Origin of the sequence: Streptomyces sp. NPDC003038, assembly GCF_040611115.1 — a bacterium.
Taxonomy (GTDB): domain Bacteria; phylum Actinomycetota; class Actinomycetes; order Streptomycetales; family Streptomycetaceae; genus Streptomyces.
In genome coordinates, this window is the sequence record NZ_JBEXNN010000035.1 from 1 (window position 1) to 57025 (window position 57025).

Here is a 57025-nt window from a genome sequence, read left to right on the forward strand (position 1 = left end):
CTGGACGAGATCCAGGCCCATTGCCGCACCAGGCTCGCGGGTTACAAGATCCCCCGCCAGCTGGTCATCGCGCCCGGCCTCCGTCGCCACCGCCTTCGCCCAGCGGTAGTCCGCCTTGCCGCTCGGCGAGCGCTGGATGGCGGGCGCGATGACCAGCTGGCGGGGGATCTTGTAACCCGCGAGCCTGGTGCGGCAATGGGCCTGGATCTCGTCCAGCGTGGGGTCCGGCGACCCGGCCCTGACCTGCACCACCGCGGCGACGTGGCTGCCCCACTTCGGGTCCGGGACGCCGGCCACCAGCGCGTCGTACACGCCCGGATGGGACTTCAGCGCCTGCTCGACCTCCTCCGGATAGACCTTCTCACCACCGGTGTTGATGCACTGCGAGCCGCGCCCGAGGACCGTGACGATGCCCTGTTCGTCGACGGTCGCCATGTCGCCGAGCAGCACCCAGCGCTCCGTGCCCTTCTGGAAGAAGGTCTCGGCGGTCTTGGCCGGGTCGTTGTAGTAGCCGAGCGGGACGTGGCCGCGCTGTGCGAGGCGCCCCGGTTCGCCCACCCGTACGGGCTCGTGCGTCACCGGATCCACCACCCGCGTACGGTCGTTGACCTCCAGGCGGAAGCCCTTCTCCGGGCCGGAGTCGTCCGTCGCCCTGCCGTTGGAGCCGGACTCGGACGACCCGAAGTTGTTCAGGAGCAGCACATTCGGCACGAGCCGCTGGAACTCGGCGCGCACCGTCTCCGACATGATCGCGCCGGACGAGGAGACGCTGAACAGCGAGGACAGGTCCGTCCCCTTGAGCGGGCCGTTCAGGGCGTCGATGAGCGGCCTGAGCATCGCGTCGCCCACCAGAGACACGCTGGAGACCTTCTCCTTCTCGATCGTACGGAGCACTTCCTCGGGCGCGTACTTGCGGTGGATGACGATCCGCTGGCCGTAGTTGAGGGCGACGAACGAGGTCAGCGTCGACGTGCCGTGCATCAGCGGGGGAGCCGGGAAGAAGGTGAGCCCGGCGCCGCCCGCCGCGACCCGCTCGGCCAGCTCCTCGGGCCGCTTCACCGGCTCGCCGGCGGGGTCGCCGCCGAAGAGCCCCGCGAAGAAGAGGTCCTCGGCACGCCACATGACGCCCTTGGGCATGCCGGTGGTGCCGCCGGTGTAGATGATGAAGAGGTCGTCCGCCGACCGGGCCGGGAACCCGCGCTCGGGGGAACCGGCCGCCTCCGCGTCGGCGTACGGTACCGGCGCGATCGCGGGCTCCGGAGCGCCCGCGGGAGCCGGCCCGACCCGGATCAGGTGCCGGAGCTTCGTGGTCTGCGGCAGCGCGGCGGCCACCCGCTCGGTGAACTCCCCCTCGAAGACGAGCGCGGCGAGGTCGGCGTCGTTGTAGAGGTAGACCAGCTCCTCCTCCACGTACCGGTAGTTGACGTTCACCGGCACCAGCCGCGCCTTCAGGCAGGCCAGGACGGTCTGCAAGTACTCGATCCCGTTGTAGAGGTGCAGGCCCAGGTGCTCGCCGGCTTTCAGCCCGCTGTCCACCAGGTGGTGCGCGATGCGGTTCGCCGCCGTGTCCAGCTCCGCGTACGTGAGTCGACGCTCGGCGCCGGTCCCGGGGTGGTCCACGTACACGAGGGCCTCACGGTCCGCAACCACGTCCACGACCGACTCGAACAGGTCGGCAAGGTTGTACTCCACCGTTCCTCCTGACCCCGGAAGTCCCCATGGCTGAACGCACGGGCGGTCTGCTCCGGCGGTCATTACAGCGCCGCGCGTCCCCACTGGGAAGGGCGCCGTCCAAAAAATCTGACTGAGTGTCAGAAAACTATTGAACTGCACCGGCCCCTACTGCAACCTGTTCTAGGTCTTGAGACGGGAGGACGGCCATGGGTGGGACGGAACACCTGACCGTGGAACGGCACGGCGCCACGCTGGTGCTCACCATGAACAGGCCCGAGGCGAAGAACGCGCTCTCGCTGCCGCTGCTGGTGGGTCTGTACGACGGCTGGCTGGAGGCGGACGCCGACGACGCGATCCGCTCGGTGGTGCTGACCGGCGCGGGCGGGGACTTCTGCGCCGGCATGGACCTCAAGGCGCTGGCCGGGAAGGGGATGGCGGGCGACCACTACCGCGACCGGCTGACGGCCGACCCCGACCTGCACTGGAAGGCGATGCTCCGCCACCACCGGCCGCGCAAACCGGTGATCGCGGCGGTGGAGGGGTACTGCGTGGCCGGCGGGACCGAGATCCTGCAGGGCACCGACATCCGGGTCGCGGGTGAGGGCGCCACCTTCGGGCTCTTCGAGGTCAAGCGAGGCCTGTTCCCGATCGGCGGCTCCACGGTTCGGCTGCCGCGCCAGATCCCGCGCACCCACGCCTTGGAGATGCTGCTGACCGGGCGCCCGTACTCGGCCGAGGAGGCAGCGCGGATCGGCCTCGTCGGGCAGGTGGTGCCCGACGGCACGGCGCTGGACAAGGCCCTGGAGATCGCCGAGCGGATCAACGCGTGTGGGCCGCTGGCCGTCGAGGCGGTGAAGGCGTCCGTCTACGAGAGCGCCGAGCTGACGGAGACGGAGGGGCTGGCCGCGGAGCTCCGGCGGGGGTGGCCGGTCTTCGACACGGCGGATGCGAAGGAGGGGGCGCGGGCCTTTGCGGAGAAGCGGCCGGCGGTGTACCGGCGGGAGTAGCCGCCCGGGCTCCGCCCCCGGGCCCCGGGCCCCGGCCCCCGGGCCCCCTGGGCCTGTCGGCCCCGACCCCGCCACGGGACCCCGCCCCTGCGGACCGGCTGCTGGGGCGCTGCCCCAGACCCCGCGCCTCAAACGCCGGCGGGGCTGGGGGTGCGCCCAAACGCCGGCGGGGCTGAAGCCGGCGGGGTTGAAGTCGTTCCATCGCCACGGAGAATCGGAGAGTCAGCATGACCGCCGTGTCCCCACCCGAAGTGCTGCGCGCGCCACTCGTCGTCGAGTTTCCCTTCACCCGGTCCCTCGGGCCCGTTCAGAGTGCCTTTCTCACCGGGCTGCGCGAGGGCGTCGTGCTCGGCGTGCGGACCTCCGACGGCAGGGTGATGGTCCCGCCCGCCGAATACGACCCCGTCACCGCCGAAGAGATCCGCGAGCTCGTCGAGGTCGCCGCCACCGGGACCGTCACCACCTGGGCCTGGAACGGTCTGCCCCGGCCCCACCAGCCCCTCGGCACCCCCTTCGCCTGGGTGCTGGTCAAGCTCGACGGCGCGGACACCGCCCTGCTGCACGCCCTCGACGCACCCGGCCCCGAGGCCGTGCGCACCGGCATGCGGGTCCGCGTCCGCTGGGCCGCCGACCGCACCGGGGCCATCACCGACATCGCCTGTTTCGAACCGGCCGAGGGCGCCCAGGGCGCCGAGGGCGCCGAGAATCCCCAACCGGCCCCGCACGACGGCGTGTTCGGCGACCCCGTCACCGGCATCGTCGCCGCCGCCCGCCTGGACTACTCGTACAGCCCCGGCCGCGCGCAGACCGCGTACATCAACGCCCTCGCCGAGCGGAAGACCGTCGGCGAGCGCTGCCCCTCCTGCCACAAGGTGTACGTCCCGCCGCGCGGCGCCTGCCCCACCTGCGGGGTCGCCACCACCGACCAGGTCGAGGTCGGCCCGGCGGGCACGGTGACCACGTACTGCATCGTCAACATCAAGGCGCGCAACGCCGGGAACGACGACATCGAAGTCCCCTACGTCTACGCCCACATCGCCCTCGACGGGGCCGGCCTCGCCCTCCACGGCCGGATCGGCGGCATCCCGTACGACCAGGTCCGCATGGGCCTGCGCGTCGAACCGGTATGGACCGAAGGCGGCCGCTACCCAGACCACTACCGCCCCACCGGCGAGCCGGACGCGGACTACGACGCGTACAAGGAGCTCATCTGATGGCCCGATACGCCCGCGACGTGGCGGTGGTCGCCTTCGCGCAGAGCGACCACCTGCGCCGTACCGACGAGCTCAGCGAAGTCGAGATGGTCATGCCCGTGCTGCACCAAGTGCTCACCCGGACCGGGCTGAAGGCCGGCGAGATCGGTTTCACCTGCTCCGGCTCCAGCGACTACCTGGCGGGCCGGGCCTTCTCCTTCACCATGACCCTCGACGGGGTCGGCGCCTGGCCGCCGATCTCGGAGTCGCACGTCGAGATGGACGGCGCCTGGGCCCTCTACGAGGCCTGGGTCAAGATCCAGACCGGCGAGGCCGACACCGCCCTCGTCTACGGGTACGGGAAGTCCTCGCCGGGATCCGTACGCGACGTCCTGACACGCCAGCTCGACCCCTACTACGCCGCCCCGCTCTGGCCGGACTCGGTCGCCCTGGCCGCCCTGCAAGCCCAGGCGCTCATCGACGCGGGCGAGACCGACGAGCCCGCCCTGGCCGCCATCGGCGCCCGCAGCCGGGCCGCCGCCGAGGCCAATCCGCACGCACAGCTCACCGGCGCCGTCCCGCAGGGCGACTACCAGGTGGCGCCGCTGCGCACCGGGGACTGCCCGCCCGTCAGTGACGGTGCGGCGGCGGTGATCCTGGCCGCGGGTGACCTCGCGCGCCGGCTGTGCGAGCGGCCCGCCTGGATCACCGGCATCGACCACCGCATCGAGGCCCACGGGCTGGGCCTGCGCGACCTCACCGACTCCCCGTCCACCCGGCTGGCCGCCGAGCGCGCGGGGGTCTTCGAACGGCCGGTGGACACGGCCGAACTGCACGCCCCGTTCTCCTCCCAGGAGGTCGTGCTCCGCAAGGCCCTCGGGCTCGGCCCCGAGGTGGCCGTCAACCCGTCGGGCGGGGCGCTCGCCGCCAACCCGGTCATGGCCGCGGGCCTGATCCGGATCGGCGAGGCGGCAGCCCGGATCCACCGCGGCGAGTCCGACCGGGCCGTCGCGCACGCCACCTCAGGCCCCTGCCTCCAGCAGAACCTGGTCGCCGTCCTGGAAGGGGACCCGGCATGAGCAGGACGGGCAAAGAACCGGTCGCGATCGTCGGCATCGGCCAGACCAAGCACGTCGCGGCCCGCCACGACGTCTCCCTCGCGGGGCTGGTCCGGGAAGCCGCCTCCCGCGCCCTCGCGGACGCCGAGCTGACCTGGGCGGACATCGACGCGGTCGTCATCGGCAAGGCCCCCGACTTCTTCGAGGGCGTGATGATGCCGGAGCTCTATCTGGCGGATGCGCTGGGCGCGGTCGGCAAGCCGATGCTCCGCGTGCACACGGCTGGTTCGGTCGGCGGCTCCACCGCCCTGGTCGCCTCCCACCTCGTCGCGGCCCGCGTGCACCGCACGGTCCTCACCCTGGCCTTCGAGAAGCAGTCCGAATCCAACGCCATGTGGGGCCTCTCACTGCCCGTCCCCTTCCAACAGCCGCTGCTGGCGGGCGCGGGCGGCTTCTTCGCCCCGCACGTGCGGGCGTACATGCGGCGCACCGGCGCGCCCGACACCGTGGGCTCGCTGGTGGCGTACAAGGACCGCCGCAACGCGCTGAAGAACCCGTACGCGCACCTGCACGAGCACGACATCACGCTGGAGAAGGTCCAGGCCTCGCCGATGCTGTGGGACCCGATCCGCTACTCCGAGACCTGCCCCTCCTCGGACGGCGCCTGCGCGATGATCCTCACCGACCGTGCGGGAGCGGCCCGTTCGCCGAAACCGCCGGCCTGGATGCACGGCGGGGCGATGCGCAGCGAACCCACCCTCTTCGCGGGCAAGGACTTCGTCTCGCCGCAGGCCGGCAAGGACTGCGCCGCCGACGTCTACCGTCAGGCGGGCATCTCGGATCCGCGCCGCGAGATCGACGCGGCGGAGCTGTACGTGCCGTTCTCCTGGTACGAGCCGATGTGGCTGGAGAACCTCGGCTTCGCCGCGGAGGGCGAGGGCTGGAAACTTACCGAGGCGGGGGTCACCGAACTCGACGGCGACCTCCCCGTGAATCCGTCCGGAGGTGTCCTGTCCACCAACCCGATCGGCGCCTCCGGCATGATCCGCTTCGCCGAGGCGGCACTCCAGGTCCGCGGCCAGGCCGGCGAACACCAGGTCCCGGGAGCCCGCCGGGCGCTCGGACACGCGTACGGCGGCGGCGCGCAGTTCTTCTCGATGTGGCTGGTGGGGGCCGATCAGCCGACCTCCTGACGACCTCCTGAACCGAACGCGCACCGTGGGCGCGGGAGGGGCGGGGGCGCCGCACCGGTCACAGGTGACTCCCCGTGGTCTGTGCGGCACCCGCCGCGATGGTTAACCTTGCCCCCGGACGACGTACCGGGAGGAGCACGCACGTGGCCGAGAGCATGACTTCACAGCCCCTGGCCGGCTGGGGGAAGCCGGACCTCGATCTCAGCGGGGCGGACTGGCAGTCGAGCAGCCGGGGGGCCGGTGACGTTCAGATCGCCTTCGTCGAGGGCTTCATCGCGATGCGCAACAGCGACCGCCCCGAGAGCCCCTCGCTGATCTTCGCGCCGGACGAGTGGCGCAGGTTCGTGCTGAACGCGCGGGGCGGGGAGTTCGACCTGACGTAGGCGGTGTCCTGCGGACGCGGCGCACCACCGGGCGGGGAGCCGCCCGGTGGCCGGCCGTACCGGCGGTCAGGGACCGCCGACGGGCGCGGGGGTGTTCGCCCGTAGCTCATGGGAGGGAGGAACCGCCGCCCGGCGGGCAGGGTGATCCGTATGGACCACATCACCCGGCTCTCCCACTTCCACAGCGAGGCAGCGGCATTCGAGCAGGCCGTCCGCCGGGCCGCCGGCCCCGGGCAGCCCGCGCCGGCGGTCCCCTCGTGCCCGGGCTGGACGGTGTCCGACCTGGTCGGGCACCTGGGGGGAGTGCAGCGGTACGTCGCCCACATCCTGCGGGAGCGGCTCGTCGAGGCTCCGGACCCGGGGGATCTCTCCCTGTACGGGATCCCCGCCGACCCGGAGATCCGGGCCGCGTGGCCCGTGCCGGACCGGGCGCCGAACCGGGGGCCGGTGCCGGGCGCGCTCATCGACTGGTTCACCGAGGGTGCGCGGGCCTTGGAGGGGCTGCTGCGCGAACTCGGGCCCGATGTGCCGGTGTGGACCTGGTCGGTGGAGCGCACCTCGGGCTTCTGGCTGCGGATGCAGACGATCGAGCTGGCCGTCCACCGCTGGGACGCCCAGTTCGCGGCGGGGAGCCCGAGCCCCCTGGATCCTCGCCTGGCGGCGGACGCCGTGTCACAGAGCTTCGAGGTGATGGCCCCCGCACGGCGCTCCTGGCAGGCGGCCCCGGCGGGCGCGGGTGAGCGGTACCGCTTCCGGCGTATGGACGGCCCGGAATCCTGGACCGTCGCCTTCTCGGCCGACGAGATCCATCTGGAGCCCGGTTCCACCGGCCCGGTGGACGTCGAGGCCGCGGCCTCGGCCTCGGACCTCGCCCTCTTCCTCTGGCGACGCCTCCCCGCCACCGCCTTGCGGACCACGGGTGACGCCGGGCTGCTCCCGCACTACTTCGCGCTGGTCCCGCCGGTCTGACGGGCCCGGCAGGAGGCGCGATCCGCCGGGGGCGGCGGCGCCGGAGGGCACGGACTCCGGCGGGGGCGGCGTGACGGCGGGGGCGGCCCGGGGCACGGCTCCCGGGCCCGGGCGGATGAGGGCCCCCGGGCCGGAAAACGCGTGCGGCCACGTACCATGGCGGCATGTCCTTCCTCCGCCGCCACCGCGCCGCCACACCCGCCGGCCCGGACTTCGACGTCCTGGCCATGGACCCGGGGGACTGGCCGGGCAATCTCGGGGCCGGGCTGCTGCCCGCGCCCGACGGCAGCTGCCAGGGTGTCTTCCTCCGCTACGACCTGTTCGGCGGACGCGGCCCCGCGATGATCATCGGAAACCTCCCCGAGGGTTCGCCCGCCCGGGACCTCGAGGACGGACAGGTCCCCTTCGAGGTGGCCCAGCTCCTCGACGCACTGGAGAACGACGAGGACGTCGAGGTCACCGGTGCCGAGGACTGCCCCGTCATGCAGGGCGACAACCTCCTCATCGTCCGGAAGATCAAGCTGTCGGAGTCCCGCGTCTCCTGCGTCCAGTTCGACCGCAGTGACAACGTGCTGGTCACCATCGCCAGCTGGGACCGCCCGATCACCGATGACCTCTACGCCCTCCTGAAGCCGCTCCCCGCCGAGCTCTTCCAGCAGGGCTAGGACCAGGCCCACCGGAACCAGGACTCCCGGAACCAGGACTCCCGAGGACCAGCCCCCCAGGGACTAGTGCGCCCGGGGCCGACAATCCCCAAGGCCGGCCCTCGACCGGCGCTCCAGAGGTCACCCGTCCGCGATGTCGTTCGCCGCCACGTAGCCGAACGTCATCGCGGGGCCGATCGTCGATCCGGCCCCCGCGTAGCTGTGGCCCATCACCGCCGCGCTCGCGTTGCCCGCCGCGTACAGGCCGCGGATCACCGAGCCGTCCGCCCGCAGCGCCCGGGCGCGCGCGTCGGTCACGATGCCGCCCTTCGTGCCCAGGTCTCCCGGCACGATCTTGAACGCGTAGAACGGCGGGGCCCACACCGGCGCCAGGCACGAGTTCGGCCGCACGTTCGGGTCCGTGTAGTAGTGGTCGTACGCCGTGTCGCCGCGGTGGAAGTCGGAGTCGGTCCCGTTCTGCGCCAGCGCGTTGAACCGGTTGAGCGTCGCCCGCAGCGCCGCCGCCGGGACCCCGATCAGGCCGGCCAGCGCGTCCCACGTCCACGCCTTCTTCGCCGCGCCGGACTCGTACCACGCGTCCGGGAAGGCCATCGTCGGCAGGATGTCCTTGAACAGGTACTTGCTGCGGTAGTTCTGATCCACGATCAGCCACGCCGGGATGTGCGAACCGGTCGAGCCCCGGTCCTTCTCGTACATCACGTGCACCACATCGCTGTACGGGGCCGCCTCGTTGACGAACCGCGCGCCGTCGCCGTTCACGATCAGGCCTCCCGGCAGGGTGCGTTCGGCGAGGCAGAAGTACGGTTCTCCGGGCAGCGGTATCGACGGTCCCCACCAGGCGTCCTCCATCAGCGCCAGCGCGGCTCCGGCCCGCTGCCCGGCCCGGATGCCGTCGCCGGTGTTCTCCTTCGCCCCGACCGACCACTGGGTGCCGATCGGCTGCTGCTGGTACTGCGCCCGCATCTGCGCGTCGTGCTCGAAGCCGCCCGAGCCGATGATCACGCCGCGCCCCGCCCGTACGACGCCCCGTACTCCCTCCTTCTCCACCACGACCCCGGTGACCGCCCCGTTCTCGTGGACCAGGTCGACCAGCGGACTGTTCAGCCACACCGGCACCCCCGCCCGCAGCAGTCCGGCGCGCAGCCCGGCCGCCAGGGCCTGTCCCATCGTCAGCGGCTTCTCGCCGCGCAGCGCCGCCGCCGTGCCGCGGGCCAGGCACTCGGTGGACACCGCGAGCCCCTTGGCGTTCACCGCCGCGAGGTTCAGCCACTTGTAGTCCTGGCTGAACACCACCATCCCGGCCGGGACAGGCATGTACGCAGGGTTCAGGCGGGCCAGTTCGGCGCCCAGGACATTGCCGTCGATCTGGTCCGGTTCGATGGACCGGCCGCCTGGCAGCCCGCCCGGCAGGTCGGGGTAGTAGTCGCTGTACCCCTCCATGTAACGGAACCGCAGGGGGCTGCGGGCCATCACGAAGTCCAGCATCCGGGACCCGTTGGCGAGGAACGCCGCCTGGCGGTCGGCCGGCACCTCGGGACCGACGACGGCCGAGAGGTACGTCGCCGCCTTCTGCGGGGTGTCGGGCACTCCCGCCGCCAGGATCACCGAGTTGTTCGGCAGCCAGATCCCGGCCCCGGAGCGCGCGGCCGACCCGCCGAAGGTGGGGGCCTTCTCGATCACCAGCACGCTCAGCCCCCGCCGGGCGGCGGTGAGCGCCGCCGTCATCCCGGCGGCCCCGGATCCGACCACGACGACGTCGTACGCGCCGAGCGCGAGGCCGTCGGCGGCCCGCGCGGCGGTGGAGGACCGCACGGTGGCGGCGAGGACCCCGGCCCCTGCCCCGGCGAGGACCGCCCGGCGTGAGGGAGGAGCGGACGGCGAAGTGCTTGCGGACATGGGCGGGCTCCAGCGGCGTGGGGAGGAAGGAGGGAGCTTCCAGCATTCTGATGCTGAGTCAGAGAAGGTGTTCGGGGGATCATGGGATGTCAAGCCCCGCGCCGCGCCCCGCGAGCCGGCCCGGACACACGAATTCCCGTGGCCCGCGCACCAGGTGCGTGGACCACGGGAATTCGTACCCGGCGCGCCGGGCTCCGGTGTCAGCGGGTGCCGACCGCCGCGCGGACCGCTCTGCGGGCCATTCCGGCGTCGTCGTGCAGACGGCGCAGCAGCAGCCGCTGCTCCTCACCGCAGGACACGGCCCCCGCCGGCAGGGGGCGGGTCGGGGCGGCCGACAGCATCGAGCGCTGCACCGCCGTCTCGGCCATCCGGATCTCCCGGGTCAGCACCAGCATCAGATTGACCAGGAAGGCGTCCCGCGCGGCCGGGCCGGCCGACTGGGCGAGGCGGCTGATCTGGCCGCGAGCGGCCGGGGCGTCGCCCAGTACCGTCCACAGCGTGGCCAGGTCGTAGCCCGGCAGGTACCAGCCCGCGTGCTCCCAGTCGAGCAGCACCGGCCCGGCCGGGGACAGCAGCAGATTCGACAGCAGCGCGTCGCCGTGGTTGAACTGCAGTGCGGTGCCCGACAGTTTCACACCGTGCATCAGCTTCTGCAGGTCGCCGAGGTCACGGTCGGTCAGCAGGCCGAGCTCGTAGTCGCGCAAGATCCGCCGCGAGTAGTTCAGCGGGCTGCCGAACAGCTCGGCCGGCGGACGCCACTGGTTGACCCGGCAGATCGCTCCCACGGCCGCCCGTACGTCGACTCTCGGCGGAGCCTCCACCGGGTGCCGTTGCAGCGCCGCCACCCTGCCCGCCATCCGCTCGACCACCAGCGTGCAGTTCTCCGGGTCGGCCGCGATCAGACGCGGCACCCGGACCGGCGGGCGGTGACGGACGAACGTCCGGTACGCCGCTATTTCGTGCCGGTACCGCTCGCGCCACTCGGGCGAATGATCCAGTAAAACCTTGGCGACGGCGGTCATCCGCCCGGTGGTGCCCACCAGGAGGACCGACCGGCCGCTGCGCCGCAGCACCTGCACCGGCGTGAACTCCGGACAGATCCGCTGCACCGAGGCGAGCGCGGTCCGCAACTGCGCGCCCTGGGGTCCCGAGAGGTCGATTCTTCCGCTGAGCGGCTGCGCTCCGGTCACCGGCATCCGGCGCGCCCGGACGGCGCCTTGCACCGGGGTCGCGGGACGGCTGGATTCGAGGTAAGGGCCGCCGCCGGCCTGGAGCGTGCGGTGCGGCCGGACCGGGGCGGACACGGAGGACGTTGCTGCGTACATGGCGTTACGGATCCCTTCGTGCGCCGACTGGTTTCATACGCCGCCCCGCCGGATCCCGTACTTCACCCTGGGGAGTTCCGCCGGTGACCGGGTCGGGGAGGCGCATTCCTACCTGACACCCGGCCGTGGGTGGCGGACCATCAGGCGTGCCCTGGCGAACCCTGGCGAATAGTCGCTCGGCACCTGACGGGGGGTTACTGTCAACTCAGCCGAGAACCTGGGGGCTTGACGTGAGCAAAGGTCCGAACACCCGCCTCAACGACCTGTTCGGCCTGGCCGGCTGGTCGAAGGGCGAACTGGCGAGGATGGTCAATCGGCAGGCGGCGGCCATGGGCCACCACCAGCTGGCCACCGACACCTCGCGGGTGCGGCGCTGGATCGACCTGGGGGAGACCCCGCGCGAGCCGGTGCCCACGGTACTGGCAGCACTGTTCACCGAGCGGCTCGGTCGTGTCGTGACCATCGAGGACCTCGGGTTCGTACGGCAGCGGCGCACCTCGAAACGGCAGCCGGACGGGGCGAAGGACAACCCCGACCAAGTGCCCTGGGCGCCCGAACGCACAGCCGCGGTCCTCACCGAATTCACGGGAATGGACCTCATGCTCAACCGTCGCGGTCTGATGGGCGCGGGCGCCGCGCTCACCGCCGGCTCCGTCCTCAGCAACGCCATGTACGACTGGCTCCACACCGACCCCGCCGTCACCGAGGAGGCGCAGCGCTTCGGCGGCTCCTTCCAGGCCGACCCGGCGGGTTACGACCGCTACGAGGCCGCCCCGATCGGCTCGCAGGAGATCGAGGCCCTCGAACGTTCCGTGGACGTCTTCCGCGCCTGGGACGCCTCCAGAGGCGGCGGCCTCCAGCGCAAGGCCGTCGTCGGCCAGCTCAACGAGGTGGGCGGCATGCTCGCCTACCACCACCCCGACCACCTCCAGCGGCGCCTGTGGGGGGTGGCGGCCAACCTGGCGGTGCTGGCGGGCTGGATGTCCCACGACGTGGGCCTGGAACCGACGGCGCAGAAGTACTTCGTCATCGCCGCGCACGCGGCCCGCGAGGGAGGCGACCGGCCGCGCGCGGGCGAGGCCCTGTCCCGCGCCGCCCGCCAGATGGTTCACCTCGGCAAGCCCCACGAGGCGCTCGACCTGATGAAGCTGGCCCAGTCCGGCTCCGGCGAGCAGACGCTGCCGCGCACCCGCGCCATGCTGCACACCATCGAGGCCTGGGCGCAGGCCGCCATGGGCAAGGGCCAGGCCATGCGCCGCACGCTGGGCGAGGCGGAGGAGCTCTTCGTCTCCGACAAGGGCGATGTGCCGGCGCCGAGTTGGATGCAGCACTTCGACGAGGCGGATCTGCACGGCATGCAGGCCCTGGCGTACCGGACACTCGCCGACCACGACGCCACGGCGGCGCCGATCGCCGCACGGCACGCCAGGCAGGCGCTGCGGCTGCGCGGCGACGGCTACCAGCGCTCGCAGATCTTCGACTACATCTCGATGGCCTCGGCCTGCTTCATCGCCGACGACCCGGAGCAGGCCGACCGCTACGCCCGCCTCGCCCTGGTCTCGATGAACGAGACCTCCTCGCACCGGACATGGGACCGGCTGCGCGAGATGTACCGGCTCACCGGCCAGTACGCGGGTTACGGGCGCATCGAGGACCTGCGCCAGGAGATCGAGCTGGCCCTCCCGGACAGCCCGGCGCCGCGCAGCGCGCGCGGTACGAAGGTGTAGCTCCGCCCCCGGCCTGTCCCGAGCCGTGCCCCGGCGCCTGCGTCGGCCCCCGTACGGAGACGAGAAAGGCCGCGCCTCCCGGCGCGGCCCTGAAGGCGCTGGACACCCCCGGTATTCCGCACGACCTGGACCCCGTACGGGCGGGGCGGTCGCCCTACCCGCCGACCCGGGCCACCAGCACGCAGGCGTCGTCCTCGCGCTCGCTCTCGCCGAACTCCTCGATCACCATCCGTACGCATTCCTGCGCCGAGCGCGCAGCCGAGAACCGCGGCGCGATCGCCAGCAGCCGCTCGGTCCCGTCCGTCCGGCTGAACTCGATGCTGCGCGGTGTCAGCCCGTCCGTGTGCAGGATGAGGACGTCGCCCACTTCGAGCGGTTCCTCGGCCTGCCCGTACGCGGCTCCGGAGGTCGCTCCGAGCAGCACGCCCTCGGGCGGCAGCAGGGAGCGGCCCGATCCGCGGCGGAACAGGAGCGGGGCGGGGTGGCCGGCCTGCGCCCAGGCCAGTACGCGGCGCGCGGGATCGTAGCGGCAGCAGACGGCCGAGCCGAGCGCGGGCTGTACGGAGGTTTCCAGGAGCTGGTTGAGCCAGCCCATCAGCGGGCCGGGTTCGATCCCGGCCATGGCCATCCCGCGCAGGGCGCCCAGCATCATCGCCATGCCGGAGGTGGCGGTCACGCCGTGCCCGGTCAGGTCACCGACCGTCAGCATCGAACGCCCGTCGGGGAGTTCGAGCGCGTCGTACCAGTCGCCGCCGATCAGCGCGCTGGTCGCGGACGGCAGATAGTGCGCGGCCACGTCCAGCGTGCCGGCGTTGCGGTGCGGGAACCGCAGGGAGCCGCGCCACGGGGGGAGGACCGCTTCCTGCAGTTCGACCGCGAGCCGGTGCTCGGTCTGCGCGATCTCCCGCCGGCGCTGGAGGGAGTCGCGGGACTCGCGCACGGCCCGCTGGCTGCGGCGCAGCTCGCTCACGTCCCGCATGACGGCCCACATGGAGGCGGTGCAGCCGTCGGAGTCGAGTACCGGCTCACCCCTCATGTGCAGGGTCCGGACCCGGCCGTCGGTGCGGACGATGCGGAACTCGCCGTCGATGGGCTTGCCGTCCACCAGACACGCGGTGAGCCACGCGGTGAGCAGTGGCTGGTCCTCGGAGAAGAGGGTGGAGCCCAGTTCGTCGAGGGGGGGCGCGCCCGCCTCGGGGGAGCGGCCGAAGATCTGGAAGAGCTCGTCGGACCAGGTGACCTCATCGGTCAGCAGGTTCCACTCGGCGCTGCCGACCCGGGTCTGGCGGTCCTCGCAGGCGGCTTCGGGCGCCGCGTGCGGCAGCTCGATCAGCTCGGGTGCGGGCGGCAGGCCCTCCTTGAGCTGGCCGAGATGCTGGCCGAGGTCGTCGAGGTGGTGGACGGCGAGATCGCACAGTGCACGCTGCCAGCGGCCCTGGGCGTCGTCGTCGTCCACGACGGTGTCGCGGCGGACCGCGTCCACTTCTCCCCGGAGCCGCCGGGTCTGCGAGATCAGCGCGTCCACCGATCCCGGCTCGGGCGGTTGCGCGGGACGGTCCGCGAACAGGTGGGACGGCATGAGCACTCCGATACAGGCGCGGCGCGGCCAAGTCTGGCGGAAGGACCGGTAACGACTGTTGCACAGGCGGCGACGGCCTGTAAGGCGTTTGGCAACATCCGTAACGGTCTTGCGTCTGACATATGCCGCAGGCCTCCCGGCTGCCTCCCACCCCCCCTTTCGTGTGCGAATGAATTCGGTCAGCCGAGGTCAGGACACCGACAGCGGTACGGGGTGGATCTCGTCCGCAGGGTGCCCGGCACGCTCGTGGATGCGCTGGACCGCCTCGGCGGACGGTGCCTCGGACAGGCAGTAGATCGTGCCGGCCTCGGGGTCGGCCCATGCCTTCTGGAAGTGCACGCCTTCATCGGCTTCGATGGCCAGGTCCGCCCGGTGGGCGGCGGACAGCTGCTCGGATGTAATGCCCTTCATGCCCGTGTGGACATCCATGAATGTGGCCATTGCGGCACATCTCCTTCCGTCTTCCGGTCCCTCCATCGTCCGCCCGCGGCGGGGGCTGGTCGAGCCGGGCGGCCCGGGCCGCCGCGGCGGCCGGAAACCGGCCCTCCGGACGAGGGCGGTCGAGCGTGCGGCCGAGGTGTACGAAGGGTGCCGCGCGGGCGGACGAGCGAGGGAGCCGGGTGGACGGTGCCCGCGACCGTACCCCCGAACGGAGGACCCCCGGCTCCGGCATCGCCCGTACGCCGGGCGAGGTCGTGTCGGCTGACTGCCCGTCCGCTCCCGGGCCGGCGATCCGCTCCCCTGGGCGGCGATCCGCTCCCCTGGGCGGCGATCCGCTCCCGGGCCGGGAGAGGGTGGGCCCGGCTCGATTCCCGCCTCTGATCCCGGCCTGTTACCGGTCTTCCCGAGCCCACCCGGTGATCGCTACTCTACGTGTCGGTAACGAGCCGGGGAGAGGTCCGCTCCAGCGGGCCCGCGCAGGGCGGGGACACGACGACATGACCGGGCAGAGCCGCCGCTCCTTCCTCACCTGTCTCGTCGCCGCGCCGACCCTGGCCCTCGTCACGCGCGCCGGCGCCGACGCGCTGGCCCCGCAGTCCGCCCACGCCGTGGTGCCGAGCCTGCCCGCCGTCGCCGACGTCATCGACCTCGGTGACCTGTTCATCCTCGCCGGCGCGCCCACCTCCGCCCTGCTGGCGCTCGCCGTCGAGGCGGACGGGACCATCCGCTTCCGGCTGCCCCGCGAGGAGGTGGGCCAGGGACTCACCACCGCCGTGGCGATGCTGGTCGCGGAGGAACTCGACGCGCCACTGGCGGACGTACGGGTGGAGCTGGACGACGCGCGGCCCGAGCTGCTCTTCAACCAGCTCACCGGCTCCTCCAATTCCATCCGCTCCCTCTACGGGCCGGTCCGGCAGACCGCCGCCACCGCCCGCGCCCGGCTGATCGCGGCCGCCGCCCGCCGCTGGAACCTCGCCCCGGGCTCACTGACCACCGCGAACGGCGCCGTCCGCGCCCCCGACGGCCGCACCGCCGACTACGGCGCTCTCGCCGCGGCCGCCGCCGACCCCGGCCTCGTCGTACTCGGCGCCACCCCCAAGAAGACCGCCGAGCACGCCCTCGTCGGGAAGCCGACAGGCCGGGTCGACGCCCGCGCCATGGTCACCGGGGCCCAGCAGTACACCCTCGACCTCGACGTGCCCGGCGCCAAACCGTGCGTGGTGCGCCGCCCGCCCACCGTCGGCGGCAGCGTGCGCGGCGTCGACAACCTCGCCGCCGTCAAGGCGATGCCCGGGGTCCTGCACGTGGTGACCGTCCCGACCGGCGTCGCGGTCGTCGCCGAGACCTTCGGGCAGGCCCTCGACGCCAAGGCCGCCCTCCGGGTCACCTGGGGTCCGGGCCCCGCCGACCAGCTCTCCGACGCTCAGGTCCGCGCCAAGCTGCGCGCCGCCACCGCCCCGCTGGTGGTGCCGCCGCTGCTGACCCCGTACGTGGACGCCGAGTTCGACTTCGCCTTCGTCAGCCACGCCCCGATGGAGACCAACTCCGCCGTCGCCGACGTACGGGAGGACCGCGCCGAGATCTGGTCCGGGCTCAAGTCCCCGATCGTGGCCCGGCAGAGCATCGCCGCCGAACTCGGCCTGCCGCTCGACCGGGTGAAAGTGCACGTGGTCCAGGCCGGCGGCTCCTTCGGCCGGCGGCTCTTCTTCGACGCGGCCCTGGAAGCGGCCAGGATCTCCCAGGCCTGCCGCCGCCCGGTCCGGCTGATGTGGACCCGCGTGGACGACACCCGCCACGGCCGGATGCGCCCGGCCACCCATCACAAGATCCGGGCCACCCACCTCCTCGGAGAAGTACTCAGCTTCGAGCACCGCGTCGCCGCCGCCGAGACCGACTTCCGGCACGGACTCGGCGAGATCATCACCGCCACCGCGGCGCACCTGCCGCTCGGCATCGGCAATGCGACGCTCGCCCAGACGCTCTTCCTCACCACCGTGAAGTCCCCGTACCACTTCGGCCTCACCACGCAGGCGCTGACCGAGGTGCCGACCGGCATGCCCACCGGCTCCTGGCGGTCGGTGTACTCCGCCAACACGCGCGGCGCCGAGGAGATCGTGGTCGACGAACTGGCCGAGCGGACCGGGCGGGATCCCTACCGGTTCCGGCGCGCGTTCCTGAAGACCACCGCCCAGCGAGCCGTACTCGACAAGGCGGCGGCGGAGGGCGCGTGGGGGCGGCCGATGGAGGCGGGCTGCGCGCAGGGCATCGCCTTCCACGAGGAGTACAAGTCCCGCACCGCCTGCCTGGTCGAGATCGACACCCGCGACCCGGAGCGCGTCCGCGTCACCAAGGCCGTCATCGCCGTCGACGTGGGCCTGCCCGTCAACCCGCGCGGGCTGGAGGCCCAGATGATCGGGGGCCTCACCGACGCCATCTCCACCACCCTGCGGGCCGGGCTGCACCTGGACAAGGGGCTTCCGCTGGAGGGGAGTTACAGCCAGTTCCACTGGGCGACGCAGCGGGACACCCCGCGTGACGTACAGGTCTTCGTCCTGCCGGCCACCGGCGAGGAGCCGGGCGGCGCGGGCGAGCTCGGTGTTCCCGCCGCGGTCGGCGCGATCGCCAACGCCTGGGCCCGGGCCACCGGTTCCAAGCCGCGCAGCTTCCCCCTCGACTTCGACGTCGACTTCACGCCCTACCCCCGATAGCCCCCGGATCCAGGAGGACGCCGTGCCCTCGCACACCTTCACCGTCAACGGGCAGAGCGTCACCGTGGACGCGCCCGACGATCTGCCCCTGCTCTGGGTGCTCCGCGACATGCTGGGCGTGCGCGGGCCCAAGTACGGCTGCGGCGTGGACGTCTGCAAGGCCTGCACCAGCCATCTCGACGGCGCGGACATCCGGCCGTGCGTGGTGCCCGTCTCGGCCTGCGCCGGGAAGACGGTGACCACCATCGAGGGGCTGGCCAACGGCGAGGAGCTGCACCCCGTCCAGGAGGCCTGGCTCGAACTGGACGTCGCACAATGCGGTTTCTGCCAGCCAGGCCAGATCATGGCGGCCGTCGCCCTGCTCCGGCGCACGAGCGAGCCCACCGAAGAGGACATCGACGCCATCGCCAACATCTGCCGCTGCGGAACCTACTTCCGCATCCGCGAGGCCATCCGCAGCGCCGCGGCCAAAATGTAGGTGAATCCGGTCAGGTCCGGCCGCTCCGGTCGCGTCCGGCCGCTCCGGCCGCGCGGGTGACACAGCCGCCAAAAGGGATGATTCGCGCAGAAGATGGCTGATCATGCCCTCATGAGGCGCATCCATGCGAAACGCGTGCTGGTCGGGGAACCCCTCGACACGGCACGCCTGGGCGAAACCCTGCTGCCGAAACGGCTCGCCCTGCCGATCTTCTGCAGCGACCCGCTCTCCTCCGTGGCCTACGCCACCGAGGAGATCCTGCTGATCCTCGCCCTCGGCGGCGTCGCCCTGCTCCACCTCGCCTGGTACGCGGCCGCCGCCATCGTCTTCCTGCTGGTGGTGGTCATCGCCTCGTACCGGCAGACCTGCCACGCCTACCCGGGCGGCGGCGGTGCGTACGTCGTCAGCTCCGAGAACCTCGGGCCCACCGCCGCCCTGACCGCGGCCAGCGCCCTGCTCGTCGACTACGTGATGACCGTCGCGGTCTCCGTCGTCTCCGGCGTCGCCGCCATCACCTCCGCCGTACCCGCCCTGCACCACCACGAAGTGGGCCTGTCCGTCACCTTCGTGGTGCTGCTGACCCTGATGAACCTGCGCGGCGTCCGCGAGTCCGGCCGCGTCTTCGCCATCCCCACCTACGGCTTCGTCCTCGTCATCTACGTGATGTTCGCCTTCGCCGCGGTACGCCTCGCGACCGGCGAGACCATCCGCGCCGAATCCGCCGATCTGCCGATCACCGAGGCCGGCACCTACACCGGCCTCGCCCTCGTCCTCCTCGCGATGCGCGCCTTCGCCTCCGGCTGTACCGCCCTCACCGGCGTCGAGGCGATCAGCAACGGCGTACCCGCCTTCCGGAAGCCCAAGGCGAAGAACGCCGCCACCACGCTCGCCGTCATGGGAGTGCTGTCGGTGACGATGTTCGTGGGCATCACCGCCCTCGCCATGTCGTACGAGGTGCACGTCGCGGCCGACCCCACCGAACTGGGTCTGGCTCCCGGCACCCCGACCTCCACCGCGCTCGCCCAGATCGGCCGGGCCACCTTCGGAAGCTGGCACTTCCTCTTCTACCTGCTCCAGGCCGTCACGGCCGGCGTACTGATCCTGGCCGCGAACACCGCCTTCAACGGCTTCCCGATGCTCGCCTCGATCCTCGCCAAGGACCGGTACGCGCCGCGCCAGCTCTTCAACCGCGGCGACCGGCTCGTGTACTCCAACGGCGTCGTGCTTCTCGCGCTCGCCGCCATCGCCCTGATCACCGCCTTCGACGCCGAGCTGACCCGCCTCATCCAGCTCTACATCCTCGGCGTCTTCGTCTCCTTCACCCTCTCTCAAGCGGGCATGGTCCGGCACTGGAGGAGAGAGCTCGCCTCGCCGTCGACCCCGCGGAAGGAGCGGCTCCACATCCACCGCAGGCTCGCCATCAACGCGGTCGGCGCGGCCATGACCGCGCTGGTCCTGGTCATCGTCCTGATCACCAAGTTCACCCACGGCGCCTGGCTCGTCGTCATCGCCATGCCGCTGCTCTTCCTCGGCATGAAGGGCGTGCGCCGCCACTACGACCAGGTCGCCCGGCAGGTCGCCATCGCCCCCGGCGCCAGACCGCGCAAGCCCGCCCGCCACCACGTCGTGCTCCTGGTCTCCTCCGTGCATGCCCCGACGATGAAGGCCCTCGGCTACGCGCAGGGCCTGCGCCCCGACACCCTGACGGCGGTCACCGTCGCGGCGGACGGGCAGGCCGCGACCCGCCTGCGCGAGGCCTGGGCCGAGCACGTTCCCGGGATTCCCCTCAAGATCCTCCACTCGCCCTACCGCGAGGTGGTGGGCCCGATCCTGGCGTACGTGCAGGAACGGGTCCGGGACTCCCCGACGGACATGCTGTCGGTGGTGATCCCGGAGTACGTGGTGGGGCACTGGTGGGAGCAGCCCCTGCACAACCAGAACGCGCTGCGGCTGAAGGCGAGACTGCTGTTCACGCCGGGGGTCGCGGTGATCGACGTGCCGTACTTGCTGGAGTCCGCCAGGCCCGCGGAGCCGACGGGGACGGTGGATCCCGCGCGGTAGGCCAGGGCCGCTCCGGCGGTGGGCGCTCGTGGTCCTGCGGGCCGTTGTGGTCAGCGAGGCGGGGTGCCCCGGCGAGGTGGCCGCGCCGACGGCTTCGGCCGGGATGTGCCCTCTTCCCCGTCGGGCCGCTGGATCAGCGCCGCATGAGCCAGCGCCAGTTCCACCACGTGCGCCGGGTCGGAGAGGGTGCGGCCCGTGAGGTGCTCCAGGCGGCGCAGCCGGTTGGAGACGGTGTTGCGGTGGCAGTACAGCCGCTGCGCGGCGAACGTCGTCGAGCCCTGGCAGGCCAGCCAGGTGCCGAGCGTGGTCAGCAGCGTGCGGCGGTCCTCCGCGGGCAGCGCCAGCACCGGCCCCAACGCCACCTGGCAGAGCCGGTCCGCGAGTTCGGGCTGGGCCGCCATCAGGGCCGCCGGCAGCCGTTCGTCCAGCAGGGCGGTGCGCGGGCCGCCGGAGGCGGGTGCGGTGCGCAGGGCGAGGGCGGCCAGCCGGCGCGCCCGGGCCAGATCGGCCGGCGCCTCCACGACGGGGCCGACCCCCGCGCGGACCCCGAGCGGCGCGAGCAGTTCCCGTACGGACTCCAGCGGATGGTGGCCCAGGTCCACCAGGCCCGTTTCCCCGTCGGCGCGGATCCGCCACAGCACGCGGGGGGTGGCCCCGGCGGCGCCGCCGGCGCCCGAGCCCGTACCGCGTGGGTCCGTACCGCGTGGGTCCGTACCGCCTGGGCCCGCGCCCTCCGGGCCCAGCACGATCACGCAGAAGCGGCCGCGCTCCGGCAGGCCCAACCGCACCGCGGCTTCCGCGGCCCGCGGCCCGTCCGCGGCGGCCGTGCCGTCCAGCAGGGAGTCCAGGAGGGCCGCGCGGTGCTCGCGGTCGCGGTCCCCGCGCGCGGCCTCCGTACGCCGGTAGGACTCGGCCACCGCGTCCGTCATCTGGTCCAGCACGTCCCACAGGGCCGCGGCGCCGGGCAACAGCCGCGGCAGCGACGCCCGGTCGTGCGCGGCGACCGCCTCGGTGAGGGTCTGCCAGAGCATCCGCCCGCCGAGGCGGTAGGTGCGCAGCAGCGAGGAGAGCGGCAGCCCCTGTTCGGCCCGGAGCGCGCCGGTGGCCCGGGCGTCCGCGAGTTCCACCGGCAGGCCGCGGGCGCTGCGGACCAGGCCCTCGACGGCCTGGCGCAGGTTGTGGTGGATCCGCTCGCACAGCTCCGCCCGGCCGAGCAGGGCGGCGTACGCGGGATCCTCGGCCAGCGTCCGGTCGGCGAGCCGGCCGGACGCCACGGCGATCCGGCGGGACAGGTCCTCGCGTATCTCCTCGATGATCCGCTCCATGACGGGCAGCCTGACACGGAGAGGGGGCGCGGGGGAGGGCCCGGACCGGCCGCATCCGCTACCGTGAGCGAAGCACTGCACTTGCAGTGCTCATGATCTCGTGCCGCACCCACCCCCAGGGACCCGACCATGCGCCAGAATCCCCAGCGCCGCGCCGCGCTGCTCGACGCCGCCATCGAAGTCCTGGCGCGCGAGGGCTCACGGGGTCTGACCCTGCGGGCGGTGGACGCGGAAGCGGGCGTTCCGACGGGCACCGCCTTGAACTACTTCGCCAACCGCGCCCAACTCCTCGTACAGATCCTGCACCGCACCCGGGAGCGGCTGACCCCGGACCCGGCGGACCTGACCGGCCCGCTGGACACCAAGGTGCTGCTCGGGCAGCTCCTCGACCGGATGCGGCGCGAGCGCAGCGTGCACATCGCGATGCTGGAGCTGCGGCTGGAGGGCACCCGGCGCCCCGAACTCCAGGCCGAACTGGCCGGGTTCCAGGGAGCGGAGCTGGAGGCGAACGTCGCCTGGCACCTGGAGGCGGGCCTGCCGGGGGACCGGCAGGGCGTCGTGCTGCTGTACCTCGCCATGCTGGGGCTGATCGTGGACGACCTGACCGCTCCGGCGCTGTTGGAGCCCTACCCGGTGGAGGAACTCATCCGGGTGATGGTCGAGCGCCTCCTCCCGGAGCGGCCCGCCGACTGACCACCGGGGCGGCAAAGCAGCGGGACACCCAGCGGTCGGCTGTTCCCGCCGGGCATACCCCCACGAACTCACGCTGTGTGACGTCGACTCCGCCGCAGCAGGCCCCGACGGGTCCTTGCGCCCGGGCGGTTCGAGGTCCGTCCCGGCATGAGGTGATCTTATGCTCAGGTTTACGCGAGTCAGCCTGGTTTTGCGGCCGGTGAGGGACTTTGATGGGTTTGCCAGGCCTCGTACCGGAGCAGGGGGACTACTCATGGGCACCGACCACAGCCAGAAGGACAGCACACCCGCACCCACCCTGATCGGTTCCGTGCAGCGCGCGCTGCGCCTCGTGGAAGCGATGTACGCGGAGGGCGGAGCGACGGCCAAGCGGCTCGCCCGGCTCACCGGCATTCCCCTACCCACCGTCTACCACTTGCTGCGCACGCTCAGTCACGAGGGCTACGTCCAGCGCGAGGGCGGGTCGTTCCGGCTCGCGGACGATCTTCCGCTCGCCTCCTGATCAGAAGTCGACGGGTTCCGGCCAACGTGCCGAGCGCTTTCGCGCATGTTCCAGCGGAAAATGCCAGAAGCCCCTTCCGTAGTGTGGAAGTTGAGTAGGTTCCTCCTGTCGCGCCGTACGACCGTGCGCCCAGCACGACTGTCGGGAGGGGAGCCCGCGTGCCCGGTATCGACGAATGCCTGCTCGAAGCCATGGCCCTGCCCGGTGCGCGGGGGGCCGCGCTGGTCGACTGGAGCAGTGGGCTGGCCCTCGGCACCGCGGGGGACTCGCCCGTGGGCGACCACGAGACGACCGCCGCCGAGACCGCCGAGCTGGCCCGGGCCGCCGCCGAGTACGAGTCCTTCGCCCCGGCGGCAACCGAGGCCTTACCCGGTGGCGGGCGGGGCGGGCCGGGCGGGCCGGGTTCCGGCGGCCCGGGCTGGCCGGGCGGAGCGGGCCCGTCCGCGGACGGACCGCCCGTCGAGGACCTGATCGTCACCACCCGCACCGCCTACCACGTACTGCGCTTCGTCGAGACGAGCTTCGACAGCAGCGTCTTCCTGCACCTGTGGCTCGACCGGGCCGACGGCAATCTCGCCCTCGCACGCCACAAACTGCGCGCCCTGGCCGAGGGACTGGTGCTCAGATGACCAGCCCGGCCACCGCCCCGGCGCCTTCCGCCGCCGTCTCCCCGCTCCTCACCCGGCTCGCCGCCGAACGTGCCACCGGCGCCCTGCTGCGCGACCGGGGCACCCTCTTCCTGGAGAACGGCCGCATCGTGCACGCGGAGAGCCCGGCCACCCCCGGCCTCGAGGTCCTGCTCACCACCGGCGGCGGCCTGGCCCCCGAACGCTGGCGCGAGGCCGTCGACCGGGCCGGCGCCCGCCGCCAGGTCGCCCGCTTCCTCGTGGACAGCGGCGGGCTCGCGGGCGGCGAGCTGGAGATATGCCATCTCGCCGCGATCTTCGACGCCGCCTTCTTCGCGCTGTCCCCGGGCAGCGGCCCCTCCCGGTTCCGCCGCGGGGCCACCCACTGGATCGGCTCCGTCCGCTCGGTACCGGCCGCCGCCGTCGAGCGGGAGACCCGCCGACGGCGCGAGCTGCTCGACGCGGTCTGGCCGTACCCGCTGCTGGACACGGCCCCGGTCGTGCCCCGCGCCGCCGCGCCCGGCCAGACGGTCACCGCCCGCCAGCGGATCCTGCTCGCCCGGGCGGACGGCGTACGCACCCCGGCGGACCTCGCGTGGGTCCTGGGCCGGCCCGCGTTCCACACCCTGCTCGACGTACGGCGCCTCGCGGCGGCCGGACTCGTCGAGACCCCGCACACACCGGGCCCGGCGCCGGCCGCGATACCCCTGCCCGACTGGATGACCGGGACCCAGCCACCCGACGTGGCGCTGCTCCGCCGGTTACGCGACGCACTGGAGGCAAGCCTGTGAGGCTCCCGCTGCGACCGGCTCTGCGCGCCGACCGCTCCGAGCGGAGGCAGCCCGAAAGGAGAAAGGCCATGAGTGCGGTACCCGCCGAAGCGGAAGCCGAGATACTCGCCGAGCTGCGCAGGCTGCGCGCCCGGGTTCCCCAGCTGACGGGCGCCCTCGCGGCCAGCGCCGACGGCCTGGTGCTCGCCCAGGACAGTGCCGCCGCCGAGGCCGAGTCGGTCGCGGCGCTGACGGCGGCCGCCCTCGGCGTGGCCCAGCGGCTCAGCGACAGCACCGGCCAGGGCGGATTCCGCGAGCTGCTGGTGCGTGGCGAACACGGGTACGTGGCCACGTACGCGGCGGGTGACGCGGCCGTCCTCACCCTGATCGCGGAGCCGCGCATCAACGTGGGGCGCCTGCACCTGGAGGCGCGGCGCTCCAGCCTCCGCATAGGGGAGCTCATCGAGCACACCCTCGGCCGGCGGGGCCCCGACGCCCCGTCGGCGTGAGCCGGAAAGAAGCCGACAGCACGACCGGACCGGATCCCAGTACAGCGAAACGAGAAAGAGGAACTCTCATGGCCAACGTGGAGACCGCGCTCAAGGAAGCCACCGCGACGATCGACGGCGCGCTCGGCGCCGCCCTCGTCGACTACGGCAGCGGCATGGCCCTCGGAACCATCGGCGGGGGCAAGGAGCTCGACCTCGCGGTCGCGGCCGCGGGCAACACGGACGTGGTGCGCGCCAAGGTCCGTACGATGGAGATGCTCGGGCTCAATGACGAGATCGAGGACATGCTGATCACCCTGGGCAGCCAGTACCACCTGATCCGGCTGCTGAAGGGCCGGGGCGCCTCGGGCTTCTTCCTCTACCTCGCCCTCGACAGGGGACGGGCCAACCTCGCGATGGCACGCCACCAGCTGAAGAAGATCGAAGCGGAGCTGGAGATCTGACCGGACCGCTCCGTCGAGGTGGCGGGCGGTTGAATTCTTTGCCGTCCGCCCCGACGATCAGCCGTCATATGCCCGGGATGGGTGGATTTTATGAATCTGTTACAGAGTAAGATGCTCTGATCAGCTGATCATCGCTAAAGCATAAAACGCTGGAGAACCCGCCACCCATGCCCCCGCGCCTGAGTATCGTCGTCCCCGTCTACAACGTCGAGCTCTACCTCGACGAGTGCCTGGAATCCATCGCCGCGCAGACCTTCGACGACTTCGAGGTCATTCTCGTGGACGACGGGTCCACGGACACCAGCGCCGTCATCGCCAAGGCCTTCGCGGCTCGGGACAAGCGCTTCCGGGTCGTCCTGCAGGAGAACGCCGGCCTCGGCGCCGCCCGCAACGTGGGCGCCCGGCATGCCAGCGAGGGCACGGAGTACCTCGCCTTCGTCGACAGTGACGACACCATGCCGACGTACGCCTACCAGCGGCTCATCGAGGCTCTCGACGAGACGGGCTCCGACTTCGCCGGCGGCAACGTGAAGCGCTTCCGCTCCGTCGGCATGCAGCAGTCCTGGGGCCACCGGGCCGCCTTCGCCAAGACCCAGCTGAAGACCCACATCTCCAAGTTCCCGGCGCTGGTCACCGACCGCACCGCCTGGAACAAGGTCTACCGGCGCAGCTTCTGGGACGAGCACGGATTCCAGTACCCGGAGGGCATCCTCTACGAGGACGCCCCCGTCAGCATCCCCGCGCACTACTTCGCGTCCAGCGTCGACATCATCAGCGACTGCGTCTACCACTGGCGCGTCCGCGAGACCGGCGAGCGCTCCATCACCCAGCGCTCCACCGACCCGGTCTCCCTCATCGACCGCGTGACCTCCGTACGCCTGGTCCGCGAGGCGCTCAAGGCCAAGCAGGGCGCCAAGTACGCCCGCTACCTGCGCGACTACGACTACAACGTGCTGAGCGAGGAACTCCCGCTCATCTACAAGTACGTCGGTGAGGGCGGCCCCGATTTCCGCGCCGCGTTCGTCAAGGAGGTCGGCGGCCTCGTCCGCGAGATCGGCACGGGCCCCTGGTCTGACCTGACCGTCGCCGACCGCCTCAAGGCGTACCTGGCCCGCGAAGGCCGCGTCGAGGACTTCATCGCCCTCCAGGACCACCAGCGGGACTACCACTACAGCGTGCCCGTCAAGGGACTCGCCCGCCCGCAGGCGGACTACCCCTTCCTGCACGGCCGGCCGCCGGTCCCCGCCAAGATCCTCACCCTCGGCCCGCGCGAGCGACGGGTCGTCAGCCGCCTGGAACAGGCCGCCTGGGCCGACGGCAAGCTGCTGCTGCGCGGCTACGCCCTGCCCGGCCACCTCGGCGCGGAGAGCCGCCTCGGCTCTCGCAAGATGCTGGTCTTCCGTGAAGGGGGCAAGCGCCGCCGCTCCGTCGTCAGCGCCCGTACGGTCGCCTCCCCGATGGCCACCGTGAACTCCCCGCACCTCGCCCTGCGGCACGCCGACTGGGCGGGCTTCACCGCCGTCGTCGACCCCTCGATCTTCCAGTCGGGCGGCAAGTGGCACGAGGGCATATGGACCACGTCCATCGCCGTCACCGGCGCCGGAGGCCTGCACCGCGCCCGCCTCAAGGGAGGCGAGCACGACACGGGCCAGAACCCGCCCTCGCACTGGGTGGCCCCCGACGTGCGCATCGTTCCGAGCGTCTCCGGCGCCCTCACCATCCAGGTGGAGATCGTCCGCGCCCGCGCCCTGGACGTCCGCCCGGCCGGTGACGACGCCGTCGAGGTCTCCGGCGAACTCGCCGCCGAGGTCGGCGCCGACGCCACCCTGCGGGCCGTCCACGTCACCACCGGCACCGCCCTCACCTTCCCGCTGGAGACCGCCAAGGACGGCGCCGGCCGGATCCCGTTCACCGCCCGGGTGCCGCTGGCCGAGCTGGCCGCCGTACCGGACGCCGAGTGCCAGCCCGGCGAGTGGAGCCCCGAGCCCTGGAGCCTCTCCGTCATCGGGGCCGACGGCGGCGAGCACCGTCTGGTGCACGACGAGCGCGGCGGATTCGCCGGGCTGGTCGTCCGCCTGCCGGGAGAGGATGCCGGCCGCGCCCTCTTCGCCAAGCGCGGCAACACCGGGCACCTGACCCTCTCCGTGCAGCCCTCGCCGCCGCTCGTCGACGCCGTGGCCGCCAAGGACGGCAGCGTGACCCTGCGGGGTCGGTTCCTCGCGCCCGTCGACGAGCCGTACGAGCTGGTCCTGCACAACGCGCACGGGACGGAGTTCAGCTACCCCGTCACCCGCGACGGAGACCGCTTCGAGGCCTCCTTCGAGCCCATGCTCCCCGAGGCGTACGCCGGGCGCACCACGCTCCCCGAGGGCCGCTGGTGGCCCACCCTGCGCCCCGTCGCCCAGGGCGGAACCACGGCCGGCCTGCTCGGAGTCGACCGCGGCGCGCCCGTGCAGATGGGCCCCGGCATGCTCTTCGCGGGACCCCACCCCTTCACCACGCAGGGCCGCCGGATGCGGGTCGAGTCGCGCTTCCACGACCGCATGGTGCTGGTCTGCGACCCGCTGCTCAGCCCGCACGACCGCTCCAGGTTCGCCCAGCGTCAGGCCCGCTTCGAGACCTACCCGGCGCAGCGCGCCCTGCCGGTCAAGGACATGGTCGTCTACGACACCTTCCAGGGACACGGCGCCGGCGACTCGCCCCGGGCCATCCACGAGGAGCTGCTGCGCCGCGGCGAGAAGCTGGAGCACATCTGGCTGGTCCGCGACGGCCGCGCCGAAGTGCCGGCGACCGCCCGCGCGGTGCAGTACGACAGCGTCGAGGCCTGGGACGTGCTGGCCCGCGCCCGCTACTACGTCGTCAACTCCAGCGTGCCGCAGCACTTCCAGCGCCGCGCCGGCCAGACCGTCGTACAGACGTGGCACGGCACGCCGATCAAGCAGATCGGCCACGACTACGTCCACGACTACTACACGAGCCCCGAGGTGCTGGAGGCCCTGGAGCACGACAGCGCCCAGTGGTCCTTGCTAGCCTCCCCGAGCTCGTACGCCACGCCCGTCCTCAAGCGCGCCCTCGGCTACGACGGCGAGGTCGTCGAGTCCGGCAGCCCGCGCACGGACGCACTCGTACGGCCCGACGCGCAGCGGATCGCGGAGGTCCGGCGGCGGCTCGGCCTGCCCGAGGGCAAGAAGGTCGTCCTGTGCATGCCCACCTGGCGGGAGAACCGGGAAGGCTTCTCCGGCGGCTACAAGCTCGACCTGCACATCGACCTGGACCACGCCCGGCGCGAGCTCGGCGAGGACCACGTCCTGCTCATCCGCGGCCACCACAACGTGGGCGAGCAGGTGCGCGACGGCGTGCGCGACGGCTTCGTCGTCGACGTGTCCCGCTGGCCCGACGCCACGGACCTGCTGCTCGTCGCCGACGTGCTGATCTCGGACTACTCCTCCGCGATCTTCGACTTCGCCGTCACCGACCGGCCGATCCTGCTCTTCACGTACGACCTGGAGCACTACCGGGGCACCCTGCGCGGCTTCAACTTCGACCTGGAGGAGAAGGCCCCCGGCCCGCTGCTCGCGGACTCGCGGAGCCTGATCGAGGCCGTGCGCAACGCGGACTCCGTCGGGGCCGAGTACGCGTCGGCGCGGGCGGCGTTCCGCGGCGAGTTCTGCGACCTGGACGACGGCCGCGCCACTGAGCGCGTCGTCGACCGCATGCTCGGGACGACCGCGACGACCGCGACGACCGCGACGACTGCGAAGTAAGGCGCGCCGAGCACGACGCGTGCGGTAAGCCGTACGAGCGCATTCCCGGCTGAACACAGACCGGCCCCGGGCCCACCGATGAATTTGAGGCCCGGGGCCGGTCTGTATGTGCGGGACGGTATCCATCCCGGATTCCGCCGCGGACGCGCCTGGAGGCAGCGATGACGAGCAAGGGTTTCACCACGTGCCTGTGGTTCGACGGGAACGCGGAGGCCGCCGCCGACTTCTACCTGTCCGTCTTCAAGGACGGCAGGATCGGCAGGATCGGCCGCTACACCGAGGCGGGGCCGGGGCCGGCCGGTGAGGTCATGGTCGTCGAGTTCGAGATCAACGGGCAGAAGTTCGTCGGCCTCAACGGCGGCCCGCAGTTCGCCTTCACCGAGGCCGTCTCCTTCCAGATCCACTGCGCCGACCAGGCCGAGGCGGACCACTACTGGGAGGCGCTGACCGAGGACGGCGGCCAGGAGGTCGCCTGCGGCTGGCTCAAGGACAAGTTCGGGCTGTCCTGGCAGGTCATCCCGACGGAGGCCATCGACCTGATCAGCGACCCGGACCCGGAGCGGGCCACCCGTGCGAGCGCGGCCATGCTGAAGATGAAGAAGCTGAACGTGGCGGAACTGCGCCGGGCCGCCGCGGGGGGCTGACTAGGGGGTGTCCGCGATCCGGGCCAGGAGCTCCGGCAGGGCGGTCCCGATCGGTTCGCGCACGACCTCGTCGGCGAGGGAGTCGTACGGGGTCTCCTCCGCGTTCACGATGATCAGGCGGGCCCCGGCCTCCGCGGCCATGCCCACCAGCGAGGCAGCCGGCTGCACCTGGAGGGTCGACCCCACGGCGATGAAGACGTGGCAGCCCTTGGCGACGGCCACCGCCTGCGCGAGCACCTGCGGGTCGAGGCGTTCGCCGAACATCACGGTCGCCGCCTTGAGGATCCCGCCGCACGCCCGGCAGGCGGGATCCGGCTCCCCGGCGGCGACCCGGGCCAGCGCCTCGTCCATCTCCGAGCGGACCCGACAGGCGGTGCAGACGACCGCCCGGGCGGTGCCGTGCAGCTCGAACACCTTGCGCGCGGGCATCCCGGCGAGCTGGTGCAAACCGTCCACGTTCTGCGTGATCACCCGTACCGGGGTGCCGCCGCGCTCCAGCCGTGCCACGGCCACGTGGGCGGCGTTGGGCCGCGCGCCGAGGGCCCCGATCTCGGCCCGCATGAGCCATGACCGGCGCCGGATCTCGGGATCGGCCATGTAGGAGGCGTAGGTGACGAGCTTCTCGGCGTCCGGATCGCGACGCCACAGGCCCTGCGGCCCCCGGTAATCCGGAATGCCGGAGTCGGTGGACATCCCGGCCCCACTGAACACTGCGACGAGCGGCTTCCCCATGCGACCGACCCTACGTACGCGCCCCCCGCGCCCGCGACCCGATTACCGGGACCACCGGTCCCCGTCCAGCAGCCGCTGGAGGCGCGGAACGGCGAAGTCCACCAGCGCCGGCACCGGCAGCAGGCGGCAGACGGCGCCGCCGACCTTCACCTCGGGGATGCCGGCGTGGCGCTCGAACTCCGCGCCCACCACCGGGAAGTACGTGTCGTTGTCGTTGCCCACCTCCGGGGTCTCGATCCACACGCGTTCGCCGGCCACCAGCATCGGGAAGCGGCGCACCCGCAGCCGGGGCCGCGGCGTCAGCGACTCGACGTAGTGGAGGAAGGAGTTGCGGTTGTGGCCGACCCCGATCAGCAGGATGTGCGCGCCGAGGTCGTGCAGGCAGCCGAAGGGCGAGGTGCGGCCCAGGGCGAAGCCGAGTGATTGGCCGGCCGTGATCTCGGCCGCCCGGGCGCCGATCGCCGCCACGGAGGCCTGCGGATGCGCACTGCGCAAGCTGTCGGGCAGCACGCGCAAGGCCTCCGGTACGGCGCCCAGCGCGCGGGTGACCGGCAGCCCCGGGTGGAACAGCGGTACCGCCGCCCGCCGCGCGGCCACCGCCGCGTCCGGTACGCCCACGTGCTCCGGGTCCGGATCGGCCACCTCCCAGGTGAAGGCGGGCACGGCCACCGTCCCGGCCGGCCCCACCGCCTCACGCAGGCTCGCGACCACCGCGGCCGCGCGGGGGGAGAAGGGGCCGAAGGGCCGTTTCCGGAGTGAATCCGGCCCCCCACAGGAGTGAGATCCGAGCCGCCCCCTCCCGGCCGGCCCGCCCGGGCGGCTACAAACCCGACATGAAGCTCAAGCCGTACACCCTGGGCGCCCTGCTGCTGACCCTGCTCGCGCTGCTGGCACCGTCCCCCGCGACCGCCCTCGCCGACGCCGGCACCTCCCCGCGCGCCGCCTCCGGCGCCGCCGCCCGGCACCAGCACACCGCCGCGCAGATCGCCCTCTTCCTGGCCGGTTTCTACGGCACCCGCGGGCCCTCCGCGTACGACCGGGAACACCGCGTCTCGCAGGTGCTCAAGGACAGGCAGAAGGCGTACCCGGAGACCGACGTCCTGCTCTGCGCCCAGAACACACCGCAGGCCACGGTCATCGGCCCGATCACGGTGGCCCCGGCGGCGGGAGTCGGATGGGCCACCGTCACCACCCATTGGGGCTCCGGCGCCATCGACACCTTCACCGCCTACGTGCGCCTCGACTCGCGGCCCATCCGGCTCGACGACGTGATCTGCGCGGGCTGACTTCCGTACCCGCCCCGGGGGCCCCGGGGGCCCCGGGCCCCGGGCCCCGTGAGCCGGACGGCGGTCGCACAACGCCGCCCGGCCCGTACTGACGTCACGTCACCTCAGATCACGTCAGGCCGGGGTCACTTCAGGTCGGGTCAGAAGTCGAACAGCACGCCCGTCGTGTTCCGCAGGCCGCACGGGTTGCCGAAGGTGTACGCGTAGCCGAGTCGGCGGCCCTCCCACACGCCGTCGGCCGTCACCGTCATCGGATTCCACTCCCTGGTACACGCGACGTTTGCCGCGGGCGCGGTGATCGCATCCAACTCCGCACTGTGCGCGCGTAATTCGGCGCACGCGGCGACCGGGTCCGGGTGCGTCCCGCCGGGCGCCGGAGCGCAGACGAGCGTCACCGCGCGCAGTACCGTCCCGTCGGCGTCCTCACCGGCGCTCACGCTCAGCACGAGCGCGGACGGCGCGTACAGGCTCGCCGTACCGGCCGTCGCCGCACCGGCCTCTCCGGGCCAGGCCAGAGCGGTGAGCGCGGTGAGCGCCATGGCGGCGGTACCGAGCCCGAGACCCCTTGCGATGGACCGCATTTCGAACACTCCCTTGGGTGGTTGTTTCGGATAACGGACGTGAGTCTTGCCCACGCAGGCCGTGAACGCCCGTTCGGACCGCTGTTTCTCGTCACCGATCGTGTACGAATGAGTGCAGACGGCGGCGGTGTCACAGGGGTTGACCAGTGCGGAAGCGGGCCGCCGAATCGGCCGAACACCGCCCAGGAGACCCCCGCGAAACCGTTCGGCGAGGTCTCGGGGCCGGTCTGAGCCACCCCCTGGAACCCCTCGCGGGGCAGGGCCGGCCCTCCCCCCGGGACACGGTCCTGCCCTGCCGTGCCGGGCCGCCCGCGACGGGCACAGACCCACCGAGATGTCCGGCTTGCCGGCGCAGTCCTGGCCGAGGCAGTCCAGCCGGCCGGGGGCCCGGTCCACTCCAAGGACCGGTGAGTGGCGGCCAATTACCCCGCGACCAACCGCAGCCCCTCAGGGGGCGGGCCCCCGGCGTGCAGCGCTCCGTTAGCCCGCTGCGATGCGCGGCGCGTACAGGTCGAGCAGCCGGGTGCGGGTCTGGTGCAGCCGCAGGGCGAGGACGCGGCCGACCCAGTGTCCGACCGCCGACCCGAAGGCGGGATCGGCGTCCATGAGCAGCCGTACGGCCGTGGCGTCGAACTCGTACGCGCGCACCGGTGTCATCGCCTCGGCGCTCAGCTGCCACACGTAGGGCGGGAACAGCCACGACCAGCCCACGAGCTCACCGGGGCCGAGGTTCTCGACGGGCGCGGGGCGACGGCCGGGCACCGGGATCTCCAGGGTCACCGTGCCGGAGCGCACGATCCAGAAGGCATCCGCCGGTGCGCCTTCCTCGAAGATCCGCGCACCCTCGCGGAGGTTGACCTCGCGGGCCTGGGACATGAGCCGTCCACGATGTTCGGTGGACAGGACGGCTGCGATCCGGATGGGGGAAGGTGTGCTCACGACGGCCTCCGATCACGACCCCCCGCGACGCTGCTGCTTCCCCCAGTGTCGCCGACGTCCGCCCGATTGGGAGCAGGTCCGCAGCGGCCACCTTGCGGCCTGGGCCCCGACCCGACGGGAGGGCCCGTTCCGGCGTCCCGCGGCCCGGGCGCTCTCGGCCCTGCGCTTCTCGGCCCGCGCGCTCTCCGTCCCGGCCCGCTGGCGCCGACCCACAGTGGGCCCCCGCGCGGGGCGCCCGGTGGCTGCTCTTCGTCGCTGGTGCTCGTGCCTACTCCTCGGCGTTCGCCTCCAGGCAGGCCAGCTCCATCGCGTCCAGTACCGCCTCGTGGCTGCGTCGGCTCAGCTCGGCGACGTTCTCGATCTGCGCCGTCGCCCAGGCGGCCAGGGTCATGACCAGCACCCGGAGCCCGTCGGTGCCGTGCTCGGCCAGGATCGCGTCCGCGACGATCATGGCGTCCTCGGGTACCTGCTCGGGCGGCTCCAGGCCCACGAGGCCACGCAGCATGGTGAGGGTGCGGCGGGAAATCTCCGGCGTCATCCTCGCCAGCCGCATGTCTTCTTCTTCGTCCATCCGCCCGCCCTCCGGTGCCCGTGCCCTGCCCAGCCCCTCAGGGCACGGTAGAGGGACGCGGACCCCCGCGGGGCGGTTTCCGCCAGGGAGCCCCCGTGTGAACCGCCGGCGCCCGCCCGCCGCCCCCGTCGGCGCGGGCCTCCAAGGACGAGGACGTGCGTGGTCGAGCGGGATCGTTGGCGGGCGGGGCGTGGTCGTGCCGCGCGGACCCCTGCATGGTCGGACCCTGCGTGATGGGCGCCGTCGGCGGCAGGGCGAGGACTCGATTCGCCGGTTCCTGACCGGGACCAGCTTCAACCGGAAGTCCCGATCCGGCCGCGCAGCCGGACGCGTGACCCCTCTTAGGCGAGCGATTCGGCATTCGATGCGTCAAGTCTGGTGAACACGGCGCCGATTCGCCCTAGGGTGCGCCCGTACGGCCATGGCCGCGAAAGGCTGTCCGTATGGTTCCGGCCATGCCCGACACGGCCGCGAGCCAGCCGGCGAGACGGTCGTACCGCATACCGAACTGGGGGGTTCATGCGTAGATCCAGAGGGTTGGCGACCGCTCTCGCTCTGTCCCTGGCCGGAACCGGCGCGGGCCTCGGCCTCGGCCTCGTCCCGCCTGCGGCGGCCGTCACGCCGCCCGTCGCCTTCACCGCCGACGCACTGCCGACCTGGCAGCCCAACGGCGTCGTCTGGGCCCTCGCCGAGGCGGGCGGCCAGGTCTTCGTCGGCGGCACCTTCTCCACGGTACGCCCGCCCGCGGGCGGCGGCGGAAGCGAGCGGTCGGCCGTGAACTTCGCCGCGCTCGACGCCGCGACGGGCGCCCCGACCTCCTGCACACTCTCCTTCACCATCGGCTCCGGTACCGCGACCGTCCGCGCGCTCACCCTCTCGCCGGACAAGAAGACGCTGTACGCGGGCGGGTATTTCGGCGCCGTCAACGGCACCCCGGTCTCCAGCCTCGCCGCCATCGACGTGGCGACGTGCACGGTGAAGCCCTCCTTCCGCCCGGCCTTCGCCGCCACCGTGCGGGCACTCGCCGTCACCCACGACACCGTCTACGCGGGCGGCGACTTCCTCACCGTCGCGGGCCAGCCGCGCTCCCGCTTCGCGGCGGTCGCCGCGACCGACGGCGCACTGCGCCCCTTCACGGCCAACGCCGACGAGCCCGGCCGCGCCGTCGAGGTCACCCCGGACGGCTCCGCCGTCGTCCTCGGCGGCGACTTCTTCACCGTCAACGGTACGAACACGCACGCGCTCGCCGTCGTCAACGCCACGAGCGGCGCGCTCACCAAGTCGTACGCCGGCTTCATCGAGACCAACTCGGTCGTCAAGGACATCGCGACCGACGCGACCGGCTTCTACACCGCCAACGAGGGCACGGGCGGCGGCGTCTTCGACGGCCGCATCGCGCTCAACCTCGGCGACTTCAGCCAGCGCTGGCGCGACACCTGCCTCGGTGCCACGCAGGCCGTTCTCCCGTACCAGAGCGTTCTCTACAGCGCCTCGCACGCGCACGACTGCTCCAGCGTCGGGGAGTTCCCCGACGGCCGGCGCTACCACCTGCTCGCGCAGCCGACCACCGGCACCGGCAAGCTGGGCTGGGCCCCCGACACGAATGACGGCATCGGGGAGGGCATCGGCCCCCGCGTCATGACGGTCGGGTCCAAGGCCGGCGTCCAGTACCTGTGGGTCGGGGGCGAGTTCACCACCGTCAACGGCGCGGCCCAGCAGGGCCTGACACGCTTCGCCTCCACGGGGGACACGGGAGCGCCCACCGTTCCGGTCGCGAGCGCGGTCAGTTTCAAGCCCGGCGAGGTCCAGGTGCGCTGGCGTACCAGCCTCGATCTGGACGACAGCGCGCTGACGTACAAGGTGTACCGCAACGGCGCGGCCACGCCGATCGCCACGGTCACCGCGGACTCGCTCTTCTTCCGGCGCCCGCAGGCCTCCTGGACCGACACCACCGTCACGCCGGGCCAGTCGTACACGTACCGCGTGACGGCGACCGACGCGGCCGGCAACGTCAGCGCCCTGTCGGGGCCGGCCGGCGTGACCGCGGCGACCGCGGTCGCCGACTATCCGAACCAGGTCCGCACGGACGGCGCCCAGCAGTACTGGCGCTACGACGAGTCGGTCCTGCCCTTCGTCGCCGACTCCTCGGACGGGGGCAACCAGAGCGGCGTGCACCTGAACGGCCCCGCCCTGCGGCAGACGCCCGGCGCCGTCTCCGGGCCGAGTACGGCGATCGGCTTCAACGGCACGGACACCCGGGTGTACGCGGACAAGCGCCAGACGGTGGGCGCCAGCTACACCATCGAGACCTGGTTCAAGACGAACACCACCCGGGGCGGCAAGCTCTTCGGCTTCGGAAACAACCAGGCACGGGGCAGCAATCAGTACGACAAGCACATCTACATGACCAACGACGGGCGGCTGGTCTACGGCGTCTACACCGGCGCCACCCGCACCATCACCACCAGCGGCACCTACAACGACGACAGATGGCACCATGTGGTCGCCACCCAGGGCCCCGGCGGAATGACCCTGTACGTGGACGGCGTCCCGAAGGGCACCCTGGGCGTCACCACGCACGAGAACTTCTCCGGCTACTGGCACGCGGGCGGCGACAGCCTCGGCGGCTGGCCCGACCGCCCGACGAGCGAGTTCTGGGCGGGCCGGCTGGACGAGAGCGCCGTCTACCCGACCGTCCTGAGCGCGGCGCAGGTGCAGAACCACTACGCCCTGGCCTCCGTCCCGGCCGACTCGGTCGTCCAGGTGACCGCCGCGGAGGATACCTACGCCAACGCGGGCGCCCCCGGGACCAATTACGGGACCTCGGGATCACTCGCGGTGCGGGGCGCCTCGCCGTACGTGAGCTACTTGCGCTTCAACCTGCCTCCCGCGCCCGCGGGCACGGTGCTGAAGTCGGCCGCGCTCAGCGTGAAGACCAGCACCATGAGCGGCGCCGGCACCACGGACACCGTCTCGGTGGTCCCGGTCACCGGCTCGTGGACGGAGGGCGGGACGACGTACGACAACCGGCCGGGGCTCGGCGGTCCCGCGCTCGGCAGCTTCGCGGGCGTCCCGGACGGCTCGGCGGTCCATACCGCCGGTCTCAACGCCACGGCCGTCGCCGGGGCTCTCGGCGGTGGCTACAGCCTGGCGCTGAGCAGCGCCGGTACGGACGCCCTGTGGCTGTGGTCCTCGGAGGCGCCGGCCCATGAGGGGACGCCCCGCCTGACGCTGACCTTCGGGCCGCCGTGACGGGCTTGGGGAGGAGCGTGGGGAGCGGCGGAGGGAGGGGCGGGGCGGTGCCCAGCCGATCCGGCTGGACGGCACCCGCCCGCTGCACGCCGGGGAGCCACGGGCCGCGGCGGCCGCCGCCGGCGGATCGGGTCAGGCGGCCGAGTCAGCGCGGGGGCTCCACCTCCAGGAAGCGGCGCCGGCGCGGGCCCCGGTACAGCAGGCACTGCCACCCCAGCCGCTCCAGCAGGGCGGCGCATGCCGTCAGCCGCTCCTGTTCCTCCTCGGCGGCGCCGGCGCCCGGCGGGCCGAGCCAGGACACCTCCACCCGCCCCGGCTCCGTTGCGGCGGCCACCCGATATCCCGTCCGCGTACGCCGCCCCTGCGCGTCCACCGCCGAGGGCGTGGTGCCCTCCGCCTCCAGTACCAGCGCCACCGCGCGCGCCATCTGCCGTACCTCCCAGGGCGCGGGAACCGTCGTGCCCGCCGGGCCGTTGACGAGACGGCGGATCTGTAGCAGCCCCTCGTACGCCGTGCGCAGCTCGGCCTGCCGCCCCGCGTCGCCCGGCCGCGCCGGTCCGTCGCCGCTCGCGGGCTCGAAGCCCCGCCCGGATACCGTCACGCCCACCACCCCGCCCCGTCTGAGTACCTCACACCCGCCAGCCTGAGTATCCGCCCCGATTCCCCCGCGCGCCGCCGGTGATCGAATCAGGGCATGACTTCCGACGCCCCGCGCAGCGCGCCCCGCCCGCGCATGCAGCACGTGACCACCGCCGGTTCGGCCCTGGCCGTCGCCCTGGTCCCGCTCGTCGTCGGCGTCCTGCTCGCCAAGGCCATGGCCGCCGACCCGATGGCCCCGGTCAACGCCCTGATCGCGGGTGGCGGTCAGCGGGCCGGCCTGCCGCGGGGCGAGTGGACGCGCCGCCGCCACCACACCCTGCGCCGACTGCGGTCGGTCCGACGGGACACGGCCCGGCGGTGCGCCTACGTGTGCGGGCGCCGCGCCTGAGCTCCCGGGTCCGGGCGCCCCGGGGCCGAAGACCCCGGACCCGGCTGCTTCCCCTCCTGCCCCTTCCTGCCCTCCCGCCTCCCCGGCCCCTCCTGCGGCGGTTCCTGGGCGCACAGCCACGCCTCAGCCGCCCGCGGGGACCGGAGCCGGACCACCCGCAGCGGTGCGAACAGGGGATCGCTCTCCCGCCGCCGGATCTCGGCCCGCCGAGGCTCGTACTGCGTCCATGCCCACCACGCCGGGTGGTCACCGCGCAGCCACTCCCGCCAGGACTCCCGGTTCCCGCCGAACAGCCGCTCGCGCAGCAGACTCCGGCGCAACGAGCGGAGCAACACCCGCCGCATGACGACGTACCGCGAGTAGTCCAGCCATACGACGGTGTCGGCCCGCTCCCACAGCAGGTCCCGGACGGCCGGGTACCCCAGCGAGTCGAAAATCCACCGCTCGGTCCGGCCCACCCGGGCCGTGTCCTCGGCGAAGGTCCGGCTGACGGCCCACCCCGGCCCGGTGAAGTGCAGCGCGTCCAGCTCGTGGAAGGGCAGTCCGAGCTGCCGACCCAACGCCCGGGCCGGCGTGGACTTCCCCGCCCCGCTGATCCCGACCACCAGTACGCGCCGCATCCGCGCACACTAGGCGTCGTGGGGGCGTTGGGGCCAGAGGCTCCGCAGGTCCCCGCAGCTCGGCGATCCGCTGCCGCGCCTCGACCTGGGGCGAGACCGCCCCGACCGGGCGGGAGACCGCCCGGTCAGCGACCGTACTGCCGCAGGCACAGATCGACGACGGGCTCCGGCACCACGCCCTCCGCGGCTGCGCACAGCTCTTCCATGCGGGGCGGCGGAGCCGGCTGCCGGTGCGGGCGTGGCGCCGGGGGCTTGGGCGGGCGCACCCGCCGGGGCGGGGCCGCTTTCGCGGGCCGCTCGGCGGGCGGCCGGGCCCTCTTGGCCGCAGACCGCCCGGGGGACGGGTCCGTACTCGGATCCGCGGCCGTGCCCGTGTCCGCCGTGGGCCCTGGCAGCTTCCCGAGCGGCAGGGACGGGGACGCGGGCGGGTACGCCGTCGTCTCCGGGGCGCCGAGGGGAGGTACGGAGCCACGCACGGGCGCCGGAGCCTGCGGGCCGACGGATACACAGCCGGCGCTCGCGAGGAGCGCGAGGAGGGAGAGGGGCACGGCCCGGCGTAACTGCATCTCACCACCTTGCCGTACGGCCCGGCCGCCCGGGGCCGGACCTCACGCGTCCGGGTGACGCCGGTCCGACTCGGCCCGAGGGGGGCGGCGGGCAGCCGGGGCCGCGGAATCGATCCGCCACCGGGAGGGGCCGGAGCGGCCCCGCGAACGGGTCCGCCCCTCCCGGCCGGGAATGACTGGGCCGGACGGGGGGATGGGAACGGCAGTGCGGTGTGACGGGGGAGGCGCGACCCCCGGCGCCCCGCGCTGCCGTGCCCGCTCACCGACTGCCCGTACGGAGTACTCACCCATGACCGCAGCTGCCGCGCCCGGCGCCCCCGAGCCCGAGCCCGTCCCCGCGCCCGTTCCCGTCCCCGCGCCCGAGCCCGGCGCCCCCGCCCCGACGGCCTCTCCGCGCCCGCCGCCCCGCTCTTCGGCGCCGCCCTGATGCTCCTGGCCGCCGGCACCGTGTGGGCCACCGTGATGCGCCGTCCGACCGCCGCCGCCCTCGACTGACCACCGGGCGGGGAGACCGGCGCGCGGGGGACGGGGTACAGGGCGGATGGATGGGACGGATCGGGCGCCGGGCTTGACCGGGGCCGCCACGGGGGGAAAGAGTGCGCCGATCAAGAACCGCCGATGAGCTGCACTTCGGAGATACCTGAGATGTCCATATCCGTCCCCATATCCGTCCGTTCTTCGCTCGCCTCAGCCACGATCGGTGGTTCCTTCGCACTCACCGCGCCCGCTGCCGGTACCGCCACCGTCGCGCGGCGGCGCAGGGCCTGACCGGCCGGGTGGGGGCCGCCGCACGGCCGCGCCGGCCCCCACCTGCCGGGTGACGACATGTCCCACCACCCCGACGAGAGCGGGATCGTCCCCGACGACCGCCTGCTCATACGCCCGTACTTCGCCTCCTCGCCCGTACCCTCCCCGTCCTCCCCGTCGTCGCCGGCGCCGACGGCCCCTGCCTGGCCGCAGACCGGACCGGCCTCCTTCCCCGGCCCGGCGCCGGCCGGGGCGGCCGGTACCGCCGCCCCCGATGCCGGATCCGTTCTGCCGCCCGCTGCCGCTCCCGCGCGCGGTCCGGCTCCCGGTCTCGTTCCTGCCTCCGCTCCTGCTGCCCCGACCGCGCCGGTGCCGGTGCGCCACCGGCGGGACCGCCCCGGCCCGCTCCTGCCGGCTCCCCTCATCCTCACCCTCGCCGTGCTCGCGCTCGCCGGAACGGCCGGCTTGGTGTTCGTCATGAGCGGCCCCGACCCGGCGCCCCGGCGGGCCTCGCCGCCGCTCGGGCTCTCCGTGCCGGTGCTCCCGGCGCGCAGCCCGGACGGGGAGGCCTCCGCGCCGCAGCCCGATGCGTCCGCACGGTCCACCGGGCCCACGGCCACCCCCTCGGCCTCGCCCGAAGCGCCCAGCCGGGCATCGGCCAGCCCGAAGCCCGCGTCTTCGCCCGCCGCGGCGACCCCGCCGTCGACGGCTTCCGGGACGCTGCGACCGGGCGACCGCGGACCCGAGGTGAGCGCCCTGCAGGAACGGCTCTACGGGCAGGGGTTCACGTACGTCTCCGTCACCGGCGTCTACGACGGCCAGACCCGCCGCGGTGTCGCCCAGCTCCAGCGCGACCGGGGCATCACGGGAGACCCGCAGGGCGTCTACGGCCCGTACACGCGGGCGGCCTTCGGCTAGGTCCGGACGGGTGCTGGGAGGCCAGCAGGGCTCCGGCGGACCACGGCCGGGCGCCCCGGGCCGGGTCAGCGGCCGCCGGAGACCCGCAGGACGGCTCCCGTCGTGTACGAGGCGTCCGCGGACAGCAGCCAGGCGATGGCCCCCGCGACCTCCTCCGGTTGGCCGGGCCGCCCGAGCGGGATGGCGGCGGCGGACCGGGCCGGGCGGTCGGCATCGCCCATCGCCGCGTGCATGTCCGTCTCGATGATGCCGGGTGCGACGGCGTTGACCCGGATCCGGTCGGGGCGCCGAGCTCCTTGGCCAGCCCCAGGGTCAGCGCGTCGGTGGCGGCCTTCGTCGCCGCGTAGTGCACGTAGTCGCCGGGGCTGCCGAGCGTGGCGGCGGCCGAGGAGACGTTCACGATCGCCCCGCCGCCCGCCTCCGCCATGTCCCGGGCGGCCCGGCGGCAGCACAGCAGGTACCCCAGCAGGTTCACCTCGACCACGCGCCGCAGGTCCTCGGTCCTGGTGTCGGCGAGCCGTCCCAGCGGGCCGGTCACCCCGGCGTTGTTGACCAGCCCGGTCACGGCGCCGAGTTCGGCACTGGCGACGTCGAAGAGCCGCTCGACGCCGGACTCCTCGGCGGTGTCGCCGCGTACGGTCACACAGCGGGCGCCGGCGGCCCGTACGCGCTCGGCCACGGCCTCGGCGGCCGCCGCGTCGCGGACGTACCCGAGCGCCAGGTCATGGCCGTCGGCGGCCAGCCGCACGCAGGTCGCCGCGCCGATGCCTCGACTGCCGCCGGTGACGACGGTGACCGGACGAACTGACATGTGAGCCTCCTGGGTGCCTGGGCCGCGCCCTTCCAGACCATGATCGGGTACGGCGGGCGCGGCAGGCTAGCACCGGGATAAGCGATGGACCAGCGGAAATGGCAGGACGGAGACTTGGCGTCGCCGATGCGCACGACCGCACCACACCCGAGGAGCCCGCCATGTCCACCTTGCGAGTCACCGTCGAAGAGCTGACCGTCCACGAGCACCCGAACGCCGACGCGTTGGAGCTGGCTCAAGTGGGCCTCTACCGTGCCGTCGTCGCCAAAGGCGCCTACCGCACGGGTGACTTCGCGCTCTACATACCCGAGCAGGCCGTACTGCCCCGTGAGTTGATCGAGGAGCTCGGCTTGACCGGGCGGCTCGCCGGAAGCTCCTGCGACCGGGTCAAGGCGGTCCGGCTGCGCGGCGAACTCTCGCAGGGCCTGGTGTGCCGGCCGCGCGCGCTGGCCGGGGTCGACCTGGCCCGGGCGGCCGAGGAGGGCACGGACTTCGCCGAGTCGCTCGGCATCACCAAGTGGGCCCCGCCGGTCCCCACGACCATGAACGGCGAGATCGAGACCGCCCCCGACCTGATGCCGTGGGTGGACATCGAGAACCTCCAGCGCTACCCGGACCTCTTCGCACCCGGTGAGCCGGTCGTCCTCACCGAGAAACTGCACGGCACCGCCTGCCTGTTCACCTACGTCGTCGAAGGCGAGCGGGTCATGGTCTCCTCCAAGGGCTTCGGCTCGAAGTCGCTGGCGCTCAAGGAGGACGAGCGCAATGTGTACTGGCGGGCCGTACGGGGCCACGGTGTGGCGGACGTCGCCGCGAGCCTGGCCGTTCGGCTGGGCGCGAGCCGGGTCGGGATCTTCGGCGAGGTGTACGGCGCGGGCGTCCAGGACCTGGCGTACGGAACCAGCGTACGCACCGCCGATACGCCGCCCGGGTACGCCGTCTTCGACGTGTCCGCCGAGATCGACGGGCAGGTGCGGTGGCTGGACCCGGCGGCCGTGCTCCCGGACGGTGAACTGCCCTTGGTGCCACGGCTGTACGAGGGGCCGTACGACCTCGGTGCGGTGCTGGAGCTGGCGAGCGGCCGGGAGACCGTGTCGGGCCGGGCCCTGCACCTGCGCGAGGGGGTCGTCATCAGGCCGGCGACGGAGCGCTACAGCCCGGTGGTGGGCGGGCGGGCCATCGCCAAGGCGGTCAGCCCGGCGTACCTGACGCGCAAGGGCGGTACGGAGTACGAGTAATCCCGCCGGCCCGCCCCCCTGTCACTCGGCGCTCCGCCCCGCTCCGCCCCGCCCCGCTCCGCCCCGCTCCGCCCCGCTCCGCTCCGCCCCGCCCGCCCCGCCTCGTGGGGCGGGCGCGGCGTGCGTGGTGGGATGGTCGGGGCGGGGTCCACCAGCACACGGAGAGGTCGGGTACATGTCCCAGAACGGCCAGGGCAGCCAGGACACCATGCGGGCGATGGCGTACGAGACGTACGGCGGGACGGAGGTGCTCTCCGAGACACGGCTGCCGATGCCCAAGTTCGGGCCCGGAGAGATCCTCGTCAGAGTCAAGTACGCGGCGGTCAACCCCGTCGACTGGAAGATCATGGCGGGCGGGCTCGACGCCCTGATGGACGTCGTCTACCCGGTGGTCCCGGGCTGGGACGTCGCCGGCACCGTCGAGCGGGTCGGCATCGACGTCCCCGAGTTCGCCGAGGGCGACGAGGTCATGGCGTACGCCCGCAAGGACTACGTGCACGGCGGGACCTTCGCCGAGTTCGTCACGGTGCCCGTACGCGCCCTCGCGCACAAGCCCGCCTCGCTCGGCTGGGCCGAGGCCGCAGGGCTCCCGCTCGCCGGGCTCACCGCCTACCAGCTGCTCACCCGGCTCGGCACGGGCCGGGGCGACACCGTCCTGATCCACGGCGCGGCGGGCGGCGTCGGCTCCTTCGGCGTGCAGATCGCCCGCGCGCTGGGCGCCGACCGGGTCATCGGCACCGCCTCACCGCGCAACCACGACCGGGTGCGCGAGCTGGGCGCCGAGCCGGTCGCGTACGGGGACGGCCTGGCCGACCGGGTCGGTGCGATGGCACCCGACGGCGTCACCGTCGTCGCCGACTTCGTGGGCGGCGTCCTCGACGTCACGCGCCGGGTGCTGCACGATGACGGCCGGCACGCCTCCGTCGCCGATCCGACCGTGACGGGATCGGGCGGCGAGTGGATGTGGGTGCGCCCGGTCGGCAGCGACCTGGCCGAGCTGGGCCGGCTCGCCGACAGCGGGAAGCTCACGGTGACGGTCGCCGAGATCTTCCCGCTCGCCAAGGCGGCGGCTGCCTTCGAGCTGAGCCGAGCCGGCCACACCGCCGGAAAGATCGTCATCGAGGTCTGAGCACACGGAACCGCGGGGCGGCCGGTGGCCGCCCCGCGTGCGTACCGGGTCCGTGGCCGGCAACGACGGATGACCGGCGGATGACCGGCGGCTGACGGCGGATCACCGGCGGTGGCGATCGCGGCGCGCTTCACGGTAGGTCCGGCACCTCGCCGCACGCCGCCCAGGCGACCTCCACGCCCGCCAGGCCGGCCGACCACGGGGCGGTCAGGGCGGACAGGCGCGAGGCATCCGGCGGGGTGGCGCCGAGGCCGATCGCGTAGCGGGCCAGCGCCGGGCCGGCCTCGAAGGGGCGCGGCCAGGCATGGGCGTCCGTGACACCGGCGTCCTCCAGGGCGGCGAGCAGGGCCCGCATCCGGCCCCGCATCCGGCCCAGCGTCTCCTCGAACGCCCGCGTCCCGTCGGCGCGTACGGTCACCACCGCCCACGCCGCGTGCCGCCGGTGCAGCGGCGGAGTGGCCGCGGCGGTCAGGCGGCCGCCATCGCCCTCGTCCCCGCCCTCGTCCCCGCCGTCGCCCTCCAGCAGCTCCCACGCCCGGTACAGCTCCTGGACCAGCAGGTCCCGCAGCCCCGCCCCCACCTGAGCCGTGCAACTGCGCACCGGCTCCGAGGGGGTCAGAACCGTCACCGGATCCGGCCCGGCGGCGCGCCCGCCCGTGACCACCGCCGACAGCCCGATCGGCTCCCGCCAGTCCCAGGCCGCCCACATCCCGAAGAACTCCCGCAGCAGCGCGTCGGGTGCCAGGGCACCCGCCTCCCGGACCGTGCGCGCCGCGAGCACCGCCCACGCCAGCCCCGGCAGCCCCCCGAACGGCGCCGCGTCCAGCCCCCGGCCGTGCGCCCACGCCTTGACCTCCCGCGCCAGCCGGGCGAAGGCGGCATGCTCCGCCCCCACGAACTCCCGTAGGGCGTCGGCGTCGCTCACGGCGCTCAGCGCGACGGCGGCCGCCTCACCCAGCTCCGCCCGCCGCGCCACCGCCTGCGCCGGATCCAGCGCGCCGGTGGAGACCACCACCAGGTCCATGTCCAGCGTCCCGACGCGCAGGCGCAGCCCGGGCACCCGCGCGCCCGTCACCTCCCGCATCCGCCCGGCCTCCGGCAGCGCACCGGCGACCCGATCCCGTACGTCCTCGATCCCGGCCGTCCCCGGCAGCGCCGCCACCAGGTCCAGGTCCGCCCCCGGCAGCGCACAGCCCATGCGCCGGGATCCGGCCACGTGCACCACCGCGCCGTCCCCCAGGGCGGCCCCGATGCGTGCGGTGACCGACTCGGCGGCGCCGTGGGGCGCCGCCTCGGCGGGCCGGTTCGCGGCTTCCGGCATCCACCGCACCTCGCCCGTCCCCAGGGCCACCGTCGCGCGCGTCCGCATCGGCCCGTCCCCGCGGCGCGAGAGCACGGACAGCTCACCGACCCGCGCGGACACGCCACCGCCGAGCCGCGCCGCGAACTCGGCGACCGCCCGCTGGGGGTCCCGGCTGCGCCCCAGCGTGAGGTGCGGCGTATAGCCCTCGGACCCACCGGACCCACCGGACCCACCGGACCCACCGGACCCGCCCGACCCGCCTGCGCGGCGGCGGCACCCCGGGAACCGCTCCGCCAGCGCCCGCCGCAGCTCCTGCCACGGAGCCTCACCGGCCGCGGCGGGGTCCAGCCACACGGTGGCGTCCTCCCGGTGCCCGAAGCTGTGCACCCCCTCCAACCGGGCGGTGAACGGCGGGGCCCCCACGGCCACTTCGGCCAGCAGCGGCACAGCCGCCTCGAAGGAGGACTCCGGCACGAAGCCGAACAGCAGGTTCACGTGAGCCGGCCAGCGGTCGATCCGCGGGTCGTGCTCCCGGCGCAGGGCCTCGACCTCCGCCAGGGGCGGCGCGAGCCACGCCACCGCCGTCCGCGCGGTCGCCGGTACGTCGAGCCGAGCGGGCCCGCCGCCCCGCTCCCCGAACTCCACCGTCGCCTCCACCCCGAAGTGGTCGGAGATGAACAGCCCTTCGGACCCGGGGGAGTCCCCGCGCAGCGCCGCCCGTGTCACCCGCGCCCCGGCCGACCTCAGCAGTACGCGGTCCAGTCGGGCCGCCCGGCCCGACAGCGAGCTCACCGCGGCCAGCGGATTGGCCGCCGGATCGAAGGTCGGGGTGTCGTCCGACGGTCCGTGCATGTCGTTCCAGGCGTCCCGCAGCCCCAGCGCGGCGGCGGGCCCGTCCGCCCCGGAGCGGCCGTCGTTGAAGTCGCCCAGCAGTACCAGATCGGCTTCGACGCCCGCCAATCCCTCCGCGAGGCGCGTCAGTTCGGCCTGTCGGCGCGCCTCCCCGTTCTCGGTGTGATCGCTGCTCAGGTGAGTGGCGGCGACGACGAGGGCCCCGGCCGCGGTGTCCACGGTCACGGCGGTGACCGCCTTGTGCGGTCCGAGCACGTGCAGCCCCGCCTCCCGCACCGGCAGCCGGCTCAGCACGAGCAGCCCGCTCTCGGCGACCTCCGGCCCGTCCGGATCCGTGCTCAGCGTGTACCCGGCCCGCACCCACCGCGCTGCCAGCAGCATGCCGAGCAGCTCGGGTTCGACCTCCTGGAGCGCGATGACGTCGGCATCGGCGGCCGCCAGCTCGGCCAGCAGCAGCGGCCTGCGCCGGGCGGTGGCGATGCGCGGGGCGTCGTACCGGTCCCAGAGCGTGTTCCAGGTGAGCAGCCGCACCCTGCCGGGAGCCTCCGCCCTGTCGCGGGACCCGGCGCCCCCGGACTCCGCCCCGGACTCGGCCCCGGCAGGCCGCCAGGCACCACCGCCCGACGGATCCCACGCGTACGGCGTCCGGGCGGCGAAGAATGGCGCCCGCAGCAGCAGCGGATCGCGGACCCGCCCGGCGTCGGTGAGGTCGATCCGGTCCACGCCCGTGGCCCGGTCCCACACCAGCTCGCCGTCCGCCTCGACGAACAGGACCCGGTGCCACGGGATGTCACCGCCGGGCACGAAGGACGGCAGCGGGATCCGCTTCGGCGGCGCCCCGCGCTGGAGCAGCCCGAAGACGAACCTCGACGGGTCGAAGCGGGGGTCCCAGCGGACCCGGTGGTAGAGCTCCTCGCTGGTACGCATCAGCCGTTCTCGCCTTCCCCGCACGCATTCAGACCGCCCGCCGTGTCCCCGAGGGTCCCGTCCGCGCCGATGTACCACGTGCGGTGCGCCTCACCGGCACAGGGCGGGCTGAAGCGGTGCAGCTGCGCGGTCAGCACCCCCGGCGGTACCGGATGCGTCCGTACGGCATTGCGCCGCAGCAGCTCCCGCTCCTCGACGAGCACCACGGCGTGGGTGACCAGCGCGTCCCGGCGCCGGGCGACCGCGCCGACCGAGCCGCGCTGCCGGGCGGTGAGCGACGTGGCGTCCCACACCACCGTGCCACCGCGGGCCAGGGCGGCGTCCAGCCGGTCCAAGCCCTCCCGCAGCACGTCCGCGTTGGCCCGCTGGTCGGCACGGGAACCCCGGGCGGTGCGCAGATCGTCAAGACTGACGTACGCGTCCACACCGGTCAGGCCCTGGCCGAAGGTGCTCTTGCCGCTGCCCGAGGGCCCGCACAGCTGCACGAGCCGGGGGAAGGCTCCGTCGCGCCAGCGCCAGGTGGCCGCCACGGCTTCCTCCGCGGTGGTCACCCGTCCCTCCGCGAAGGCCTGGTGCGCCTCGGCCCAGCAGCGGTCGGCGGCTTCCGCGCCGAGCCCGGCGAGGGCCTCGCGCAGCCCGGTGCGCAAAAAACCCAGCGGGTCGGGGCCGAGCAGCCCCGCCTCCTCGGCGCACAGCGCGGACCACTCCACGCACTCCGGCGCTTCGGCCCCACCGGCGCTGCAGGCGTCCCCCGCCGAGGCGACTGCCCCGGCGAGCGCGTGCAGCACGCCGAGATCCACCGCGGCGGCCATCCGGACCAGCCCGGCCCGCCGCTCCGCGTCCGGGAACGGCCGCTGCAGGTACGGGTAGAGACCGACCAGGTCGGCCACCCGCCGCGCGAGAGGCATCCCGACGGACGCACCGAGCCCCGCCGCGATCGGGGCCCGCGGAACGCGGTGCAGTACGGCGGCCAGTACACCGGCCAGCCGTGCCTCTCCGGTCCGCCCCGACCCGTCCAGCCGGGCGGCCACCTCGGCGGCCACCGGCTCCGCGTCCCCCTGGGTCAGGTCCCCGTGGGCCGGGTCCCGTCCGTCCGCCCTGACGGCGGTCAGCAGCGCGGTCACGTCGGGTTCGGCCCCCGACCGGACCGCCCACAGCGGGGCCGCGGGCCCGAGCCCGTTCGCCACCACCGGCGCGTGCATCCAGTGCGTGCCGGTCTGCACATGGCCGCTGCGCACCCACTTGGCCAGGCACCGCCCGAAGTCCGCGCGCGCGAAGCCCGCCGCCGTCCGTACGACGTACCCCTCCTGCCGCGAGGTGTCGAGCTTCAGGGTCCGCAGCGCGCGCTCGTCGAAGGTGCCGCGCCACAGCACGCGCGGGCTGGGCACCCCGAGGCCCCGTAGGAAGCGCACGGTCCGGTCCCAGTCCAGGCAGTACTCCCCGTCCCACACCGAGAACCCGTAGAACCAGCTGTCCAGGTCCTCGTAGGGCAGGGAGTGCCGGGCGTACAGATTCTCCCCGCACACCCGCCAGCCCGCCGGGATGCTCGCGCCGATCCGGCCCTGGAGGCCCTTGACCCACGCCCGCGAGGGATGGTGCGCGGAGTCGAGCGAGCGCGCGTGCAGGCCGTCCGCGTACAGCGTCGTGTTCTCCCCGTCGAGCTTCTCGGTCACCACGACCTCGCGCCCGGCCAGCCCCGCGAACCCGGAGGCCCGCACGTCGTCGGCGGCCGCTCCGGGGGACCACGGCAGATGCGGCGTACGGGGGTACTGCGTGCGCATGACTGCTCCTGCTCGATGATCTGATACCCGTCACTCTACGTATCCGTCGCAGGGGCAGCCACCCATTAACCCCGGCGCCGACCACCACGCCATTGACGACGCACTCTGGCCGGGCCGCCTGGTCAACCAGCAGATGCGCAACGCGGTCATCTCCCGCACCCGGTCCTGGCCAGGCAAGAACGCCGCCGGAGATGCTTACTTCCCGCGGGTCCAGGACACCGGTGACAGCCGCTACCGCCTCGCCCCGGCCGTCACCTGCGACGGGCGGAACTTCCAGTACCTCGCCCGCATCGGCCTTGCCCGCCACGACGAAGACGGCGACCTCTCCCTGCGCCGCGCCCTCGCGCTCGTCCGCGGCAGGCCCTTCGCCGCCATCGATCCCCAGCGCTACGCCTGGGCCGAGCCGGCCGTCCAGGAGATGGTCTCGGCCATCGCCGACGTCGCCTACGAGCTGTCCACCCGCCGCCAGGAGGCTGCGGACTACACCGGCGCTCTCTGGGCCGCGCACCAGGGGCTTCTCGCCGCCGAGGAGAACGAGCTCCTGCACCGTCAGGTCTTCCTCGCCCACCACGGGGCCGGAGACGTGGACGCCCTCCGCGAAGCCGCGGCCCGGCTGGCCCGCATCAACGAGGGACTGGGCGGGGGTGTGGACATGGAGGCAGAGACCGCCCAACTGCTGCGCACCCTGTTGCCGCGCACGCCCGTGACACGTTAGGGATGTAGGGTCCGCGGTTTCGTGAGCACCGTCGGCCGACCATGAGCACTGTCCGAGCAAAGGATGCGAACAGCTGAGGATCGAACGGTGGGGCTTTGCTGCTGACTCCGCGGAGATCGCGCGGGATCTCGAACAGGTACAGCTCGTCACGTACCTCGCCCTGACCCGTCGTCGGTCACGGCCTTGCTGGAGCCGTCGCCGTATCTGCGTTCCGAGGGAACGCGAGTCTGCGAATACGCGAGCGAGCCCCGGACCACATCGGTCCGGGTGTGACTGAGCGCTCCAGTTGGCGGGATGTGCCATCTGAAGCGCTCAGTCGCGGCTGGGCCGCCCGGACGGCTTTCACCCGCTGGGCTGCGGTGAACCTGGGCAGGATCCCGGCGGTGATGATCTGCACACGTCCGCCCGTGACGGCGCACCCACTGCCCAGCGTCCCGCCGTTCCAGGTCGGCCCGCAGCATGTCCGCCAGGGCGAGGAGCATCGGCAAGTGCCGCTCGAGCACCATCGAGTTCGGGCAGTCCAGGCAGGTCAGGAAACGACTCGCGGCAGCGCCCTCCGTGAACGTCCAGGACGGCACGTGTCCTATTTCCCAGGGACCGCCCCGAGGCCGGGCTACCGCTGGCGCATGCCCCGGCCCGCCAGGCTCAGTAAGGCCTCGCCCACTGGCTCCGCGAGGGTCGGGTGAATGGGGCGTGTCGGGCGACGCCCGCCGCTCCCGCGCCTCAGCCCACGATCAGCTGGCTCACGGCGGTTACTTCGGCCCGACCAGGCGGAATGAGCACTTGTGACAAGCCGTGTACCTCACTGATGACAAGCAGGCTGCTTCGACCCGTCCAATGCACCAGCTCATCCGGCTCTGCCGGTGACAACTACTGTGCTTCGGCTCACTGTGGTCGGGTAGTTCAGTTGGCGAGTCAGCGATTGAGTTGGCGAACTGAGGTTCGAAGTTGGCGGCTCTGGACCTGGTGGCGTCCCGTGCGTCGTTCATGTTCCGGCCGCGCAGCCGGTGGCGGGCGTCCAGTGGGCGTCAGTGGCCCGGGTTGCGGTGTCGAGACACGTCGTAGAGCAGCCAGTGATACGGGGAGCTCTCGTCTGTAGGATCCAGGCCGCTCAGAACATCGTCGCCTCGCGGATCGTCACGTAGAGCGAGCCGGGCCGCGGCCTCCACTCGGACGCTCTCGTCCGCGTCCGCGAGACAAGTCGCGAGTGTGTCCGAGGCATGCACCGTGTGTGGCGGAGCAAAGGCAAGGGCCGTACAGGCCGCTCGGCGGACCGCCGCATCCTTGTCTCCGGTGCGTTCCAAGATGGCGGCGAGCGCCTCGGGGCTCTCCATTTTCAGAGCAGGGCCCAGTCCACCGATCGCCCACTGCCGGACCTTGCCATCGAAGTGACGGGTGAGGGCAGGCAGTGGTTCGCCGGCGCGCGGATCGAGGGCATCAGCCAGACCGGCGGTGAGTGACCACGTCACACGGGGGTCCGGTTCGCGTGCCACCCAGGGCAGGAACAGGTCGACGAGCGGTCCGTCGAACGGTGAGTCGTCGCCCTCGTCGAAGAGATTGATCATGCGCAGCAGTTCTGCGCCGAAGTACCGCTCCAACGGGTTGGGCCGTTGGTGCAGGGCGGCGGCCGCGGCCCAGACGGCGGGATCGTGCCGCTGCTGGAGTACGTACGTCGTCTCCCACCACACTTCGTGGCTGACATCCGGTTCGGTCAGCGCGCGGGACAGCAGCTCGTCGAAGGGCACGGAGATGCCGTACCGCGGCTCCAGCGAAGTGAGGATCGCAGTGTGCCCCGTCCTGACCGTCACGCCCCCTAGGGACAGCTCCTCGCAGGTCGTTCCCGACTCAAACCGGACGGTTCTGCGGCCGACCGGGCCCGGCCGCCCGCTTCTGCGGCGCAGCTCCGTCACGCCGCCTGTCTCGTGCCAGTACCGGGCCAGTGTCAGAGCGTCACGTCCCTCGGCATCCTTGATCCACAGGTGCGCTCCGTGGCTGATGAGGGTGTTTGTGATGTCGCAGGCACCGTTGTCGATTGCGCGCAGCAGCGGGGTGCGTCCGTCGGCGCCGACGCGTTCCAGCCGGGCTGACCTCATCAAGGCCTCGACGACCGGCAAGTTGAAGGTATCCACCGCCAGGCTCAGTGCGGGGGTGCCGTGCTCGTCGGCGGTGTCGGGGTCCGCTCCTGCTTCCAGCAGTGCCTCCACTGCCTGCGCGTCCCCGCTCTGTACCGCCCCTATGAGTGGCTCCATGCCCATTTCCCGCCCTCGCTCCGCGCACTACCTGCCCGTCACAGGTCGAGACGGGGACCAGGAGAGCGTAGGCGGGGCGCGGCCAGTCGTGTGCGGTCTCGCTCTAGGCGTCCCATGGTGGAGGACCAAGGCGCCGGGCTGGAGGGCCACGCTTGGCGAAACTCGCCAACTGAAGTCCACGCCACCAATCGGTCGGGGCGCGGGGCGGTCCGGCTTGATCGGAAGCATGGCGAGTACCGGACCGGTGACTGTTGGTGGCGTTCGGGTACTGCTGTGTCGCCGCGGGAATGCCGGGGCGGAGAAACGGCTCTCTCCAGTGCCGCCGCCGAGAGGCGCCCCCAGCGGCCCCGGCCGCCTGCTGTTCGCGTTCTTCGCGGCGAGAACAGGTCGGCGCCCCGCCGGCCACGGGGGCGCAGTGTCAGCGTGGTCCGGAGCCTGCCCGTGCAGTCCACACCCTGAAGCACTGCTCGCCTGGTTCTCATACGCGGGTGGCGTGGAGAGTTTCGAGGACGAAGGCGGCGTGGGTGGAGTCGTCGGTGACGCGGGTGCGGTGGGAGTCGCGGTGGTGCCAGTGGCGGGTCAGGACGCCGGTGGTGTCGACGTAGATGATCTCGCCCGGCTTGGGGTTTTCGGTGGTGTCGGGTTCGCCGAGCGGGTTGAACTCCTCGGCGCCGACCAGCCCGTCCGCGACTACCTCCAGGCCCTCGCCCGCAGAACAGCTCGAGCAGCGCAGCCTTGACCTGCACCACACACAGGACCCAGTCGGCCGCCCCGCACCTGTCACGGAATAGACGCCCCCGCATCGTCCAAGGAGACCTCATGCGCTGGGTCTCTCTGCCATGCGAAGCGGCCCGCGTCGGCCTGTGGCGTGCGTCTCCGCGCTGCCCGGGGGAACAATCGAAAGGACACACTCGAGAGGCGGTGCTGCAATGGGATGGGCTTCTTGGACGACCACAGGCGTTTTCGCGGGTGCCGGAGGCGTGCGTACAGAAGAATTGGGGATCATCACTGGTGACCTCACCATCCACACCACCTGGATGGCCGGTCACGCCGACTTGGCCGTGCAGTACACGGGCTCATCGGAATGGCTCACCCTGTACGGAAGCCCTCTGGAATGCGCCTCGGAGGAGGAGAGCAGGGAGCTCCATCAAGCGGTCGTGGAAGCAGTACGCCGCGGAGGAGGCATGGACACCTCCCTTGCAGGGGGTGCCCCCGCCGCTGCGGGCGAGCTCGATTCGGCCGCTGTCGGCCAGCGGCCAGAAGGCCCTGTAGCGTCCGAGAGGTAGTAGGCGACTGGCCGCAGCGCGGGAGTGGGGCGACAGCAGATACGGCGCGTCCCCGTGCACGCCGGTGCTCGATGTTGCGAGAGGCCCTGAGTATCAGGTTTCCGTCTCAGCGGCTCGGGAATCCGCCCTATGTCATTACTGGTGAAGAGGACATCAGCAGGTAAGGAGCGGTCTGATGAGCGAATCCGGGCAAGAGCATGGCGAACACGAAACGCCTCTCGAGCGCGTAACCGGCGAAAAGGATGTGCATCCGGAGGAGGAGCGGGCATCGGCTGATGTGAGTGAAGCAGAGGGTGCGGAGGAGGAGGACAGTACCCCAACGGATTCGGGCTCCTGATTACGACGGCTCGCCCCAAGTCCGATCGGCGACCACATGCAGCCGCTCCGGGAGGCGATCGGAAACCCCCGCCGCGAGGCGGCCGACGCCCGGGAAAGGGAGGAGGCCAGGGCCCGCCAGGAGGAGTACCGGGACAAGTACGGCGGGCGGCCGAGCAGCAGGCAGGCAGAAGGCACCCGGGCGTGAGGCCCGCCTCCGCCTTCCCATCTGCGCCGACTGCGGGGCGAAGCTCGACGACAACCGCTGGAACGGCCACGACCTGCCCGAAGCCGGTGCCGAGATGGCACCCGACGCTGTGGGAGCCGTGCGACAAGAAGACCATCGCAGCCGTGACCAGGCCGAGCGCGACCGCTGGGGCAGGAGGCGGCCGCGGCGACCGCAGAGAAGGCTGACGGCCGGCTCTCCCTTTCCGCCCAGGACAAGCCCCCTGACAGCCGGTAGGCCCCCGCCAACAGCGTGGACAAGCACAAGGCAACCCTGGGCAAGCCCCCGATTCGGGCCACCGCCCTACCCGGGGTGGGGAGCGTGCAGAGAGGGCTCTCCGAGGACCCTGGTGGGCGATTGGAGCCCGACACGCTGCCACCACAGGCCAGCCGCGTCGAGGAACTGATGGTCAGCCGGTGATTGGTCGCGTTGAAGGGGGCAATACCTTCAACCGGCCCACTTCGTAGCTGAATTCAGCGTGGTACAGCGGACCCCAACGGCGGACCCCAACCCTGCACCGGCAGCTCAAGGTTTCGTGCCTGACCGGCCGGTACGTTGGAATGTCCGCGGGCCGTCCTCGGACCAACGGACCGCAACGGGCCCACCGTCGACATCGGCGTCGGCCCTGATGATCCGCAGCTCAAGCAGGGGCTCGGAGCTTGGTTGACCACCTCGCCCCGCGCCCCGCCTATGACGGACACCACCAGTCGTGCCTGTGCCGCTTGCCTGTCGGTCTCGTCCTTACGCCGCATCTTTACCTCGTGCACGGCCAACCAGCAGGCCACGCCTGTCGCAGCTGTTGTTGCGATCGCGCTGGCCGCGTCCTAGAAGTCACTCATGCCTGGACCCTGGACCCAGCGCAATGATCGGACTCCACGATCTGCTTCTCCTCGAAGTGGCCCGACGCCTGGAACAGGGCAGCGATGTAACAGCCGCCGGGCTGGACTACTTTCCCGTGCATGGAGACGTCGCTGCGGCCCTCACGGCCGCCATGTCGGCTCAGGGGGGCCCGACCGGTGACGAAGAGTAGGGCCCATGGGCGACGTGGTGGCGGTGGTTTCACTGCACTGTGAGAGCCGAGCGGTCGGTACCGGGCTTTACATGGGGTAGCAGGTGCCGCCGCGGACCATGTCGAGGTGCATGGCGACAATGGGCCGTGCCTTCTGGGCGGCGTTCGTGACGGCGGTGTCGGTGCCCGCGCGGATTTGCTGGTCGATCAGTGCGAGGGTCTCGGTGTGGGCGGCTTCCTGGTCGGCGAGCCAGGCCGCGTCGTATCCGGCCGTTCCCGCCTTCTCCTGGACCGCCTTCAGCTTCTGCTGCTGCTCGGCCGTGGGCGCGGTGGGCAGCGTCATCTTCGCCTTTGAGGCGACTGCCTTCAGGTCCGTGTCGAGCTTTTGGTGATCGGTGACGAGTTTTGCGCCCACGTCTTTCACACACGAGGTCGTGGCGTTCGTTCGGGCATCGTTGCCGGCGGCTATCTCCGCCAGGTTGCCTTGGTGGGCGGACCGTACGAATGCGGTGTCCTGGTCGCCGGCGGGTACGGCGGCCAGCGCCGCGGGCCCCCAGACCCCGGTCACTCCCAAGGTCGCGGCAGCCGCAATGGTCAACATGCGCTTGCGCATGGCGCTCATCTCCATCCACGCGGCCTGGGCCCGAAGAGCCACGCGTGCGACCGCGTCCTGCCCGGCGCCTACCCGGTCGGCGCGCGCCAAACGAAGAGCCCCAACATTAGCGGCCATACCCAGTACCGCCCTGGACGGCCGGGGTCCTCGCCCACCCGACTGCCGTAGTCAGCGGCAGAGGTGCCTGGCGCCCGGCGAGGGCATGTGCGGGGCAAGGCTCCGGTAGCGCTGCCACATGCCGTGGGCCTGCTCGGCAGGGCGCTGCGATTCCAGGTGGAGGGCGCCCAGGATGAGCGGGCCGCCGGTCAGGGCCGGCACACCCCACTGGGCGCAGGCGAGGTAATGCTCGCCTTCTTGGTGCCGAAGGGGTGCCGCTCGCCCTTCTCGGGGTCCAGGGGGTTCCCGGAGGAGGCCCAGCTCGATCTTCGTGCCCGGCATGCGCGCGTAACGCGGTTGCGGCGAGGGCGGCGCCCGTGAGGACGGTCTCGGCGAGCGTGCAGGCGGCAACACCCGGCTGGGCGGCGACGCGGGCTGCGCTGGGCGGCGAGCAGGCCGCTGGAGCTGACGAGATGAAGGCCGATCGCGGCGGCGTTGACCGGGGTCGACTTCGCCCCACCGGAGCTCGCGATCCGCGCCCCCTCCTCCCACTCGCCCCCTGGCTCTTCGCGGCGCCGTTGAGGCCGACCGCTCCCATCAGCGAGCCGGCGAACCAGACGGCCAGACCCACACCGCGAAGGCTGCGCAGGACGGTGTTGCGTTCGGACATGGGATGGCTCTTGCGGCGCGGTACGGAGCGCCGACAGGCCCGCCGACGCTCCGGCCACCGTCCCCTGCGGAGCCGGGCACCGCCATGATGTCGTGTGGCGCCATCCTCGAGTCCCGCCGGGCCGCCGGCGTTCCGGCGCAGCCGTCCGGGGCCCCGCATCATCGGTGCGCCCCGCGCCAGCCGAAAGAGTGCGGCACGTCCCGGCAGGTGGCAGTCTGGCAGGTAGTCATTCGCGCACCCGAGGGAGTCGACATCATGGCCGGTACTCCAGACAAGGACCAGGAGCCGGGCCGGGGCCGCGAAAAGCAGGACCGTCTGGGACCTCCCGGCCAGGACCCCGTGCACTCGCGCCACCCATCCAGCGAGCCGGGTGTCGAGGCGTCCTCCCCCCGCTTGGAGGATGACAGGAGGCGCGACGCGGAAGACCTGCGTGACGAGCACCTCTGAACAGTTGAAGCACCGCGCGCCCAGGGCTGGCCACCGCCGCGGCTCCGCGTACGGGCGTGGGTCCCCGGGCTGCCGCAGCCCCTGGGGCCCACGACCAGCTCACCCTGCCTCGGGGCGCTGAGGGACAACCCCGCCGATGTGCACGGCAGCTCGGCAGCTGCCGCGACGCCTCGCCGCGCCGACATCAGCGGCGGTGCGCGCGACGATCCCCTCCTCGGCCCATCCGTACGTGGTGTCTCCCGCCGCCCGAGGCGAACTCCCTTCTACGCATAGGTCCAGAAGCTGGAAACGGGTCTGGCCGTGCAGGAAGCGTCCATGACCGGAGCGCAGGCAACGCAGGCAGCCGCACAGGCCGGGATGACCTCAACGTTCGCCGCCACCCAGAGTGGGACCTGGGCGGTCATGGCCACGGGCAGCGCCGCTCTGATCATCGGAATTTTCCTCGGCATGGCCATCGCCAAGGATTGACGGCCACTCCCGCCCTACAGGGAACACCGTTCACTTGCTCCGCCCCCGGCCACGGTC

Annotated in this window: 47 protein-coding genes and 3 pseudogenes; 30 read left to right on the top strand and 20 right to left on the bottom strand. The window is 72.8% G+C overall.

All coding sequences use genetic code 11. The annotated features are described in order from the left end of the window. The coding region (locus ABZX75_RS29270) for an acyl-CoA synthetase (RefSeq protein WP_355415743.1) at positions 1-1692 on the bottom strand (1692 nt) is incomplete at its 3' end. Between the two features lie 188 nt (positions 1693-1880). On the opposite strand from ABZX75_RS29270, the gene ABZX75_RS29275 reads away from it, so the two are divergent. The 7 genes from ABZX75_RS29275 to ABZX75_RS29305 all read left to right on the top strand — a co-directional run bounded on the left by ABZX75_RS29275 (position 1881) and on the right by ABZX75_RS29305 (position 8142). After that, positions 1881-2681 carry a crotonase/enoyl-CoA hydratase family protein gene (locus tag ABZX75_RS29275; protein ID WP_355415745.1) on the top strand — a complete coding sequence of 267 codons (801 nt, stop codon included), beginning with the start codon at positions 1881-1883 and terminating at the stop codon, positions 2679-2681. A 227-nt stretch (positions 2682-2908) separates the two neighbouring features. After that, positions 2909-3895, top strand: a complete 987-nt coding sequence (locus tag ABZX75_RS29280; protein ID WP_355415747.1) for an OB-fold domain-containing protein — start codon at positions 2909-2911, stop codon at positions 3893-3895. Beyond that, entirely contained in the window at positions 3895-4953 is a 1059-nt protein-coding gene (locus ABZX75_RS29285; RefSeq protein WP_355415749.1) for a thiolase domain-containing protein, read from the top strand. The genes ABZX75_RS29280 and ABZX75_RS29285 overlap by 1 nt, the downstream gene beginning before the upstream one ends. Further along, positions 4950-6125: a thiolase domain-containing protein gene (locus tag ABZX75_RS29290; protein WP_355415751.1), complete on the top strand. Its 1176-nt coding sequence runs from the start codon at positions 4950-4952 to the stop codon at positions 6123-6125. Before ABZX75_RS29285 ends, ABZX75_RS29290 begins: the two co-directional genes overlap by 4 nt. A 143-nt stretch (positions 6126-6268) precedes the next feature. Next, positions 6269-6508 carry a DUF397 domain-containing protein gene (locus ABZX75_RS29295; RefSeq protein WP_355415753.1) on the top strand — a complete coding sequence of 80 codons (240 nt, stop codon included), beginning with the start codon at positions 6269-6271 and terminating at the stop codon, positions 6506-6508. A gap of 150 nt (positions 6509-6658) precedes the next feature. Further along, complete coding sequence (locus tag ABZX75_RS29300; RefSeq protein WP_355415755.1) at positions 6659-7477, top strand: maleylpyruvate isomerase N-terminal domain-containing protein; 819 nt, start codon at positions 6659-6661, stop codon at positions 7475-7477. 164 nt (positions 7478-7641) lie between these two features. Then, on the top strand, positions 7642-8142 hold the full coding sequence (locus ABZX75_RS29305; protein ID WP_355415757.1) for a hypothetical protein: 501 nt from the start codon (positions 7642-7644) through the stop codon (positions 8140-8142). A 120-nt stretch (positions 8143-8262) separates the two neighbouring features. Here ABZX75_RS29305 and kstD read toward each other — a convergent pair whose 3' ends face one another. Then, the gene (kstD, locus tag ABZX75_RS29310; protein WP_355415759.1) at positions 8263-10038 is read right to left on the bottom strand and encodes a 3-oxosteroid 1-dehydrogenase; all 1776 of its coding nucleotides are present in this window, start codon (positions 10036-10038) and stop codon (positions 8263-8265) included. Positions 10039-10238: 200 nt separating this feature from the next. Next, positions 10239-11363, bottom strand: coding sequence for an aminoglycoside phosphotransferase family protein (locus ABZX75_RS29315; protein WP_355415761.1), 1125 nt, complete (start codon positions 11361-11363; stop codon positions 10239-10241). A 230-nt stretch (positions 11364-11593) separates the two neighbouring features. Here ABZX75_RS29315 and ABZX75_RS29320 point away from each other — a divergent pair, with 230 nt between their 5' ends. Next, positions 11594-13090, top strand: coding sequence for a hypothetical protein (locus ABZX75_RS29320; RefSeq protein WP_355415763.1), 1497 nt, complete (start codon positions 11594-11596; stop codon positions 13088-13090). Positions 13091-13244: 154 nt separating this feature from the next. Here the strand turns inward: ABZX75_RS29320 and ABZX75_RS29325 are convergent, their stop codons facing one another. Continuing rightward, positions 13245-14669, bottom strand: a complete 1425-nt coding sequence (locus tag ABZX75_RS29325; protein ID WP_355415765.1) for a SpoIIE family protein phosphatase — start codon at positions 14667-14669, stop codon at positions 13245-13247. 189 nt (positions 14670-14858) lie between these two features. Continuing rightward, on the bottom strand, positions 14859-15110 hold the full coding sequence (locus ABZX75_RS29330) for an SCO4226 family nickel-binding protein (RefSeq protein ID WP_355415767.1): 252 nt from the start codon (positions 15108-15110) through the stop codon (positions 14859-14861). 497 nt (positions 15111-15607) lie between these two features. On the opposite strand from ABZX75_RS29330, the gene ABZX75_RS29335 reads away from it, so the two are divergent. The 3 genes from ABZX75_RS29335 (at position 15608) to ABZX75_RS29345 (ending at position 20357) form a co-directional block, all read left to right on the top strand. Then, complete coding sequence (locus tag ABZX75_RS29335; protein ID WP_355415769.1) at positions 15608-17818, top strand: molybdopterin cofactor-binding domain-containing protein; 2211 nt, start codon at positions 15608-15610, stop codon at positions 17816-17818. A 22-nt stretch (positions 17819-17840) separates the two neighbouring features. Further along, a complete protein-coding gene (locus ABZX75_RS29340) occupies positions 17841-18296 on the top strand; it encodes a (2Fe-2S)-binding protein (protein WP_355415771.1) in 456 nt (151 codons plus the stop codon). Positions 18297-18407: 111 nt separating this feature from the next. Next, the gene (locus tag ABZX75_RS29345; RefSeq protein WP_355415773.1) at positions 18408-20357 is read left to right on the top strand and encodes an APC family permease; all 1950 of its coding nucleotides are present in this window, start codon (positions 18408-18410) and stop codon (positions 20355-20357) included. Between the two features lie 50 nt (positions 20358-20407). Here ABZX75_RS29345 and ABZX75_RS29350 read toward each other — a convergent pair whose 3' ends face one another. Beyond that, entirely contained in the window at positions 20408-21682 is a 1275-nt protein-coding gene (locus tag ABZX75_RS29350) for a helix-turn-helix domain-containing protein (RefSeq protein WP_355415775.1), read from the bottom strand. A gap of 129 nt (positions 21683-21811) precedes the next feature. Here ABZX75_RS29350 and ABZX75_RS29355 point away from each other — a divergent pair, with 129 nt between their 5' ends. From ABZX75_RS29355 to ABZX75_RS29390, 8 genes are all read left to right on the top strand, one after another. Further along, positions 21812-22375: a TetR family transcriptional regulator gene (locus ABZX75_RS29355; protein ID WP_355415777.1), complete on the top strand. Its 564-nt coding sequence runs from the start codon at positions 21812-21814 to the stop codon at positions 22373-22375. Between the two features lie 253 nt (positions 22376-22628). Further along, a complete protein-coding gene (locus tag ABZX75_RS29360) occupies positions 22629-22877 on the top strand; it encodes a helix-turn-helix domain-containing protein (protein ID WP_355415779.1) in 249 nt (82 codons plus the stop codon). 158 nt (positions 22878-23035) lie between these two features. Further along, positions 23036-23506, top strand: coding sequence for a hypothetical protein (locus ABZX75_RS29365; RefSeq protein WP_355415781.1), 471 nt, complete (start codon positions 23036-23038; stop codon positions 23504-23506). Next, positions 23503-24294: a transcriptional regulator gene (locus ABZX75_RS29370; protein ID WP_355415783.1), complete on the top strand. Its 792-nt coding sequence runs from the start codon at positions 23503-23505 to the stop codon at positions 24292-24294. Before ABZX75_RS29365 ends, ABZX75_RS29370 begins: the two co-directional genes overlap by 4 nt. A 68-nt stretch (positions 24295-24362) precedes the next feature. Continuing rightward, positions 24363-24782 (top strand): roadblock/LC7 domain-containing protein, encoded by a 420-nt coding sequence (locus ABZX75_RS29375; RefSeq protein ID WP_355415785.1) that lies wholly within the window; start codon positions 24363-24365, stop codon positions 24780-24782. 68 nt (positions 24783-24850) lie between these two features. Continuing rightward, a complete protein-coding gene (locus ABZX75_RS29380; protein WP_355415787.1) occupies positions 24851-25225 on the top strand; it encodes a hypothetical protein in 375 nt (124 codons plus the stop codon). Between the two features lie 167 nt (positions 25226-25392). Beyond that, complete coding sequence (locus ABZX75_RS29385; RefSeq protein WP_355415789.1) at positions 25393-28989, top strand: bifunctional glycosyltransferase family 2 protein/CDP-glycerol:glycerophosphate glycerophosphotransferase; 3597 nt, start codon at positions 25393-25395, stop codon at positions 28987-28989. A gap of 161 nt (positions 28990-29150) precedes the next feature. Next, positions 29151-29633 carry a VOC family protein gene (locus ABZX75_RS29390; RefSeq protein WP_355415791.1) on the top strand — a complete coding sequence of 161 codons (483 nt, stop codon included), beginning with the start codon at positions 29151-29153 and terminating at the stop codon, positions 29631-29633. Here the strand turns inward: ABZX75_RS29390 and ABZX75_RS29395 are convergent, their stop codons facing one another. Together ABZX75_RS29395 and ABZX75_RS29400 are read right to left on the bottom strand one after the other, a co-directional pair. Continuing rightward, positions 29634-30365 carry a Sir2 family NAD-dependent protein deacetylase gene (locus ABZX75_RS29395; RefSeq protein WP_355415793.1) on the bottom strand — a complete coding sequence of 244 codons (732 nt, stop codon included), beginning with the start codon at positions 30363-30365 and terminating at the stop codon, positions 29634-29636. 42 nt (positions 30366-30407) lie between these two features. After that, a pseudogene (locus ABZX75_RS29400) lies at positions 30408-31097 on the bottom strand (AAC(3) family N-acetyltransferase); the annotation flags it as partial. A 101-nt stretch (positions 31098-31198) separates the two neighbouring features. Between ABZX75_RS29400 and ABZX75_RS29405 the strand changes: the two are divergent. Next, entirely contained in the window at positions 31199-31651 is a 453-nt protein-coding gene (locus ABZX75_RS29405; RefSeq protein WP_355415795.1) for a hypothetical protein, read from the top strand. Between the two features lie 140 nt (positions 31652-31791). On the opposite strand, the gene ABZX75_RS29410 is transcribed toward ABZX75_RS29405, so the two are convergent. The 3 genes from ABZX75_RS29410 to ABZX75_RS29420 form a co-directional block, all read right to left on the bottom strand. After that, positions 31792-32232 (bottom strand): subtilase-type protease inhibitor, encoded by a 441-nt coding sequence (locus ABZX75_RS29410; protein WP_355415797.1) that lies wholly within the window; start codon positions 32230-32232, stop codon positions 31792-31794. Between the two features lie 480 nt (positions 32233-32712). Continuing rightward, positions 32713-33171 carry a cyclic nucleotide-binding domain-containing protein gene (locus tag ABZX75_RS29415; RefSeq protein ID WP_355415799.1) on the bottom strand — a complete coding sequence of 153 codons (459 nt, stop codon included), beginning with the start codon at positions 33169-33171 and terminating at the stop codon, positions 32713-32715. Between the two features lie 268 nt (positions 33172-33439). Next, positions 33440-33742 carry a hypothetical protein gene (locus tag ABZX75_RS29420; RefSeq protein WP_355415801.1) on the bottom strand — a complete coding sequence of 101 codons (303 nt, stop codon included), beginning with the start codon at positions 33740-33742 and terminating at the stop codon, positions 33440-33442. 519 nt (positions 33743-34261) lie between these two features. On the opposite strand from ABZX75_RS29420, the gene ABZX75_RS29425 reads away from it, so the two are divergent. Further along, on the top strand, positions 34262-36994 hold the full coding sequence (locus ABZX75_RS29425) for a LamG-like jellyroll fold domain-containing protein (protein WP_355415803.1): 2733 nt from the start codon (positions 34262-34264) through the stop codon (positions 36992-36994). Positions 36995-37139: 145 nt separating this feature from the next. Here the strand turns inward: ABZX75_RS29425 and ABZX75_RS29430 are convergent, their stop codons facing one another. Further along, the gene (locus ABZX75_RS29430; protein WP_355415805.1) at positions 37140-37595 is read right to left on the bottom strand and encodes a hypothetical protein; all 456 of its coding nucleotides are present in this window, start codon (positions 37593-37595) and stop codon (positions 37140-37142) included. 93 nt (positions 37596-37688) lie between these two features. Here ABZX75_RS29430 and ABZX75_RS29435 point away from each other — a divergent pair, with 93 nt between their 5' ends. After that, positions 37689-37982, top strand: coding sequence for a hypothetical protein (locus ABZX75_RS29435; protein WP_355415807.1), 294 nt, complete (start codon positions 37689-37691; stop codon positions 37980-37982). Here ABZX75_RS29435 and ABZX75_RS29440 read toward each other — a convergent pair. After that, entirely contained in the window at positions 37958-38602 is a 645-nt protein-coding gene (locus tag ABZX75_RS29440) for an adenylate kinase (RefSeq protein ID WP_355415809.1), read from the bottom strand. The two genes, ABZX75_RS29435 and ABZX75_RS29440, sit on opposite strands and share 25 nt — an antisense overlap. Positions 38603-39993: 1391 nt before the next feature. Between ABZX75_RS29440 and ABZX75_RS29445 the strand changes: the two genes are divergently transcribed. Continuing rightward, positions 39994-40833 carry a peptidoglycan-binding protein gene (locus ABZX75_RS29445; RefSeq protein WP_355415811.1) on the top strand — a complete coding sequence of 280 codons (840 nt, stop codon included), beginning with the start codon at positions 39994-39996 and terminating at the stop codon, positions 40831-40833. 65 nt (positions 40834-40898) lie between these two features. Here the strand turns inward: ABZX75_RS29445 and ABZX75_RS29450 are convergent. Next, positions 40899-41644, bottom strand: a pseudogene (locus ABZX75_RS29450) (SDR family oxidoreductase). A 161-nt stretch (positions 41645-41805) separates the two neighbouring features. Here ABZX75_RS29450 and ABZX75_RS29455 point away from each other — a divergent pair. Together ABZX75_RS29455 and ABZX75_RS29460 are read left to right on the top strand one after the other, a co-directional pair. Continuing rightward, the gene (locus tag ABZX75_RS29455; protein ID WP_355415813.1) at positions 41806-42882 is read left to right on the top strand and encodes an RNA ligase (ATP); all 1077 of its coding nucleotides are present in this window, start codon (positions 41806-41808) and stop codon (positions 42880-42882) included. A gap of 208 nt (positions 42883-43090) precedes the next feature. Further along, positions 43091-44011 (top strand): NADP-dependent oxidoreductase, encoded by a 921-nt coding sequence (locus tag ABZX75_RS29460; RefSeq protein ID WP_355415837.1) that lies wholly within the window; start codon positions 43091-43093, stop codon positions 44009-44011. 130 nt (positions 44012-44141) lie between these two features. Here the strand turns inward: ABZX75_RS29460 and ABZX75_RS29465 are convergent, their stop codons facing one another. Continuing rightward, positions 44142-47093 carry a poly(A) polymerase gene (locus ABZX75_RS29465; protein ID WP_355415815.1) on the bottom strand — a complete coding sequence of 984 codons (2952 nt, stop codon included), beginning with the start codon at positions 47091-47093 and terminating at the stop codon, positions 44142-44144. Beyond that, positions 47093-48874 carry an RNA ligase family protein gene (locus ABZX75_RS29470; RefSeq protein WP_355415817.1) on the bottom strand — a complete coding sequence of 594 codons (1782 nt, stop codon included), beginning with the start codon at positions 48872-48874 and terminating at the stop codon, positions 47093-47095. The genes ABZX75_RS29465 and ABZX75_RS29470 overlap by 1 nt, the downstream gene beginning before the upstream one ends. 133 nt (positions 48875-49007) lie before the next feature. Here ABZX75_RS29470 and ABZX75_RS29475 point away from each other — a divergent pair, with 133 nt between their 5' ends. Beyond that, the gene (locus tag ABZX75_RS29475; RefSeq protein WP_355415819.1) at positions 49008-49589 is read left to right on the top strand and encodes a bacterial transcriptional activator domain-containing protein; all 582 of its coding nucleotides are present in this window, start codon (positions 49008-49010) and stop codon (positions 49587-49589) included. A gap of 1028 nt (positions 49590-50617) precedes the next feature. On the opposite strand, the gene ABZX75_RS29480 is transcribed toward ABZX75_RS29475, so the two are convergent. Both ABZX75_RS29480 and ABZX75_RS29485 read right to left on the bottom strand, forming a co-directional pair. Then, positions 50618-51844, bottom strand: coding sequence for a HEAT repeat domain-containing protein (locus ABZX75_RS29480; RefSeq protein WP_355415821.1), 1227 nt, complete (start codon positions 51842-51844; stop codon positions 50618-50620). A gap of 478 nt (positions 51845-52322) precedes the next feature. Beyond that, positions 52323-52511 (bottom strand): annotated as a pseudogene (locus ABZX75_RS29485) (hypothetical protein); the annotation flags it as partial. Positions 52512-52767: 256 nt separating this feature from the next. Between ABZX75_RS29485 and ABZX75_RS29490 the strand changes: the two are divergent. The 3 genes from ABZX75_RS29490 (at position 52768) to ABZX75_RS29500 (ending at position 53647) form a co-directional block, all read left to right on the top strand. Further along, positions 52768-53124 (top strand): hypothetical protein, encoded by a 357-nt coding sequence (locus ABZX75_RS29490; protein ID WP_355415823.1) that lies wholly within the window; start codon positions 52768-52770, stop codon positions 53122-53124. A 175-nt stretch (positions 53125-53299) separates the two neighbouring features. Next, positions 53300-53461 carry a hypothetical protein gene (locus ABZX75_RS29495; RefSeq protein ID WP_355415825.1) on the top strand — a complete coding sequence of 54 codons (162 nt, stop codon included), beginning with the start codon at positions 53300-53302 and terminating at the stop codon, positions 53459-53461. Positions 53462-53497: 36 nt separating this feature from the next. Beyond that, positions 53498-53647 carry a hypothetical protein gene (locus ABZX75_RS29500; RefSeq protein ID WP_355415827.1) on the top strand — a complete coding sequence of 50 codons (150 nt, stop codon included), beginning with the start codon at positions 53498-53500 and terminating at the stop codon, positions 53645-53647. Positions 53648-54762: 1115 nt separating this feature from the next. Here ABZX75_RS29500 and ABZX75_RS29505 read toward each other — a convergent pair. Continuing rightward, entirely contained in the window at positions 54763-55377 is a 615-nt protein-coding gene (locus tag ABZX75_RS29505) for a DUF4142 domain-containing protein (protein WP_355415829.1), read from the bottom strand. 78 nt (positions 55378-55455) lie between these two features. After that, positions 55456-55605: a hypothetical protein gene (locus ABZX75_RS29510; RefSeq protein ID WP_355415831.1), complete on the bottom strand. Its 150-nt coding sequence runs from the start codon at positions 55603-55605 to the stop codon at positions 55456-55458. A gap of 1210 nt (positions 55606-56815) precedes the next feature. Here ABZX75_RS29510 and ABZX75_RS29515 point away from each other — a divergent pair. Next, a complete protein-coding gene (locus tag ABZX75_RS29515; RefSeq protein ID WP_355415833.1) occupies positions 56816-56968 on the top strand; it encodes a hypothetical protein in 153 nt (50 codons plus the stop codon). The last annotated feature ends 57 nt before the right edge of the window (positions 56969-57025 follow it).

Bases quoted from the DNA above. Each gene is read 5' to 3' on its own strand.
- ABZX75_RS29480 (WP_355415821.1), bottom strand. From the start codon at position 51,844: ATGGGCATGGAGCCACTCATAGGGGCGGTACAGAGCGGGGACGCGCAG.
- ABZX75_RS29330 (WP_355415767.1), bottom strand. From the start codon at position 15,110: ATGGCCACATTCATGGATGTCCACACGGGCATGAAGGGCATTACATCC.
- ABZX75_RS29425 (WP_355415803.1), top strand. From the start codon at position 34,262: ATGCGTAGATCCAGAGGGTTGGCGACCGCTCTCGCTCTGTCCCTGGCC.
- ABZX75_RS29360 (WP_355415779.1), top strand. From the start codon at position 22,629: ATGGGCACCGACCACAGCCAGAAGGACAGCACACCCGCACCCACCCTG.
- ABZX75_RS29420 (WP_355415801.1), bottom strand. From the start codon at position 33,742: ATGGACGAAGAAGAAGACATGCGGCTGGCGAGGATGACGCCGGAGATT.
- ABZX75_RS29465 (WP_355415815.1), bottom strand. From the start codon at position 47,093: ATGCGTACCAGCGAGGAGCTCTACCACCGGGTCCGCTGGGACCCCCGC.
- kstD (WP_355415759.1), bottom strand. From the start codon at position 10,038: ATGTCCGCAAGCACTTCGCCGTCCGCTCCTCCCTCACGCCGGGCGGTC.
- ABZX75_RS29495 (WP_355415825.1), top strand. From the start codon at position 53,300: ATGAGCGAATCCGGGCAAGAGCATGGCGAACACGAAACGCCTCTCGAG.
- ABZX75_RS29345 (WP_355415773.1), top strand. From the start codon at position 18,408: ATGAGGCGCATCCATGCGAAACGCGTGCTGGTCGGGGAACCCCTCGAC.
- ABZX75_RS29445 (WP_355415811.1), top strand. From the start codon at position 39,994: ATGTCCCACCACCCCGACGAGAGCGGGATCGTCCCCGACGACCGCCTG.
- ABZX75_RS29395 (WP_355415793.1), bottom strand. From the start codon at position 30,365: ATGGGGAAGCCGCTCGTCGCAGTGTTCAGTGGGGCCGGGATGTCCACC.
- ABZX75_RS29380 (WP_355415787.1), top strand. From the start codon at position 24,851: ATGGCCAACGTGGAGACCGCGCTCAAGGAAGCCACCGCGACGATCGAC.
- ABZX75_RS29290 (WP_355415751.1), top strand. From the start codon at position 4,950: ATGAGCAGGACGGGCAAAGAACCGGTCGCGATCGTCGGCATCGGCCAG.
- ABZX75_RS29285 (WP_355415749.1), top strand. From the start codon at position 3,895: ATGGCCCGATACGCCCGCGACGTGGCGGTGGTCGCCTTCGCGCAGAGC.
- ABZX75_RS29375 (WP_355415785.1), top strand. From the start codon at position 24,363: ATGAGTGCGGTACCCGCCGAAGCGGAAGCCGAGATACTCGCCGAGCTG.
- ABZX75_RS29475 (WP_355415819.1), top strand. From the start codon at position 49,008: ATGCGCAACGCGGTCATCTCCCGCACCCGGTCCTGGCCAGGCAAGAAC.
- ABZX75_RS29405 (WP_355415795.1), top strand. From the start codon at position 31,199: ATGAAGCTCAAGCCGTACACCCTGGGCGCCCTGCTGCTGACCCTGCTC.
- ABZX75_RS29355 (WP_355415777.1), top strand. From the start codon at position 21,812: ATGCGCCAGAATCCCCAGCGCCGCGCCGCGCTGCTCGACGCCGCCATC.
- ABZX75_RS29435 (WP_355415807.1), top strand. From the start codon at position 37,689: ATGACTTCCGACGCCCCGCGCAGCGCGCCCCGCCCGCGCATGCAGCAC.
- ABZX75_RS29370 (WP_355415783.1), top strand. From the start codon at position 23,503: ATGACCAGCCCGGCCACCGCCCCGGCGCCTTCCGCCGCCGTCTCCCCG.
- ABZX75_RS29500 (WP_355415827.1), top strand. From the start codon at position 53,498: ATGCAGCCGCTCCGGGAGGCGATCGGAAACCCCCGCCGCGAGGCGGCC.
- ABZX75_RS29470 (WP_355415817.1), bottom strand. From the start codon at position 48,874: ATGCGCACGCAGTACCCCCGTACGCCGCATCTGCCGTGGTCCCCCGGA.
- ABZX75_RS29305 (WP_355415757.1), top strand. From the start codon at position 7,642: ATGTCCTTCCTCCGCCGCCACCGCGCCGCCACACCCGCCGGCCCGGAC.
- ABZX75_RS29455 (WP_355415813.1), top strand. From the start codon at position 41,806: ATGTCCACCTTGCGAGTCACCGTCGAAGAGCTGACCGTCCACGAGCAC.
- ABZX75_RS29275 (WP_355415745.1), top strand. From the start codon at position 1,881: ATGGGTGGGACGGAACACCTGACCGTGGAACGGCACGGCGCCACGCTG.
- ABZX75_RS29280 (WP_355415747.1), top strand. From the start codon at position 2,909: ATGACCGCCGTGTCCCCACCCGAAGTGCTGCGCGCGCCACTCGTCGTC.
- ABZX75_RS29440 (WP_355415809.1), bottom strand. From the start codon at position 38,602: ATGCGGCGCGTACTGGTGGTCGGGATCAGCGGGGCGGGGAAGTCCACG.
- ABZX75_RS29515 (WP_355415833.1), top strand. From the start codon at position 56,816: ATGACCGGAGCGCAGGCAACGCAGGCAGCCGCACAGGCCGGGATGACC.
- ABZX75_RS29315 (WP_355415761.1), bottom strand. From the start codon at position 11,363: ATGTACGCAGCAACGTCCTCCGTGTCCGCCCCGGTCCGGCCGCACCGC.
- ABZX75_RS29335 (WP_355415769.1), top strand. From the start codon at position 15,608: ATGACCGGGCAGAGCCGCCGCTCCTTCCTCACCTGTCTCGTCGCCGCG.
- ABZX75_RS29460 (WP_355415837.1), top strand. From the start codon at position 43,091: ATGCGGGCGATGGCGTACGAGACGTACGGCGGGACGGAGGTGCTCTCC.
- ABZX75_RS29325 (WP_355415765.1), bottom strand. From the start codon at position 14,669: ATGCCGTCCCACCTGTTCGCGGACCGTCCCGCGCAACCGCCCGAGCCG.
- ABZX75_RS29410 (WP_355415797.1), bottom strand. From the start codon at position 32,232: ATGCGGTCCATCGCAAGGGGTCTCGGGCTCGGTACCGCCGCCATGGCG.
- ABZX75_RS29385 (WP_355415789.1), top strand. From the start codon at position 25,393: ATGCCCCCGCGCCTGAGTATCGTCGTCCCCGTCTACAACGTCGAGCTC.
- ABZX75_RS29300 (WP_355415755.1), top strand. From the start codon at position 6,659: ATGGACCACATCACCCGGCTCTCCCACTTCCACAGCGAGGCAGCGGCA.
- ABZX75_RS29490 (WP_355415823.1), top strand. From the start codon at position 52,768: ATGGGATGGGCTTCTTGGACGACCACAGGCGTTTTCGCGGGTGCCGGA.
- ABZX75_RS29390 (WP_355415791.1), top strand. From the start codon at position 29,151: ATGACGAGCAAGGGTTTCACCACGTGCCTGTGGTTCGACGGGAACGCG.
- ABZX75_RS29350 (WP_355415775.1), bottom strand. From the start codon at position 21,682: ATGGAGCGGATCATCGAGGAGATACGCGAGGACCTGTCCCGCCGGATC.